The 57,239-nt window shown below is 61.6% G+C and carries 51 protein-coding genes, 1 pseudogene and 1 other annotated feature (1 of these 53 running past the window's edge); of the genes and pseudogenes, 27 read left to right on the top strand and 25 right to left on the bottom strand.

Annotated features, from left to right (window positions below; translation table 11 throughout):
* A protein-coding gene (locus QWY79_RS14055; RefSeq protein WP_290274073.1) for an IS3 family transposase occupies positions 1-1,000 on the top strand; the annotation gives its coding sequence in 2 pieces (ribosomal slippage) (positions 1-60 and positions 60-1,000; 1,227 coding nt in all) (it extends 226 nt beyond the left edge of the window).
* Positions 53-169, top strand: a sequence feature (AL1L pseudoknot). It overlaps the preceding gene by 117 nt.
* Positions 1,001-1,299: 299 nt before the next feature.
* Here the strand turns inward: QWY79_RS14055 and QWY79_RS14050 are convergent.
* Both QWY79_RS14050 and QWY79_RS15840 read right to left on the bottom strand, forming a co-directional pair.
* The gene (locus QWY79_RS14050; RefSeq protein ID WP_290274070.1) at positions 1,300-2,520 is read right to left on the bottom strand and encodes a hypothetical protein; all 1,221 of its coding nucleotides are present in this window, start codon (positions 2,518-2,520) and stop codon (positions 1,300-1,302) included.
* A gap of 1,036 nt (positions 2,521-3,556) precedes the next feature.
* A pseudogene (locus QWY79_RS15840) lies at positions 3,557-4,119 on the bottom strand (ISL3 family transposase); the annotation flags it as partial.
* Between the two features lie 637 nt (positions 4,120-4,756).
* On the opposite strand from QWY79_RS15840, the gene QWY79_RS14040 reads away from it, so the two are divergent.
* The 3 genes from QWY79_RS14040 to QWY79_RS14030 all read left to right on the top strand — a co-directional run bounded on the left by QWY79_RS14040 (position 4,757) and on the right by QWY79_RS14030 (position 6,777).
* Entirely contained in the window at positions 4,757-5,920 is a 1,164-nt protein-coding gene (locus tag QWY79_RS14040) for an EAL domain-containing protein (protein ID WP_290274063.1), read from the top strand.
* A gap of 250 nt (positions 5,921-6,170) precedes the next feature.
* Positions 6,171-6,329, top strand: coding sequence for a YqaE/Pmp3 family membrane protein (locus QWY79_RS14035; protein WP_290274059.1), 159 nt, complete (start codon positions 6,171-6,173; stop codon positions 6,327-6,329).
* 199 nt (positions 6,330-6,528) lie between these two features.
* Positions 6,529-6,777, top strand: coding sequence for a GlsB/YeaQ/YmgE family stress response membrane protein (locus tag QWY79_RS14030; protein ID WP_290274056.1), 249 nt, complete (start codon positions 6,529-6,531; stop codon positions 6,775-6,777).
* Positions 6,778-6,803: 26 nt separating this feature from the next.
* On the opposite strand, the gene QWY79_RS14025 is transcribed toward QWY79_RS14030, so the two are convergent.
* Positions 6,804-8,510 carry a potassium/proton antiporter gene (locus tag QWY79_RS14025; protein ID WP_290274053.1) on the bottom strand — a complete coding sequence of 569 codons (1,707 nt, stop codon included), beginning with the start codon at positions 8,508-8,510 and terminating at the stop codon, positions 6,804-6,806.
* A 226-nt stretch (positions 8,511-8,736) separates the two neighbouring features.
* Here QWY79_RS14025 and QWY79_RS14020 point away from each other — a divergent pair, with 226 nt between their 5' ends.
* Positions 8,737-9,906, top strand: a complete 1,170-nt coding sequence (locus QWY79_RS14020) for an ABC transporter substrate-binding protein (RefSeq protein WP_290274049.1) — start codon at positions 8,737-8,739, stop codon at positions 9,904-9,906.
* Between the two features lie 11 nt (positions 9,907-9,917).
* Here QWY79_RS14020 and QWY79_RS14015 read toward each other — a convergent pair whose 3' ends face one another.
* Positions 9,918-10,691 carry an alpha/beta fold hydrolase gene (locus QWY79_RS14015; protein ID WP_290274047.1) on the bottom strand — a complete coding sequence of 258 codons (774 nt, stop codon included), beginning with the start codon at positions 10,689-10,691 and terminating at the stop codon, positions 9,918-9,920.
* A 31-nt stretch (positions 10,692-10,722) separates the two neighbouring features.
* Positions 10,723-11,406, bottom strand: coding sequence for a 7-cyano-7-deazaguanine/7-aminomethyl-7-deazaguanine transporter (locus QWY79_RS14010; protein ID WP_141319351.1), 684 nt, complete (start codon positions 11,404-11,406; stop codon positions 10,723-10,725).
* 367 nt (positions 11,407-11,773) lie between these two features.
* Here QWY79_RS14010 and QWY79_RS14005 point away from each other — a divergent pair, with 367 nt between their 5' ends.
* A complete protein-coding gene (locus QWY79_RS14005; RefSeq protein ID WP_290274042.1) occupies positions 11,774-12,094 on the top strand; it encodes an ArsR/SmtB family transcription factor in 321 nt (106 codons plus the stop codon).
* A 30-nt stretch (positions 12,095-12,124) separates the two neighbouring features.
* On the opposite strand, the gene sohB is transcribed toward QWY79_RS14005, so the two are convergent.
* Positions 12,125-13,165: a protease SohB gene (gene sohB, locus QWY79_RS14000; RefSeq protein WP_290274038.1), complete on the bottom strand. Its 1,041-nt coding sequence runs from the start codon at positions 13,163-13,165 to the stop codon at positions 12,125-12,127.
* 153 nt (positions 13,166-13,318) lie between these two features.
* Between sohB and QWY79_RS13995 the strand changes: the two genes are divergently transcribed.
* Positions 13,319-13,624 carry an SCP2 sterol-binding domain-containing protein gene (locus tag QWY79_RS13995; protein WP_290274036.1) on the top strand — a complete coding sequence of 102 codons (306 nt, stop codon included), beginning with the start codon at positions 13,319-13,321 and terminating at the stop codon, positions 13,622-13,624.
* 30 nt (positions 13,625-13,654) lie between these two features.
* On the opposite strand, the gene nudC is transcribed toward QWY79_RS13995, so the two are convergent.
* Genes nudC through QWY79_RS13975 form a run of 4 tightly spaced genes read right to left on the bottom strand, consistent with a single transcriptional unit; the run spans position 13,655 to position 16,454 of the window.
* Positions 13,655-14,428: an NAD(+) diphosphatase gene (gene nudC / locus QWY79_RS13990; protein ID WP_290274033.1), complete on the bottom strand. Its 774-nt coding sequence runs from the start codon at positions 14,426-14,428 to the stop codon at positions 13,655-13,657.
* The gene (gene dnaQ, locus QWY79_RS13985; RefSeq protein WP_290274031.1) at positions 14,428-15,204 is read right to left on the bottom strand and encodes a DNA polymerase III subunit epsilon; all 777 of its coding nucleotides are present in this window, start codon (positions 15,202-15,204) and stop codon (positions 14,428-14,430) included. The genes nudC and dnaQ overlap by 1 nt, the downstream gene beginning before the upstream one ends.
* A 42-nt stretch (positions 15,205-15,246) precedes the next feature.
* On the bottom strand, positions 15,247-15,690 hold the full coding sequence (gene rnhA, locus QWY79_RS13980) for a ribonuclease HI (RefSeq protein ID WP_290274029.1): 444 nt from the start codon (positions 15,688-15,690) through the stop codon (positions 15,247-15,249).
* The gene (locus QWY79_RS13975; RefSeq protein WP_290274027.1) at positions 15,687-16,454 is read right to left on the bottom strand and encodes a class I SAM-dependent methyltransferase; all 768 of its coding nucleotides are present in this window, start codon (positions 16,452-16,454) and stop codon (positions 15,687-15,689) included. Before QWY79_RS13975 ends, rnhA begins: the two co-directional genes overlap by 4 nt.
* Before the next feature lie 101 nt (positions 16,455-16,555).
* Between QWY79_RS13975 and gloB the strand changes: the two genes are divergently transcribed.
* The 7 genes from gloB (at position 16,556) to QWY79_RS13940 (ending at position 26,262) form a co-directional block, all read left to right on the top strand.
* Entirely contained in the window at positions 16,556-17,323 is a 768-nt protein-coding gene (gloB, locus tag QWY79_RS13970; protein ID WP_290274024.1) for a hydroxyacylglutathione hydrolase, read from the top strand.
* Between the two features lie 115 nt (positions 17,324-17,438).
* Entirely contained in the window at positions 17,439-18,644 is a 1,206-nt protein-coding gene (locus QWY79_RS13965; protein WP_290274022.1) for a transglycosylase SLT domain-containing protein, read from the top strand.
* Between the two features lie 49 nt (positions 18,645-18,693).
* A complete protein-coding gene (locus tag QWY79_RS13960) occupies positions 18,694-20,514 on the top strand; it encodes an extracellular solute-binding protein (RefSeq protein WP_290274019.1) in 1,821 nt (606 codons plus the stop codon).
* 24 nt (positions 20,515-20,538) lie between these two features.
* The gene (locus tag QWY79_RS13955) at positions 20,539-21,612 is read left to right on the top strand and encodes a microcin C ABC transporter permease YejB (RefSeq protein ID WP_290274016.1); all 1,074 of its coding nucleotides are present in this window, start codon (positions 20,539-20,541) and stop codon (positions 21,610-21,612) included.
* Positions 21,613-21,614: 2 nt separating this feature from the next.
* Positions 21,615-22,697, top strand: a complete 1,083-nt coding sequence (locus QWY79_RS13950) for an ABC transporter permease (protein ID WP_290274012.1) — start codon at positions 21,615-21,617, stop codon at positions 22,695-22,697.
* Complete coding sequence (locus QWY79_RS13945; RefSeq protein WP_290274008.1) at positions 22,690-24,282, top strand: ABC transporter ATP-binding protein; 1,593 nt, start codon at positions 22,690-22,692, stop codon at positions 24,280-24,282. The genes QWY79_RS13950 and QWY79_RS13945 overlap by 8 nt, the downstream gene beginning before the upstream one ends.
* A 234-nt stretch (positions 24,283-24,516) precedes the next feature.
* Positions 24,517-26,262 (top strand): GGDEF domain-containing protein, encoded by a 1,746-nt coding sequence (locus QWY79_RS13940; RefSeq protein WP_290274005.1) that lies wholly within the window; start codon positions 24,517-24,519, stop codon positions 26,260-26,262.
* Here QWY79_RS13940 and QWY79_RS13935 read toward each other — a convergent pair.
* Together QWY79_RS13935 and QWY79_RS13930 are read right to left on the bottom strand one after the other, a co-directional pair.
* A complete protein-coding gene (locus tag QWY79_RS13935) occupies positions 26,259-26,960 on the bottom strand; it encodes a pseudouridine synthase (RefSeq protein ID WP_141319380.1) in 702 nt (233 codons plus the stop codon). The two genes, QWY79_RS13940 and QWY79_RS13935, sit on opposite strands and share 4 nt — an antisense overlap.
* Positions 26,951-27,775 (bottom strand): amidohydrolase, encoded by an 825-nt coding sequence (locus QWY79_RS13930; RefSeq protein WP_290273998.1) that lies wholly within the window; start codon positions 27,773-27,775, stop codon positions 26,951-26,953. Before QWY79_RS13930 ends, QWY79_RS13935 begins: the two co-directional genes overlap by 10 nt.
* A 121-nt stretch (positions 27,776-27,896) precedes the next feature.
* On the opposite strand from QWY79_RS13930, the gene rarD reads away from it, so the two are divergent.
* The 3 genes from rarD (at position 27,897) to QWY79_RS13915 (ending at position 30,777) form a co-directional block, all read left to right on the top strand.
* Positions 27,897-28,796: an EamA family transporter RarD gene (gene rarD, locus QWY79_RS13925; RefSeq protein ID WP_290273995.1), complete on the top strand. Its 900-nt coding sequence runs from the start codon at positions 27,897-27,899 to the stop codon at positions 28,794-28,796.
* Positions 28,797-28,893: 97 nt separating this feature from the next.
* Entirely contained in the window at positions 28,894-30,165 is a 1,272-nt protein-coding gene (locus tag QWY79_RS13920; protein ID WP_290273993.1) for an ATP-binding protein, read from the top strand.
* A gap of 66 nt (positions 30,166-30,231) precedes the next feature.
* Positions 30,232-30,777, top strand: coding sequence for a response regulator transcription factor (locus QWY79_RS13915; RefSeq protein ID WP_290273990.1), 546 nt, complete (start codon positions 30,232-30,234; stop codon positions 30,775-30,777).
* 172 nt (positions 30,778-30,949) lie between these two features.
* Here the strand turns inward: QWY79_RS13915 and QWY79_RS13910 are convergent, their stop codons facing one another.
* Together QWY79_RS13910 and nagZ are read right to left on the bottom strand one after the other, a co-directional pair.
* Entirely contained in the window at positions 30,950-31,528 is a 579-nt protein-coding gene (locus tag QWY79_RS13910) for a hypoxanthine-guanine phosphoribosyltransferase (RefSeq protein WP_290273987.1), read from the bottom strand.
* Positions 31,529-31,559: 31 nt separating this feature from the next.
* The gene (gene nagZ / locus QWY79_RS13905) at positions 31,560-32,573 is read right to left on the bottom strand and encodes a beta-N-acetylhexosaminidase (RefSeq protein ID WP_290273982.1); all 1,014 of its coding nucleotides are present in this window, start codon (positions 32,571-32,573) and stop codon (positions 31,560-31,562) included.
* 143 nt (positions 32,574-32,716) lie between these two features.
* Between nagZ and QWY79_RS13900 the strand changes: the two genes are divergently transcribed.
* The 4 genes from QWY79_RS13900 to QWY79_RS13885 are packed head-to-tail and all read left to right on the top strand — an operon-like array spanning position 32,717 to position 35,356.
* On the top strand, positions 32,717-33,568 hold the full coding sequence (locus QWY79_RS13900) for a prepilin peptidase (protein WP_290273978.1): 852 nt from the start codon (positions 32,717-32,719) through the stop codon (positions 33,566-33,568).
* Positions 33,556-34,194: a dephospho-CoA kinase gene (coaE, locus tag QWY79_RS13895; RefSeq protein WP_290273975.1), complete on the top strand. Its 639-nt coding sequence runs from the start codon at positions 33,556-33,558 to the stop codon at positions 34,192-34,194. The genes QWY79_RS13900 and coaE overlap by 13 nt, the downstream gene beginning before the upstream one ends.
* Before the next feature lie 47 nt (positions 34,195-34,241).
* The gene (gene yacG / locus QWY79_RS13890; RefSeq protein WP_290273972.1) at positions 34,242-34,475 is read left to right on the top strand and encodes a DNA gyrase inhibitor YacG; all 234 of its coding nucleotides are present in this window, start codon (positions 34,242-34,244) and stop codon (positions 34,473-34,475) included.
* A gap of 5 nt (positions 34,476-34,480) precedes the next feature.
* Positions 34,481-35,356 (top strand): DNA replication terminus site-binding protein, encoded by an 876-nt coding sequence (locus QWY79_RS13885; protein ID WP_290273967.1) that lies wholly within the window; start codon positions 34,481-34,483, stop codon positions 35,354-35,356.
* Positions 35,357-35,380: 24 nt separating this feature from the next.
* Here the strand turns inward: QWY79_RS13885 and QWY79_RS13880 are convergent, their stop codons facing one another.
* Positions 35,381-35,668: a hypothetical protein gene (locus QWY79_RS13880; protein ID WP_290273965.1), complete on the bottom strand. Its 288-nt coding sequence runs from the start codon at positions 35,666-35,668 to the stop codon at positions 35,381-35,383.
* Between the two features lie 297 nt (positions 35,669-35,965).
* On the opposite strand from QWY79_RS13880, the gene QWY79_RS13875 reads away from it, so the two are divergent.
* Positions 35,966-36,826, top strand: a complete 861-nt coding sequence (locus QWY79_RS13875) for a helix-turn-helix transcriptional regulator (RefSeq protein WP_290273962.1) — start codon at positions 35,966-35,968, stop codon at positions 36,824-36,826.
* Positions 36,827-36,944: 118 nt separating this feature from the next.
* Here QWY79_RS13875 and QWY79_RS13870 read toward each other — a convergent pair whose 3' ends face one another.
* From QWY79_RS13870 to QWY79_RS13835, 8 genes are all read right to left on the bottom strand, one after another.
* Complete coding sequence (locus QWY79_RS13870; RefSeq protein ID WP_290273959.1) at positions 36,945-37,334, bottom strand: histone-like nucleoid-structuring protein, MvaT/MvaU family; 390 nt, start codon at positions 37,332-37,334, stop codon at positions 36,945-36,947.
* A 327-nt stretch (positions 37,335-37,661) separates the two neighbouring features.
* Positions 37,662-39,341, bottom strand: coding sequence for a 30S ribosomal protein S1 (rpsA, locus tag QWY79_RS13865; RefSeq protein ID WP_290273956.1), 1,680 nt, complete (start codon positions 39,339-39,341; stop codon positions 37,662-37,664).
* A 177-nt stretch (positions 39,342-39,518) separates the two neighbouring features.
* Entirely contained in the window at positions 39,519-40,208 is a 690-nt protein-coding gene (cmk, locus tag QWY79_RS13860; protein WP_290273953.1) for a (d)CMP kinase, read from the bottom strand.
* Positions 40,205-42,463 (bottom strand): bifunctional prephenate dehydrogenase/3-phosphoshikimate 1-carboxyvinyltransferase, encoded by a 2,259-nt coding sequence (locus QWY79_RS13855; RefSeq protein WP_290273948.1) that lies wholly within the window; start codon positions 42,461-42,463, stop codon positions 40,205-40,207. The genes cmk and QWY79_RS13855 overlap by 4 nt, the downstream gene beginning before the upstream one ends.
* A gap of 2 nt (positions 42,464-42,465) precedes the next feature.
* A complete protein-coding gene (gene pheA / locus QWY79_RS13850; protein ID WP_290273945.1) occupies positions 42,466-43,557 on the bottom strand; it encodes a prephenate dehydratase in 1,092 nt (363 codons plus the stop codon).
* A 140-nt stretch (positions 43,558-43,697) separates the two neighbouring features.
* A complete protein-coding gene (gene serC, locus QWY79_RS13845; protein WP_290273942.1) occupies positions 43,698-44,816 on the bottom strand; it encodes a 3-phosphoserine/phosphohydroxythreonine transaminase in 1,119 nt (372 codons plus the stop codon).
* A gap of 18 nt (positions 44,817-44,834) precedes the next feature.
* Positions 44,835-47,570, bottom strand: a complete 2,736-nt coding sequence (gene gyrA / locus QWY79_RS13840; RefSeq protein ID WP_290273939.1) for a DNA gyrase subunit A — start codon at positions 47,568-47,570, stop codon at positions 44,835-44,837.
* 238 nt (positions 47,571-47,808) lie between these two features.
* Positions 47,809-48,228: an acyl-CoA thioesterase gene (locus QWY79_RS13835; protein ID WP_290273936.1), complete on the bottom strand. Its 420-nt coding sequence runs from the start codon at positions 48,226-48,228 to the stop codon at positions 47,809-47,811.
* Positions 48,229-48,480: 252 nt separating this feature from the next.
* Here QWY79_RS13835 and QWY79_RS13830 point away from each other — a divergent pair, with 252 nt between their 5' ends.
* The 5 genes from QWY79_RS13830 to QWY79_RS13810 all read left to right on the top strand — a co-directional run bounded on the left by QWY79_RS13830 (position 48,481) and on the right by QWY79_RS13810 (position 54,632).
* Positions 48,481-49,413 carry a recombination-associated protein RdgC gene (locus tag QWY79_RS13830; RefSeq protein ID WP_290273931.1) on the top strand — a complete coding sequence of 311 codons (933 nt, stop codon included), beginning with the start codon at positions 48,481-48,483 and terminating at the stop codon, positions 49,411-49,413.
* A 25-nt stretch (positions 49,414-49,438) separates the two neighbouring features.
* Positions 49,439-50,602 (top strand): 1-acyl-sn-glycerol-3-phosphate acyltransferase, encoded by a 1,164-nt coding sequence (locus QWY79_RS13825; protein WP_290273928.1) that lies wholly within the window; start codon positions 49,439-49,441, stop codon positions 50,600-50,602.
* A 6-nt stretch (positions 50,603-50,608) separates the two neighbouring features.
* Positions 50,609-51,772, top strand: coding sequence for a cation diffusion facilitator family transporter (locus QWY79_RS13820; protein WP_290273923.1), 1,164 nt, complete (start codon positions 50,609-50,611; stop codon positions 51,770-51,772).
* 180 nt (positions 51,773-51,952) lie between these two features.
* Positions 51,953-52,684, top strand: a complete 732-nt coding sequence (locus QWY79_RS13815; protein ID WP_290273920.1) for a transglutaminase-like cysteine peptidase — start codon at positions 51,953-51,955, stop codon at positions 52,682-52,684.
* A gap of 4 nt (positions 52,685-52,688) precedes the next feature.
* Positions 52,689-54,632, top strand: a complete 1,944-nt coding sequence (locus QWY79_RS13810; RefSeq protein ID WP_290273917.1) for a bifunctional diguanylate cyclase/phosphodiesterase — start codon at positions 52,689-52,691, stop codon at positions 54,630-54,632.
* Between the two features lie 130 nt (positions 54,633-54,762).
* Here the strand turns inward: QWY79_RS13810 and QWY79_RS13805 are convergent, their stop codons facing one another.
* Together QWY79_RS13805 and QWY79_RS13800 are read right to left on the bottom strand one after the other, a co-directional pair.
* The gene (locus QWY79_RS13805; protein WP_290273914.1) at positions 54,763-55,107 is read right to left on the bottom strand and encodes a tryptophan synthase subunit beta like protein; all 345 of its coding nucleotides are present in this window, start codon (positions 55,105-55,107) and stop codon (positions 54,763-54,765) included.
* A 70-nt stretch (positions 55,108-55,177) separates the two neighbouring features.
* Positions 55,178-57,239: cadherin-like domain-containing protein (locus tag QWY79_RS13800; protein WP_290273911.1), on the bottom strand; the 2,062-nt coding region annotated here is incomplete at its 5' end.

The following is a 57,239-nucleotide window of genomic DNA, read 5'->3' as shown; positions in this document are numbered from 1 at the left end:
AGCGCGAGAACCGGGAGTTAAAGCAGGCCAACGAGATTCTGCGCAAGGCGTCTGCCTATTTTGCCCAGGCGGAGCACGACCGCCGCGGCAAGTGATGATCGAGTTCATCGATGATCACCGGGAGTTGTACGGGGTCGAGCCGATCTGCCGTGTCCTGCCGATCGCCCCGTCGACGTACTACGAGCACAGGGCCCGAGAAATCCAGCCTGACCGCGCACCGCCCCGAGAGCAGCGTGATCGCTGGCTGAGTGCTGAAATCCAGCGCGTCTGGGACGGGAACTTCGGCGTTTACGGCATCCGCAAGGTCTGGCGCCAATTGCATCGCGAAGCGATCCCCGCTGCTCGCTGCGCCGTCGAGCGCCTGATGCGCCGGCTGAGGCTGCGTGGCGTGGTGAGAGGCAAGCCGGTCCGTACGACCGTACCGGATCCCAACAAGGCCTCTCCGGCGGACCTGGTGCGTCGGCAGTTTCAACCGGCTCAGCCGAATGCATTGTGGGTGTCGGATTTCACGTATGTCGCGACCTGGCAGGGGTTTGTCTATGTCGCCTTTGTCATCGACGCCTTTGCCCGCCGGATCATCGGCTGGCGAGTCTCCCGCACGCCCCGCACCGATATGGTGCTGGATGCGCTGGAACAGGCACTTCATGAACGCCCACAGCGCTCTGGCGGCGAGCTAGTCCATCACAGCGATAGAGGTGTGCAGTACGTGTCGATCCGCTATACAGAGCGCTTGGAGGAAGCCGGCATCGCCCCGTCTGTCGGGAGTGTCGGCGACTCATATGACAACGCGCTGGCCGAGACGGTGATCGGGTTGTTCAAGACGGAGGTGATCCGCCGAAGTGGGCCATGGCGGCACCTGGAAGCCGTTGAGTTCGCTACCCTGGAGTGGGTCGACTGGCTCAATCATCGGCGGCTCTTGGAGCCGATCGGCAACATGCCACCGGCCGAGCGAGAAGCGCTGTATTATGAGCAACAGGGTCAGGCCAAGAAGGCGGCCTGACTCAAACCAACGGGTCTCCGAGAAAGCCGGAACGGTTCACGGGCGACCAGTTGCTACCAGTACCACTGAGAAGGTGCAGCGGCTCAAAGAACAAGGGCTGAGCCAGTCACAGACAGCCGCTCAAGCTGGTCTAGGCATTGCCACCATCAAGCGTCATTGGAACAAAAGCGCCAGCAGCACAGCGTGATAGCGGCATCGAAAGTGGCAGTCCATCAGGCCGAGGCATGTGGCTTGCAGATTATTTGCTCGTCCGCGTGCTTCGGCCTGTTTTGCATAACTAAATGATAAACACCTTGCTCCTAAACCCGATCGTCCTGAGAGAAAACCTCCAGCTCTTCCTTATCAAAGAGACGATAAATCGGAGTATGAAAACCACCATCATCAGTACCTAATATTTGATTGAAAACTACTCGTGCCAAGGTAGATTGAGGAAGATTGAAATTCCTTCGGAATGGCGAGACCTCCCACCCATTCGCTTTCGCACGCTCCATATAGCCGTCAATACTTCGGGGAATAGTATTGGCAGCTTGCTGTTTGGGCACATTGTTTCTTACCAAGTAGTCACTGGCGTTCCGGGCTGCTTGCCATATCATTCGATAGACTTGTGCAAGCGAATATTTTTCAAGCGCCTTACGCAACACATGGTGTGTCATTTCGCCGAACCGTTGAGGAAGGCCCCGCTCAGTTAGCACATGCTCAAGAAATGCAATAGCTTCTTTCTGCACAACCTCCCAAGCAACTTCTTGAATGTCATCAATATTTTCTTTCAGGAACTGATCACTACTGAGGTGTTTGTCCAAGACAGTGTATAACGCGGGACCGTCTATGCCTTGCTCGCCCAGCTCTGCATTATCTTGGTTGATAAATGTAGTGATTTTCCACGCGCACCTGTCTAAGTATAGGCGGAACTCACCATCATCGTTAAAAAAGTACGCCCCCTCCGGCGAGTTGGGGTCGACTGAGATAATATCGTTATGCAATAACTGCCTAACGACTTCAAAGGTCATTTCAGTTGTAGGGGCTAACAGGTCCACCCTGTTATTACCTAGCGGAAGAATACGAGACAAGCTCTCATCACCAGAGTACTTGAGGAAAGCAAGAAAAAAAACCTGATGTTGAACATCAGCTTCCCAGCATATTACTTTCTGTGCCAGAGAGTTAGACTTCGACTTCTCAGCATTATTTCGCTCAAAATCACGCTGCACTTGAGCCTCTTCCTCTAAACAATCTTGACAAGTCCAATCTTCATGCCTAGGTACCAACCGGTAAAAGGGCTGGTTAGCATCTGTCCGCTTAGTCAGAAGATAACACTCACCGCAACCACTACAGGTAATATCTGTACGAAAAGCGGAAGAATTTTCTTTGACGACCTTGGTGACTTGATGTGACTTAATGCCGAAATCACTAGCCAACTCGGCCACTGAGTACATGAACTTACCCTCATCTGTGAGCTCCCAATACCTACGCGCCAGCTCTACAATTCGCTCATCATCAGTATTGACTGCGACATCAATATACATAAATAACCTCAGTCGTCTTCACACTGCCAGTCCCAACAAGAGTATCATCAAGGGCTAGTACCGTGCGATGATGGCCCGCCAGTTCGGGATATGGCTTGATTCTGTTACAGGAAGGCGCTACATGGGGGACAGATCAATGCAGCCAAGACACTGATTTTAAATGGGTCATCAGGTGAGTGAGCGCGACCCTGCCCTCCGCCACCTTCTTCAAGGGAATCAGCCACTTAGCTGGTTCCCTTTTCGTTTGGGCCTCGCAAAAAGGCCCGTTTCTATAACGTCTATAACAGCACCCGTTATAGAGAATCGGCTGGCCCGGTGCTTAAACGACTGAAATTCGACCGAAGCCTAAGGCGCATGCCAGAGCCCAAAGCTCGGCTCTCGCAGGTACACCAGTCACAAGATACCCTTCGCCCATCTCGGTAGTCTGCTGGACTCACCGTACTCTGCAGCCGCCTCCAGCCACAAGCACAGGAATCCGACTGACTCCCTTGGCGGATGACGCAACCTTGCGTTGGTTGTTCCCTCGCTTGCCGGCAGACAGCCTAACACGCAATATGGTCGCTTCTGAGGGAGCATCGAGATGCTGGGATTCAAGCACCACCGAAACAAGATCGCACTGGAGTGCGCATCCACGCTATCCATGGCCATGATCACCGGCGCAGCCATCGGTATGCTGGTCGGCGGGAAGCTGAGCACGCCAGCGGGTTTCGCCGTCATCGCCTATAATGCGATAAACCTTGTTATACTGGTACACAAGAGAGCTCAGCTTGCGGCAAAGGAGGAGCAAGACGATGAATAGCTTGATAATCGTGGCAGCTCTGGTCGTCCCTGTTACCGCCATCACCTGGTGGGCGATACACCACACCAACAAGGAGCTGAACGGCAAATAGTCCCGCACCGCACTCCAAACCCTGGCATCCGCCGGGGCTTTGCCGTGTGGCAGACAGCCAACGATCAGCATCGCCCTCACTCTATGCGCCTTCTCTAAAATGTCTCGTGAAGCATCACCCGAAAAGATTGGTTCATCGCACTTTGCCGGCAATGCGGCACGGATCTTCAGGAAAAAGTACTCCGTGTCGCGGTATCCATAGGCCATCCGTTTGATGACCTTGATCCGATTGTTCATGCCCTCCAGAACGCTGGTGTTCAGCCTGTGCCGGGCACTGGATAGGATCCCCTCCGGGTAAGGTGCTAGCCTCTTGGCGAAGCGTCCCAAGGCCTCAATGCCACTACCCATGGCCATGTCGTACCGATCCTGCCAGGCGCTTCGGGCGGTGGCCTCGCCGTCGGCAAACCATAGGGTCTTAGCAGGTACGCCGTTGTCAGTCACGCATTGGCCGCCAGTAGCTCCTCCAGCTTCACCGCCTGCTCGGGCTTGAGGGTGTCGGCGTTGCGCAGCAGCAGCCAACGGCTGCCCTATGATTACCTTGCGAGCGGCCTTGTCGTCGCGCAGCTGGTTAGCCTGATCGACGCGCACCCGACCCATCACCTCGCGCCCATACTTGGCCACCACGTGGAAGCGGTCGTAGACCACCGCGGCGTTGGGCACTGCGCCTTCACCTCGAGATCGATGGCTGAATTCATGTCCATGGCAACGGCGGTGTTTGTAGGCTGACGTTTTGGCGAATATCAGCTTACTCGGATTTACCGCCGTTTCTCTATCCTGCCCGCGCCTCAAGCACTGCCTGTTTCACGCTGATCTGCGATGAACCATATTTTTGTGGTGTGATCAGTGGTGGGATAGCTCAAAATTCCACTTATCATGACGGGTCCATAATGGCATGCGAACGTTGAGCGGGCGTCGCTCCCCACCAACCAGCCAACGCTAACCAGGCATCACGTCCCGCCCGCGACCACCTTGCCGCACCAGCCACAGGAATGGCGCACTGCGGGTACACCTGAACCACATCAAGCCGGGAAGCCCCGCTGCTCAACGGTCATCCAGCGCGAAACGCCATGATGAAGCCTCGTCCAGTCACTCAAGGCGTATGCCGGCAACTTGAATGATTCACTCTGGCCGGGCCAGGTAATGTCAAACTCGTCTTTCAGCATGTTTCAGATTTTGCAACTTGCCACGCCTATACGGCGATGATAAACATCACCCCGCACACAAGTAATTAGCGCAACCGATTAACATTGATTCATCGCTCGACAGGACGTCAAGATGAAGACGACTGACATGACCACGACGCAAATCATGCGAATATTTGCCACTGTGGCAAGAAAGCAATAACAGATGGAAGTCGGTTTTGTCGGCCTCTTCGAGGGTCATAGTCGCAAGATCCTGTCGTTATCGACTCACCACACCAGTACTTCTCCCATTTGCGAAGGTGACACCCACGATCTGGATGCCACCTACTGTGCTCACATTTCCAACAACCAGATCCCGGGCATTATTGTCGATACCCACAAAAACAAGGTGACCAATGCCCTGGCCATCACACGCAAGCTGGATATCCGCTCTTATGTCGGTGCCACCATCACCAGTGCATCCGGCCACCATCATGGCACTATCTGTTGCTATAACAACTCGCCCTTGAGTGGTGGCAAAAACAGTGTGAATGCCGAAGTTCTTCAAGCCCTGGCAGATGCGGCCGGCGCTATACTGGATTCTGGCGGCATGCACGACAATATCCATAAGGATGTCTTCGAGAAAATTAAAACGACCATTATCAATAACAATGTCGAGATTCTCTTCCAGCCGATACTTCTGGTTCCCGAAAACCGTGTAATCGGCTTTGAAGCCCTCACCGGCTTTGCGCATATCGATACCATCCCGACCAGTGACTGGTTCGAAACCGCAGCCGAATGTGGACTGGGGGTCGAGCTGGAACTCGCCTGCCTGAAACAGGCGCTGGCCTACCTGCAACGTTTCCCTGCTGATCAATACCTGTCAGTCAATGTTTCCCCCGAGGCGATCTTCGATCCACGGATCACCGAACTGCTTGCAAGGCATGACCTCGAAAGGGTTATGCTGGAAATCACCGAGCATGAAAAGGTCGAGGATTATGCAACACTGAAAGCCATCCTCGCCCCCCTGAAGCACCAAGGGTTGAGGGTGGCCATCGATGACGCCGGCGCCGGCTACGCGTCCTTGAAACATATCCTGGAGATCGATGCCGACAAGATAAAACTGGATATCTCGCTCATCCAGGACATCCATCTCGACCAGCGACGCTATGCCCTTGCCAGTGCTCTGGTGACCTTTGCCAATGCGATCGGCTCGACGGTGCTGGCAGAAGGTGTGGAGAATACTCGACAGCTGCAGGCACTCACCGGGCTCGGAGTGGAAAAGATCCAGGGCTACTACATCAGCCCACCGGTTGCCGCGGAAGCGGCCATCCGTGCGGCCTCCAGGGCCACCATCCGGTTGCGCCATGAGACACCGCAGCCCGACTAGGCAACGGCTCGAGCTTTGATGTCACAGGCGCTGCACCGCTCGCTTCTTCCCCGGGACCTTCGCCGGCGAATCCAGGATTTCACTCACTGCTCACCAGGGCCACCCCGCTTGCGGCTAGCCAGAAAGGCCCAGCGGCTATCTCGCGTCCCCTTGGGTCAACGAATCTGAAGCGTCATTGATAAGCCGGCCAACCACCCCCAGATATTCCTGTACACTCACTCATGACTCACAGCGACGAAAAGAGAACCCCATGGATATTATCCGCATCATCTTCGCCATCCTGCTGCCACCCGTCGGCGTCTTCCTGCAGGTAGGCCTCGGCCTGCATTTCTGGGTCAACATCCTGCTGACGATTCTCGGCTATATCCCGGGCATCGTGCATGCTATCTGGATCATCGCCAGACGCTAGCTGGCTGAACCGCGACCCTGACTTGCAGGGCCGCGTTGAGTCCGCCGGACACGTCGACAAAAAGGGCTTCGTTGCCCCCGCATGTGGTTAATGAAATTTGTCTAAACCGGCATGGACAGCCGGGCGAGACTCGCTCAGACTCCCGCCACCTGCCCCTTCCACTCGGGGCAGGCTGACATCAACGGATCAGGAGGACCGTATGGGCATTATTGCATGGATCATCTTCGGACTGATTGCCGGTATCGCCGCCAAGTTCATCATGCCCGGCAAGGATGGTGGTGGGATCATCATCACCTGCCTGCTGGGTATCGTCGGCGCGGTCGTCGGCGGCTGGATCAGCACCCTGCTCGGCTTTGGCGCCGTGGATGGTTTCAACCTGGGAAGCTTCGCGATTGCCATCGTCGGCGCCCTTGTCGTGCTCTTCATCTACAACAAGGTGGCCAAGTAACCGACCCGGCCGGCTTCGGCCGGCCTTCAATACAGCCGCAAGCCCACCTGGGTGACCTGATTGCCCTTCATCTCGCTGACAACCCAGTGAATACCGTGCCAGTCGACATCATCGCCGACGACCGGATGCCCGCCGACCCGTAACGATATGAATTCGGCCAGTGTCATTTCATGCTCGCCCGGGCTCAGGGTCAGTCCATAGGCGTCGGCCAGATCCCCCATCCTGACGTTCCCGGCAAAGGTGAAGGCACCGAAGAAGGCCTTTTCCCGCTTGAGCGTGGCATCCCCATTGAACAGCTTGTTCAACGCCGGAAGGTCATCGGTACGCCCTATGACGCACAACACATCCTTGCGGCACAAACGGGTCGAGCCCTTGGGGTGCAGCATGACGCCATCCCGGAACAGGGAGGCGATCAGAGCGCCGGATGGAAAGCGCAGCAACCGAATGGGCACATCCTCCAGATCGCTGTTCTCGACCACATAGACGAACATCTCGAAATCATTGGTCGTCTGAATACCCAGCGGTCCCCGGCGATTCGGCGTGACCATGGGCGGCAGCAGCACCTTGGTGCGTCGCGCCACCCAGGGCAGGCTCCCGCCCTGGATCAACAAGGACAACAGCACCACGGCAAAGGCGACATTGAAATACAGAGAAGCATTCTCGACGCCGCCGATGACCGGGAAGATGGCCAGAACGATCGGCACGGCGCCGCGCAACCCGACCCAGGCAATGAAGATCACTTCACGCCAGCGAAAGCGAAAGAACGGCTTGATGGCGACCAGTACCGCCAGAGGGCGCGCCACGAAAATCAGCGCCAGCGCGACGATGGTCGCCGGCAAGGCCACATCGAGCATCTCGCTGGGCGTCACGAGCAGGCCCAGCACCAGGAAGAGCCCGATCTGACTCAGCCAGGCCAGACCATCATGTACCGGCAGAATGAAATTGAGATGGCGGCCGGGCCGATTGCCGATCATCAGGCCGGTCAGATAGATCGCCAGAAAACCGCTTCCCCCCAGGGCGCTGGTTAGGCCAAAGACACAGAACCCCAGCGCCAGCGCCAGCAACGAGTACAAGCCCGGCGCCAGATCCAGCCAGCTCAACAAACGGCCGCTCAGCCAGCCAATACCCACACCCAGCAGAATGCCCAGGCCGAACTGTTGGACGAAGAACAGCGCCGTCTCGCCGACGCCCCCGATATCACCGACCAGAATCTCGACCAGCATCAGGGTCAGGAAAATCGCCATCGGATCGTTGGTGCCCGATTCGATTTCCAGGGTGGCGCCCACCCGCTCGTTGAGATTGATGCCACGCCCACCGAGCATGGAGAAGACGGCGGCGGCATCCGTCGAGCCGACGATGGCTCCGACCAGCAGTCCCTGGACGAGCGTCAGATCAAAGACCAGCATGGCAATACCGCCCACCAGGGCACTGGTCAGGAAGACCCCCAGGGTTGCCAGGCTCAGTGCCGGCCTGAAGCCGACACGAAAAGTCTTGAGCCGTGTGCGCAGTCCACCATCCAGAAGAATCATCGCCAGGGCGAGATGCCCGATCAGGAAGGCCAGCGCATAATCATCGAATTCGATTCCCAGCACGCCTTCTTCGCCGGCCAGCATGCCGAGCCCGAGAAAGATGAGCAGCAGCGGCACGCCGGCCAGGGTGGAAAGCCGGCTGGCGAGGATGCTCAGAGCGATGAGGAACCCACTGAGCAGAAAGAGCGTATTGATCGAGTCCATGTAATGAAGCCTGACGGTTGAACCACTATTCTCTCATGACCGCTGGCGTGTCGCGATGCGTCCTGCGCCAGCCAGGGCTGGTCAGCCAAGGGCAAGCGCCGATAGACTAGCCAGTCCTGAATGCGGATCGGGCCCCGGAGCGTATGCCGCTACCCGAGCGTCGGCTCGAGGGCCTCTCACTCAACGCGACCCAGCCGAGCTGGACGTCATCGCTGGAGCCATTGCCATGTTGTCACTTCGCCGGTCGCTACTGGTGTCAGGCTACCTCTTGCTGGGGGGCAGCCTGCTGATCGCCACGCTGGCCAGCGGCCAGTCGAGCGCCAGCGAAGAGCATGGATTTCCGCCCCTGCAAACGGATGTCATGGTGCCGGACCTGAACGTCACCGAGACGGCGCCGGCCGGCTATGCCACCCTGCCCAGTGGACCCGCCGTCGATACGCCATCGCGCCCCATTGCACCCGCCATCGTGCAGGGGCCGCCCGAGCCCATCGCCCCGCCACCGGTCGATCACCTGCGGGTCTCCCTGGACTGGTACCCCAGCCCACGCCACGCGGCGCTTTATGTGGCCCAGGCCAGGGACATGTTTCGCCATCGCGGTCTCAGGGTCGAGATTGCCACTCCAGCCGACCCGGAAGTCCCCGCCAAGCTGCTGGCCGACTCCCGGGTCGACCTGGCCCTGACGCGTCAGCCACTGCTGCACCTGCTGGTGGACGACGGACTGCCCTTGATCCGGGTTGCCAGTCTGGTCAGTGTTCCACTGGACGCCCTGATCGTCAGTCGCGAGAGTGGCATCGAGTCATTACCCCAGCTGGAGGGCAAGCGTATCGGCCACGCCGACCGGGATGGCGAACAGTTACTGCTGCCGGCCATGCTCGCCGGCAGCAAGCTGACCCTGGACGACCTGGACACCCCCAATGTCCACTATCGGCTCGAGGAGGCCGTCAGGGAGGGCCGGGTCGACGGTGTCATCGGCGGCAACCGTCACCTGCTGCCCCGCTCGCTGGCCAATGACGGCACGGCGACACGGAGCTTTCCGATCGAGGATCACGGGGTTCCGCTGCACGATGGCCTGATACTGGTGGCCAACCGTGAGGAGCTGAGGCAACGCCGGGATGCCATTCAGCGTTTCATCGCGGCGCTGGAGGAAGCGACGGCCTGGATACTCGAACACCCTCGGGACAGCTGGCCGCTGCTCGTCGCCACCGAGCCGACACTCGATACACCCGTCAATCGAGACGCCTGGCCCGAGATCCGGGCACGCCTTACCCAGAGCCCTGGTGCCTTGAGTCAGGGACGCTATCATGCGTTCGAGCGCTTCCTGGAAGACCAAGGTCTGGCCGAGGGCCAGCACGAAGTGTCACGCCTTGCCGTGGATATCAGCACGCCAGCCCCTTGAAGCGGGCGGGCTCAGAGCGGTGCCAGAAATTCCTTGACCGCGCTCTGAAAGGCCTCGGGGCATTCAGCATGCAGCCAATGGCCCGCATCCAGGGTGACGACCCGGGCATCGGGCAAGACTTCATGCAGCGCCGGCAGGACCTCATCGCTGACATAATGCGACCTGGCACCACGCAACACCAGGGTCGGCCCGCGAAAGGCGCCCTCGCCGGCCGGCTCGGCCATGATGTCGGCGTACCCCGCCTCGATCTCGTCGAGCCCGATCCGCAGTCGCAAGCCGCCCTGCTCACCGCGCACCAGATTGGTCGCCAGAAACATCCGTGTAGCACTCTCTGCCACGTATTCAGCCAGCATGGCATCGGCTTCACTGCGGTTCGCGGGGCACCCATCCTCCAGCCGCCGAAGCCCGGCAAATATGGGCTCATGGTCGTGTCCATAGGCTCGCGGCGCGATATCCGCCACCATCAGTGAGGCCACCTTCTCCGGGGCCAGACGTGCCATGCTCATGACGACCTTGCCGCCCATGGAATGCCCCAGCAGATGTGCCCGGTCAATCTCGAGCTGCTGCAGCAGCTGCATGACATCCTCGGCCATGGCCTGATACGCCATACCATCGGTGTGCGGCGAACGACCATGATTGCGCAGATCCACGGCAATCACCCGCCAGGACTCCCGCCACTGCTTGATGTGTGAGCGCCAGTTGTCGGCACTGCCCAGCAGGCCATGCACGATGACCAAGGGCATCCCTTCGCCACCGGTATCGGTATGGTGAAGTGTCACGGGCATTGGCTACCTCCTTGGTTGTCGAAAAGCCCTTTCAGGTACGGGCACGGGCCTGATGCGGTGCCATGTCGTCATCCCCGGTCACCCCCGCCAGCCAGCGCGACAAGCCACCCAGCAGTACGCCATACAGCGGCAGGAAGAGCGCCAGACTGACTCCGAGCTTGATGACATAGTCGACCCAGGCGATCTCCGGCCAGTTGGCAGCCATGAAAGGATCCGGGCTGTGGTGAAACGCGATGGAGAAAAACGCGAAGGTGTCCGCCAGGTTGCCCAGCAGGGTAGACAAGGCCGGCGCCACCCACCAGGCCTGCTTACGCCGGAGCCGGTCGAATACCATGATATCCAGCAGTTGTCCGACCACATAGGCCATGAAGCTGGCCAGGGCGATCCGCCCCACGAACAGATCCCATTGGCCCAGGGCGCCGAAGCCTGCGAAACCTCCCTGGGGGAAGAGCACCGAGACGACATAGGACACCACGAGTGCCGGCAACATGACACGCAGGATGATGGCACGTGCCGGCTCCTTGCCGAACAGGCGTACCGTCAGGTCCGTGGCCAGGAAAATGAACGGAAAGCTGAATGCGCCCCAGGTCGTGTGCCAGCCGAACAGGCTGAAGGGCAATTGCACCAGATAGTTGCTGGCCGCGATGACCAGGATGTGCAGGCTCACCAGCAACGTCAGGCAGCGCCGCCTCTGGGCGGCAGTCAGTACAAACATGTCGGATGCGGTCCTTTTTGGAAGAGGGGTGAGGGAACCCTCCTGGCAAATGAAAGCAGGAGCAAAATCAAAGGAGGCATTATACGCATCTGACGGCGTCAGGCCAGAGCGCCAGGCGTCCGCCCAGGCCACACCGCCCCTGACGCAGAGACAGATTGGTACGTGTAGAGACTAGTAGTTTGCTCATCATCACATTAGACAAGCGTTGATTCGCTAGTCCTTAAAAGAATGAGCTACAATAACCCAAAGCCTAATGAAGATCGCCGTGATCTGGCCGGCCATGATGAGCCTGCCTGTCATCACACATAGACCCGGTGACCAGCGAGGGATGGCGTGGCATTGGGCTCGCTAGGTATGGGAGCAAGACATGACCAACTCTCAGCGCCAGGCCAAGCGCCTATTGATCGATAAAGGCGATGAGGAAGTCGGAGAGGCCAGCGCCCTTCTCAAGGCGATGGCCAACGATAACCGTTTGCGCATCCTGTGCTTGCTGGCAGAGGGAGAGCTCTCAGTCACGGAACTGAATCAGCAGCTCGTCCTCAGTCAGTCGGCACTTTCGCAGCATCTTGCAATCCTGCGTCGCGCTCAGCTCGTGGCGACCCGACGCGCCTCCCAGACGATCTACTATTCGCTGGAAGGTGACCGAGCCAGGACCCTCATCACCACACTCGACCGCATGAGCGGATGACGCCCCTGCTGGAAAAAGCCGGCGCCCGCTCTAGCGTTTCTGCCAGCGTGAGGCATCGAGCGCTTCCAGTCCACGCTGTGCGGTGCGTTCGATGCCTCGCGACACCGAGAGTCCCAGACGCTCCATGACCCCCTGCGGCTGTTGCAGGCTGAGCGTGATCACTCTCGCTTCCTGCATGCGATCGGCCAGATAGGCAGCGCTCGTGCCGAGTTCGTCGATCAGGCCATTGTCCATGGCCTGGGTGCCATACCAGGTCTCCCCCGTGGCCACTTCCTGCATGTCCAGCCGAGGACGGCGCTCCGCGACATACTGTTTGAACAGATCGTGAACCGTATCCAGTTCGCCCAGGAACTTTTCCCTGCCCTCTTCGGTATTTTCGCCGAATACCGTCAAGGTGCGCTTGTATTGACCTGCCGTGAGTACATCGACATCGATGTCGTGTCGTTTCAGCAAGCGATGCACATTGGGCAGCTGCGCCACCACACCGATCGAGCCCAGCACCGCAAAGGGAGCAGCCCGCAGATGATCGGCACAACAGGCCATCATGTAGCCTCCACTGGCGGCTACCTTGTCGACACAGACCGTGGTCTTCAGCCCGGCCTGGCGCAGGCGGTCCATTTCCGCCGCGGCATGGCCATAGGCATGCACCAGACCGCCCGCTGACTCCAGGCGAACCACCACTTCATCATCCTCGCCGGCCGCATCCAGTACCGCCGAGATTTCATCCGACAGCTTGCCCGTGGCACTGGCCTTCAGGTCGCCCTGAAAATCCAGCACCCAGACCGTGCTGCGACTGTCACCCGCCTTGTCGCTTTCCTTGCGCCGAGACTTGGCCGCGCGCCGGAAACGCTTGGCCAGTGCCTTGCGTTGCCCGGCATCGGTGGCGGCCAGGCGTAGACGTTGCTGACGGCGCCGACGACGCCGATTCAGCTCCTCCAGCCTGATCTGCGCCTTGTCTTCACCGCTCCCGGAACGCGCCTTGATGGTCACCAGCAGGACCGCGGCGAAACTCGCTGCCACGATCAGACACTGAGCCAGAAACATGCCGAGTTCACTTAGCCATTCCGTCACTGTTTGACTCCTGTATATTGGTAGGTTGCACCTTGTCACTACCCAGCAGTGGCGTGACGCGAGGCTTCCTTTTGCATGACCGGCTTGATCAAAACGATCGTTTTAAATAGGCTGACGATGCACCATCCATCCTGACTCACAGGCTTCCAGACGATGTCCACGTTCGACAAGTTGCATGCCCGCTTCGACCCTCAGGCAGCCGAAGGCATGCGCGAGATATTCCAGTTTCACTTCACCGATGCCGAGGACCATTACCTCAGGATCCATGACGGCGAGCTCGACATCGTCGCCGGTGAACATGATGACCCGTCCGTCAGCCTGAACCTCAGCACGGAAACCCTGAAAGGCATCATGTCCGGTGATATCAACGGCATGACGGCCTACATGAGCGGCCGGCTGAAAGCCAGTGGCAATGTCATGCTGGCCACCCGATTGACCAGCCTGTTCCCCTCTCGCTGATCCGGTGGCACAGCGCGGCGGGTCCGGTCATCAATGCCGGGCACCGACCTCGGCCAGGTGGGCATCGATCAAGGCTCGCGAAATCGAATACGCAGGCGGCAGGTGTGGCAGTCGGGTCGGCGAGAACCAGGCCGCATCACTGATCTCGACACCGTCGATGCGTATCCGCCGACTCGCCGCCTCGGCAAAGTAGCCCAGCATCAACGAATGCGGGAACGGCCAGGCCTGGCTGCGATAGTAACGCAGGCGTCCCAGTGCCACCCCGACCTCTTCCGCCACCTCGCGCCGCACCGCCTCTTCGGCGGACTCGCCCGGCTCGATGAAGCCCGCCAGGGTCGAATAGCGCCCCGCCGGGAAGCGCGGACTTCGCGCCAGCAGCAGCGACTCGCCATGCGTCACCAGGGTGATGATACACGGCGAAATGCGTGGGTAATGGCGCTGACCGCACTGCTCGCAGTGCATGGCAAACTCATGATCCAGTCTGCCGGACGGAGCGCCACAGCGCCCGCAGAAGCGATGGTTGCGCAGCCAGGCAGCCACCTGAAGTGCCGTCGAGACCAGCGCAAACCATTCATCCGGCAAGCGCACCAGCCAATCCCGGCCATCCGGCCAGTCCCCCCCGGGAGTGTCCTCCAGGGAGAGCCCGACAGGCTCCCCCTGCCACCAGCAGAGAGGCTGAACCGCCGCGTGCCAGGGCGTCTCGGGCTGCAAGGGACCATCATTCAGGCCGGGCGCGATGCGCCCCTGGGCCAGGCGAATCAGGCGACCGGATTGGGCCCGGTACGGCAGTTCCCGCTTGAGCATCAGGCGGAGTCCTCTCCAACCGTGGCCCCCGGCCAGCCCTCGAGGTTGTCCCACTGGCACTGGCCGGCCGCATCGCGAATGCTGGCAAGCTTGTCATGATGCGCCTGCCACTCCGCTGACTGGGGTTGTTGCACCCGCAGCTGGCCGGGTGACAGGGAAAGCCGACGCAGGTCCGGCCCCTCGGCACTATGGGTCTCCTGGCGCTCGCTTTGCGCCTGCTGGGCATCCAGTGTCAGGGCGGTCTGGCCGCCGGTCATGCCCAGGTAGACATCAGCCAGGATCTCGGCATCGAGCAAGGCGCCGTGGAGGACCCGATGGCCGTTGTCGATATCGTAACGCTTGCACAAAGCGTCCAGGCTGTTGCGCTGGCCGGGGTGCTTGTCACGGGCCATGCGCAGGGTATCGAGAATCCGGCAATGCTCCGCCACCGGGCCGAGCCGAGGCTCGCCGCGTGCCTGGTTGAGCATCTTCAACTCATGGTCGATGAAGCCCACATCGAAGGGCGCATTGTGAATCACCAGTTCGGCGCCCTGGATGAAGGCCCAGAACTCGTCGGCCACCTCGGCGAAGACCGGCTCGTCGGCGACCTTCTCGTTGGTGATGCCGTGTACATCGACCGCCTCGGCCTCGATATCCCGTTCGGGGTTGATGTACTGATGATAGGTGTTGCCGGTCAGGCGTCGGTTGACCATCTCGACGGCACCGATCTCGATCAGGCGGTGGCCCTCACGAGGATCGATGCCGGTCGTCTCGGTATCCAGGATAATCTGTCGCATGAGCTAACTCGTCGTCGCTGATCGCTCCAGGCTGGAACGCTGTCAGGTGGTGGCGTTCATTTCATCGATGGCCTCGTTGGCCAGCGAATCGGCACGTTCATTGCCCGGATGGCCACTGTGGCCCTTGACCCAGTGCCACTCCACGTCGTGGCGCTGGGACTCTGCATGCAGGTCACGCCACAACTCGGCATTCTTGACCGGCTTGCGCGAGGCCGTCTTCCAGTCGCGCTTGATCCAGCCATGAATCCATTCGGTAATCCCGCGACGCAGGTAATCGGAGTCGGTCCACAGGGCGACCCGGCACGGACGCTTCAGTGTACGCAGCGCCATGATGGCCGCCATCAACTCCATGCGATTATTGGTGGTACGGGTCTCGGCGCCCTTGATGGCCTTTTCATGCTCGCCACTGACCAGCAAGGCGCCCCAGCCACCCGGCCCGGGGTTGCCTCGGCATGCGCCATCGGTATAGATGGTAACGTCACTCAATCTGGTGCCCTTCTCGAAGATGATCCAAGCCGCGTGATGCCTCCCAGAGCCGGGCCGGCGACTGGCCGTTCGAAAGCCAGCCTGCCGCGCTGTGGCTGGATCAACTGGGAGCGACGGCGTGCATGAATCATGTAGGCGTCTCCCAGCGGCAGGTTATAGCGTCGCCCGAGTGTTTCGAGCATGGCGTTGCGTCCCGGACCGCCCGGCAGGCGGAAGCCGCAATAGTCTACCCGCTGCGCTTCGAAGTCGACAAACTCCAGCCAGTCGCTCAACTGCGCCGGGCTGCGCCAGCGCCCCCCGCCATGGAAGTGTCGACGCCATTCGGGGCGCACTCGCGAACAGCCCGCCGTGCCATAGGGGCTCCAGCCGAACAGCACGAGATGGCCATCATCCGCGGTCACCCTGGCCGCTTCCTGCAGCACATGGTGGGCACTCGGCAACACCTCGAGGAGATGATGTACCACCACCAGATCCAGACAGCCATCCGGCAAGGCCAGCTGGTCGGGGGGGCATACCAGGGTCGACCTCGACTCGGCGAGTTCCGGCGTGGGTGCCCAGCGCAAGGCATGCTGCACCGGGCACATATCCGTCAGCACAGGCGCCAGGCTGAGCTCGAGGGCATGGGGACCGAACCAGCGTTCGCACAACGGGCCGATGCAGGCGCGCTCGGCAGCCCAGATACCCTGACCGGCCTGCCCTGCCCAGTATCGGCGTCCTTCTCGAGCCAGCCGGGCCAGTGCTATCGCATCCCGCGAATTTGACATGGTTCGCTCTTCTCTCCACAGTTTACACTTTTTGCGAATTGCCTCGAGACAAGATACTCCGGGACAGTCCGGACTCACAGAGGCGCGAGGAAACAGCATCCATGTTGAGCGTGACCCCCATCCCAGCCTTGAGCGACAACTATATCTGGCTGCTTCGCCAGGATACGAGCGACAGTGTCTGTGTGGTCGACCCCGGCGACGCAACCACCGTCATCGAGTGGCTCGAGCGCGAAGGGCTCACGCTGAGCACCATACTGATCACGCATCATCATCCCGATCATACCGGAGGCCTCGCCGAGCTGATCAAGCGCTACTCTCCCCGTGTGATCGGCCCGCACAACCCCGCGATCTCTGGCATCGAAGAGCGTGTCGGAGACGGCGACGAGGTCCGTGTCATGGGGCGCCTGTTCGAGGTCCTCGAGGTACCGGGGCATACACTCGACCATATCGCGTTCTTCACCGCCGGCATACCACCCCTGCTGTTCTGTGGCGATGTGCTCTTCAGCGGCGGCTGTGGCCGACTCTTCGAGGGGAGTGCGGAGCAGATGCACCACTCCCTGACGCGCCTGGCCCCGTTGCCGGAAGATGCCCTGGTCTTCGCCGCCCACGAATACACGCTGGCCAACCTGGCCTTCGCCAAGGCGGCCGATCCCGACAACCGGGATGTGCGGGAGGCCGAACAGGAGTGCCTGAGAGCCCGCGAACTGGAACGCCCCACCCTGCCCAGCACCATGGGCCGGGAACGCCGCATCAACCCCTTCCTGCGCTGCGGCGACCCCGCCATACGCAAGGCAGCGGCAGAACACGGGGCTACCGATAGCGACCTGGCGACATTCACGACACTGCGTGCCTGGAAAGATGCCTTCTGAGTTCGCGGCTGCCGAATCGTGCAACGCCATGAACTTCCGCGAGCTTGACTCATTGACCACTGGACGACGGCTTGTCCGCCACACCACCAGGCCACGGTGCCCAGGAGTTCACTGAATGACCCATCATACACTGCGCCAGCGTTTGTATGGATTTGCCGGTTCCTGTGCCTTGATGGGCGCCTTGTTGCCCCCGATGGTCGAGGCGGCCAACCTGTCTGCCGGCCAGGGCCCGCTGGCGGCCTCGTCCGTTCCCACTGAAAGCACTTCCAGCGGACGCCCGCCCGCCGACACCCCCGCCTCGGGGTTCTGGGGCGAACTGGAACTCCACCCCGGTGATGCCTGGCAACGTCTGCGCGCCAATTTTGCCTGGCAGGATCAATGGCGTGCCGATGCCGGGCACGATCGCGTGCAACACTGGATCGATGAATACAGCTCGGGGCCGCGCAACATCGCCGAAATCACCCGTCGCGCGCGCCCCTGGCTGAGCTGGATCATCCAGCAGGTCGAGGCTCGCGGACTGCCCGGCGAAATCGCCCTGGTCCCCTTCGTCGAGAGTTCCTTCGACCCCGAGGCACGGAGCCATCGCGGCGCCTCTGGCCTGTGGCAGATCATGCCGCGCACCGGTGAAGCCCTGGGCTTGAGCCGCACCCGGAGCTGGGATGGCCGCCTTGATGTGGTGCGCTCCACGCAAGCCGCCCTGGATTACATCGAGATGCAGGCCGATCAATGGTACGCGGGCAATGTCGAACTCTCGCTGGCGGCCTACAATGCCGGTGCCGGCACCGTCAATCAGGCACGCCGGGTCGCCCGTGCCCGCGGTCAGTCCGGGGATTACTGGGATCTGGACCTGCCCTCGGAAACCATGGATTACGTGCCCAAGCTGCTGGCCATTGCCGCCATCATTGCCGAGCCCGACCGCTATGGCGTGACGCTGCCCGACATCCATGGGGGGCCAGCCTTTGCCCGAGTCCCGGTAACGCGACGCATCAGCCTGGACGAAGCGGCCAGCCTGGCGGATGTATCCCGTCAGCGACTCGGCCAGCTCAACCCGGGCCTGCGTACCGGTATCGCACACCCGCATCAGGTCGATGACCTGCTGGTGCCTGCCGGCAAGGCCCAGCCCCTGCTTGCCGCCATAGGGACGCCGTCCTCCTCGAGTTCGTCCGGCCAGGACAGCATTCATGTAGTGCAGCGTGGCGAGACATTGTCTTCCATTGCCTCGGCGCATTCCGTGGCGATGAATGACCTGGCGCGCTGGAACGGGCTCGAACACCCGGATACTTTACAACCCGGGCAGCAACTGACACTTTCCGATAGATGACAATGGCGCATCGCCTTCGCGCCAGCTTGATCCCGGAAAGGACCATCTCATGAGTCGACTGCTCCTGCCGATGTTCGTGGCCGTGGCCAGCGGGGCCGCCATGGCGGCCGAACCAGCCGATGTCCCGACACGACACGCTCTGGCGTTATACGGTGACCCCGCCCTCGACGAGGGGTTCCAGCATTTTCCCCACGCCAATCCCGATGCTCCCGTCGGTGGCAGCCTGAGTCGTGCCGCCAACGGCAGCAGCTTCGATTCCACCAATCCGTATATCATCCAGGGAACCCCGGCCGCCGGACTCAGCCATACCTACGACACCCTGCTGACCCAGGGTCCCGACGAGCCCTTTACCATGTACGGCCTGCTGGCCTCGGGCATTCGTCTTGATCCGGATCGCCAATGGGTCGAGTTCGACCTTCATCCGGAGGCACGTTTCCATGATGGCACACCGGTGACAGCCGAAGATGTCCTTTTCAGCTTCAATACCCTGGTCGAGCACGGTCGCCCCTTCTATGGCGCCTACTATGCGGATGTCGAGGACGTGCACGCAGTAGATGACGATACCGTGCATTTTGACCTCGCCGACAGCGAATCCCGTGAACTGCCCTTGATTCTCGGCCAGATGCCGGTACTACCAGCCCACTATTGGGAAGATCGTGACTTCACCAGCCCGACCCGCGACGCCCTGCTCGGTTCGGGCCCGTATCGGATCGCCAAGGTCGACCCCGGTCGTCGCATCGTCTATGAACGCGTCGAGGATTACTGGGGCAAGGATCTGCCGGTCAATCGGGGACGCCATAACATCGGCCGCTTGATCTATGACTATTATCGGGATGCTTCCGTGGCCATGGAGGCCTTCAAGGCAGGCAATCTGGACCTGCGCATCGGCGCCACGGCGAGCAACTGGGCGACCGGCTACGACTTCCCCGCCGCCAACCAGGGCTTCGTCGAGCGCCTCGAGATCCCCGATGGCCAGCCCGCCGGCATGCAGGCCTATGTGATGAACCTGCGGCGGGACAAGTTCCAGGATATCCAGCTTCGCGAGGCGTTGAACCTGGCCTTCAACTTCGAGTGGCTCAACAAGAACCTCTTCTACGGGGCCTACGAGCGCACCCACAGCTATTTCGCCAATTCGCAGATGGCGGCCGAAGGGCTGCCCGGCGACGGCGAGCTGGCATTGCTCGAGCCGCATCGCGACGCCCTGCCCGAGCGGGTCTTCGCCGCCCCCCTGCCCATGGAGCGGCCCCAGGATCCGCGCGAGCGCCTCAAGCTGGCCCATGAAAAACTCTCGGCAGCGGGCTACCGCTATCAGGACGGACAACTGCTCAAGCCCGGTGGCGAGCCCCTGCGCATCGAGGTGCTGCTGCATGACAGCCGCTTCGAACGGGTCGTTCAACCCTTGCTGCAGAATCTCGAACGTCTGGGCATCCAGGGCAAGATTCGTGTCGTTGACGTCAACCAGTACCTGAACCGCTTGCGCAACTTCGATTTCGATATCGTGGTAGGCAGCTTTCCCCAATCGGCCAGCCCCGGCAATGAGCAGCGTGAGTACTGGGGCAGCGACTACGCCGATGCACCGCAGAGTCGCAATCTCATCGGCCTGCAAAGCCCGGTCATCGACGAGCTGGTCGACAGCCTGATTGCCGCCGACACGCGCAGCGACCTGGATACGGCCGCCCGTGCCCTGGATCGCGTACTGCGTTGGGGCTTCTATGTAATACCCCAATGGCATCTTCCCGCCACTCGACTGGCTTTCTGGGATAAGCTGGCCTGGCAGGAACCCTTTCCGCAATACAGCCTGGACCTCGACGCCTGGTGGATCGACCCGCAACGTGCACGCGAGGTCGAGGCCCGCCAGAGCGGCGGCTGATACGCCCCTGCTGGAGGAGTTGCCGTGGCCGCCTATACGCTGCGCCGCCTGTTATTGATGATTCCCACCCTGCTGGGAATCCTGTTGCTCAATTTCATCATCGTGCAGGCCGCTCCCGGCGGACCCATCGATCAGATGCTGGCCCGCTTCGAGGGGCTGTCGTCACAGTCCAGCACGCGCCTCGAAAGTGGTGGTGGCGAGGTCGTGCAAGGCGACGAATCGAGGTCCAGTCGCGGCGTACCGGACCAGCTCGTCCAGCGCCTGGAACAGCAGTTCGGCTTCGACGAGCCGGCACCGCAACGCTTTTTCGGCATGCTGGTTGACTACGCCACTTTCGACCTCGGCGAGAGCTTCTTCCGCGGCGAGCCCGTCACGGCCCTGATCCTCGAACGCCTGCCGGTGTCGATCTCCCTGGGGCTCTGGACCACCCTGCTGGTCTACCTGATCTCGATTCCCCTGGGGATCCGCAAGGCACTGGGCCATGGTTCGCGGTTCGATGTCTGGAGCTCGGGCATCGTCATCGTCGGCTATGCCATCCCCGGCTTCCTGTTTGCCATCCTGTTGATCGTGCTCTTCGCGGGCGGCAGCTACTGGGATATCTTCCCGCTGCGTGGCCTGACATCACCGGATTTCGACGAACTCTCCACACTGGGCAAGATCAAGGACTATTTCTGGCATATCAGCCTGCCGGTGCTGGCCTCGGCGATCGGCAGCTTCGCCACGCTGACGATGCTGACCAAGAACAGCTTCCTGGACGAAATTCACAAGCAATACGTACTCACGGCCCGTGCCAAGGGCGCCAGTGATCGCCGCGTGCTGTACGGTCATGTGTTCCGCAATGCCATGCTGATCATCATCGCCGGGTTACCCTCGGCCCTGATCGGCATCTTCTTTACCGGCGCCCTACTGATCGAGGTCATCTTCTCGCTCAATGGCCTGGGCCTGCTCGGCTTCGAGGCCGTCATGCAACGCGACTATCCCGTGATCTTCGGCACCCTTTATCTGTATACGCTGATCGGCCTGGTGCTGAAGCTGGTCTCCGACCTGACCTATGTGTGGGTCGATCCACGCATCGACTTCGAGACGCGGGAGTCCTGATCATGCTGGATGTCATGCGCTCACGCCTGTCTCCCATCAGCCGGCGTCGACTGGCGGTGTTTCGCCACAATCGCCGGGCCCGGGTATCGCTCTGGGTCTTTCTGGCCCTGTTCGTGATCAGCCTGGGGGCCGAGCTGGTCGCCAACGACAAGCCCTTGCTCATGCAGTACCAGGGCGACTGGTATGTCCCGCTTCTGGTCGATTATCCCGACAGCGAGTTCGGCGGCTTTCTGCCCACACCGGCGGATTACCGCGATTCCCATACACGGGACACCATCGAGGCCGATGGCTGGATGCTGTGGGCGCCGATACCCTACTCCTACGATACGCTCGACATGGGGCTCGACCACCCCGCGCCCTCGCCGCCCGATGGCAAACACTGGCTGGGCACGGATGATCAGGGTCGCGACGTGCTGGCCCGCGTCATCTATGGTTTTCGCCTGTCGGTGGTCTTTGCCCTGGTCCTGACCATCGGCTCGCTGGTGCTGGGCGTATTGATCGGCGGCATACAGGGCTATTTCGGCGGCAAGGTCGACCTGATCGGCCAGCGTCTCACCGAGATCTGGTCGGGACTTCCCGTGCTCTTCCTGCTGATCATCCTGGCCAGCATGGTCGAACCCAACCTCTGGTGGCTGCTGGGTATCATGTTGCTGTTTTCCTGGCTGGGACTGGTCGATGTGGTGCGCGCCGAGTTCCTGCGCGCCCGCAACCTGGAGTACGTGCGCGCCGCTCGCGCCATGGGCCTGCCATCGCACCTGATCATGTGGCGCCATGTCCTGCCCAATGCCATGGTCGCCACCCTGACCTTCATTCCCTTTCTGTTCACTGGCGGTATCACCACGCTGACCGCCCTGGACTTTCTCGGCTTCGGCCTGCCGCCCGGCTCGCCCTCCCTGGGTGAACTCGTGGCCCAGGGCAAGAACAACCTCCAGGCACCCTGGCTGGGCATTGCCGCCTTCATGACACTGTCGATCATGCTGTCGCTGCTGGTCTTCATCGGCGAGGGGCTACGTGACGCCTTCGATCCGCGCCACATTCAACATGCCGGCGGCCAGGCCGGCACGAGGACCCCGGACGATGACTGATCAGCCGCTTTTCCAGCTCGACCAGTTGCATATCGCCTTCGACGGCACCGCCGTCGTCGAGGACCTGTCACTGGAAGTCCATCATGGCGAGACGCTGGCACTCGTCGGCGAATCCGGTTCCGGGAAGTCCGTCTCGGCCCTCGGGGCCATGGGGCTCCTGCCCGCCAACGCCGCCATTCGCGGCTCCCGCCGACTCGCCGGGCAGCAACTGGAGGGCCTGACACAGCGCGACTGGCAAGGCATTCGCGGTTCACGGGTCGGGTTCATCTTTCAGGAGCCGATGACCTCGCTCAACCCCCTGCACAATATCGGCAAGCAGATCGGCGAAGTGCTGCGGCTGCACCAGGGACTCACCGGACAATCGGCTCGCAAGCGCGCCCGGGAGCTGCTCGAACGGGTACAGCTGCCCAGAGCGGCCGAACTGCTCGACACCTGGCCGCATCAGCTATCGGGCGGGCAGCGCCAGCGGGTGATGATCGCCATGGCCATCGCCAACCATCCCCGCCTGTTGATCGCCGACGAACCCACGACGGCACTGGATGTCACGGTACAGCAGGAAATCCTGTCGCTTCTCGCCGAACTGCGCGACGAGCACGGCATGGGGATGCTGTTCATCACCCATGACCTCAACCTGGTGCGTCACCATGCCGACCGGGTCTGCGTCATGCATCAGGGCCGCATGCAGGAAAGCGGCGCGGTCCGTGACGTCTTCACCAGACCCCGGAGCGACTATACACGAGCCCTGCTGGATGCCGAGCCAAGCGGCCGACCGGCACCGGTAGCGAGCTCCCGGTTGCTCCTGCAGGCCACAGGGCTCAGCGTCGACTTCCAGCGACCCAAGAAGCTGTTTCAACGGCGCCCTCCACCTTTTGCAGCGCTCCAACCGCTGGATCTACAGGTATCCCCCGGGGAAACCCTGGGCATTGTCGGCGAGTCCGGGTCAGGCAAGAGTACCCTCGCCCAGGCCTTGTTGCGCCTGGTTCCCTCGCAGGGGGAAATCGACTTCGATGGCGTCCGCCTCGACCAACTGGGCCAACGCGACATGCGTCGTCAGCGGCGGCGCTTCCAGGTCGTCTTCCAGGATCCCTTCGGCTCTCTCTCGCCCCGCATGCCGGTCGCCGACATCATCAGCGAAGGCTTGCGGTTTCATCATCCCGAACTGAGCCCGGCGACGGTGGCACAGCGCGTCGCCGCGACCCTCCAGGAAGTCGGCCTGCCCGAGGGCTGTGCCGCGCGCTATCCACATGAATTCTCCGGCGGCCAGCGCCAGCGAATCGCCGTCGCCCGGGCCATCATTATGGAACCCGAGCTGATCGTTCTCGACGAGCCGACATCGGCTCTGGACCGTAGCGTCCAAGCCCAGTTGGTCACGCTGTTGCGTGAGCTGCAGCGCAAGCGCGGCATCAGTTATCTGTTCATCAGTCACGACCTGGCGGTCGTACGTGCCATGGCACATCGCCTGCTGGTACTCAAGGATGGGGTCGTGGTCGAGCACGGCAACTGCCGCGATGTACTGGAGAGCCCGGCCCGCGACTACACCCGTGCTCTGGTTAAAGCCGCCGGGCTCGCCGCCTCATCCGAGTGATGGCGACCCCAAACAGCGGGCCTGCTTCCTGAAGGGACCGGCGCGCCATCCAGCACCTTCCCCGGCGCATGATGAAATCAACGTAGCAGATAGTAGAGGCCCGATAACAAGATAACGGTATAAATTCATAACAAGCTCATAAAGAAAGCACTAAAGCGTTAAAACGGCACAAACGGCTCCGAAGACTGTCCTGCCTATACTGGCTTCCAGAGTCACGCAGGGACATTCCAAATAATGAGCCGCTCAACCGGGTTGCTGGGGCAGTGCATACTGTTCTGGGGTCTTGTCATATTCACGCTGGCGACACAGGCGTCTGACGTGACGCTGTCTGAAGGCTGGCAGTTTCGTTGGGGGGATTCCCCTGTCTCGGCAGATGGCAGCCCGGCCTGGGCGCAAGGTCAGGATCCGAGAGGCTGGCAGGCCATCAACTTTCCCTCCAACCCACCCGGGCGCGACGGCAATCGCCATGCCTGGTTCAAGACGACATTGCCGTCGGAGGGAAGCTGGCGCGACCCTGTGCTGTATATCTACAGTGTCGACCTCCTGCTGGAGGCCTACCTGGAGGGGCAACGCCACTACCGGTTCGGTGAATTCGACGCCGATGGCCAGGGCCATTTCGCCGGCTGGCCATGGCACATGATCGAGCTGCCGCCCGACTTTGCCGGTCAGCCGATGTATTTTCGCGTCTATTCCGACTATACCGATATCGGCCTGTGGGGCGAGATCAAGATCATGGAACGCGCCGAGCTGTTCGGCTATGTGTTGCGCCATTCGGCGATCGACCTCGGCATCAGCATGATCTGCCTGCTCCTCGCTCTACTGACGGGCGTATTTACCACCATCCAGCCCGGCAAACGCCACCAGCTGGCCCCCATCGCCCTGTTTTCGCTGGCCTCGGGCAGCATGATCCTGGCCGAGACGCAAGCCAGTCAGTTACTGATCGACGCCCCCTTGATGTGGAATTATCTGGCCGCCGGTGGTTATTTCCTGCTGCCCGTGGCCCTGGGATTGCTCGTGGAGCAGTGGTACCGGGATACCCGCCTACGACTCATTCGCCGTATCTGGCAGTTGCACCTGGCGTATTGGGTGATCGCCCTGGGTGCAGCCTCGCTTGGCTGGATCAGCCTGGCCATCACCTATCCGGTTTTCGATGGCTTGTTGCTGATGAGCCTGGTGCTGATGGCAGCGATCATCCTGCCACGACTGAAGACTCTCGACGATGAGCAGAAAGCCATTCTGGCCACGCATGGCGTCTTCAGCCTGCTGCTGATAGCGGACATGGCCGTCGCCCATGGTCTGCTTCCCTGGGGACGCGTGCCCGTCAGTGCCGGCGCCCTGGTGTTCTCCATCGTGATCGTGGTGATCTCGCTGTTCGAATACAAGCGGACTCAACAGGAGTTCAAGGCCCTGAACCTGCGGCTGGAGCAAGAGGTGGCGCAGCGCACCGGGGAACTGCAGACATTGATTCGCAGGCTCGAGGTCTATTCCTACACAGACCCCCTGACCGGCCTCTATAACCGTCGCTATTTTACCGACATACTCGAGAAAGCGTCGGCACAGGCCATGCGCCAACAGTCCCCGCTGACACTGGTCATGATCGACATCGATCACTTCAAGCGCATCAATGATCAGTATGGTCACGAGGCGGGAGACTACGTCCTGGTCAACATCGCCAGCCAGCTCAAGCAGCACTTCCGCGAGGCCGATGTCATCTGCCGACTGGGCGGCGAGGAGTTTGCCATCCTGCTGTATCACACGGAGGCCGGCGGCGTTCAGCAGCGTACCGACGAGCTGCTCGACATCCTGTCCGACACCCTGCACGTCCATCAGGGAACCACCATGGGACCCATCACCGTTTCATGCGGCATCGCTTCCTTCCCGCAGCATGTCGATGATCCTCAAGCGCTACTGGGTCTCGCCGACAAGGCCCTCTACAGCGCCAAGCTGGCCGGGCGCGCAAGGTCCCATGTCTACACCTAGAAGAGCGCCACTTCCCCGGCATCGAGCTCTCGCCATTCACCGGGTGCCAGCGCATCGTCCAGTGTCAGCTCGCCCACCGACTGGCGGTGCAGTGCCTCTACATGATTGCCGATGGCGGCGATCATGCGCCGCACCTGATGATAGCGACCTTCGTGGATGGTCAGTCGGACGCGAAACGGATCCAGGCACTCCAGCTCGGCAGGACGGGTCGCCGATGTCTCGCCCTCCAGCCGTATGCCCTCGGCAAAGGCCCGCACAGCGCGTTGCGCCGTGGTTCCCTCGAGTGGCCGGGCCAGGGTCGCTACATACACCTTGGCACACTGGTGCCGAGGCGAGGTGACACGATGTGACCATTGTCCATCATCGCTGATCAGCAACAGCCCGGTAGTGTCGACATCCAGCCGGCCGACCGGCTGCAAGCGCTCGGACTTGGCGACATCCAGCAGGTCCACCGCCCTCGGGTAGAATTCCCGCCGCGACGTGCACTCCACGCCCTGCGGCTTGTGCAGCATGATGTAGCGATTGCCGATCAGCGCCAGCGTTTCACCCAGCCAGGTGACATCATCATTGGGCTGGACATGGCGCGCGGCCTTCTTTTCCAGCTGGCCATTGACGTTTACCTCGCCGCGCAACAACGCCCGCTTGGCCAGGCCACGCGTCAACTCGGTACTCTCGGCCAGAAATCGGTCTAATCGCATGCGTTGCCGACTCCGTCGGTCAGGGTGAAATGGTCGGCATCCATCCAGGATGGAAACTTGTCTCTAAAGGCCTGTAGTTCCTGCAGGGACAGGCAGGCCGTGTGCACGAAGGGCTCATCACGGGGCTCGTCCACCAGGGCCTCGCCCTTGGCATCGAGCAGCATGGAATCACCCGCGTAGCCGAGGCCCTTGGCATCCTCGCCGACCCGGTTGACGCCGATCACCGGACACAGGTTCTCGATCGCTCGTGCCTGCAGCAGGATACGCCAGGCGTGACGACGCGGCGCCGGCCAGTTGGCAACGCACAGCAGCGCATCATACTCGAAGTGTTCGCCGGATGCCGGTTGCTGACGCAGCCACACCGGGAACCTGAGGTCATAGCAGACACTGAGCAGGATCCGGAAGCCCTTGAGCTCGACCACGACACGTTCAGGCCCCATCGCATAACGCTCGTGTTCGCCGGCCATGCGAAACAGATGGCGCTTGTCATAATGGACCAGGCTGCCATCGGGGCGCGCCCAGATCAGGCGATTGAAGCAGGCGTCCCCGGCACTGACCGCCACACTGCCGGTCACTACGCAGCCGCGCTGCTGCGCCTGATCACGCATCCACGCGACAGTCGCGCTGTGGTCCATGGGTTCGGCCATTTCGCGCGAGTTCATGGTGAAACCGGTGGCAAACATTTCGGGCAGAACGATCAGGTCGGTCTGCTCGCCACCGAGATCCCCAAGGGTTTGTTCGAGCATCCGGCAGTTGGCATCGGGATCCTCCCAGCGCAGGTCGCACTGCACCAGGGTCGTTCGCAATTCACTCATACCAGGCTCCCTGATTGGTTCGGGTATGGTCATAGCCTAACTGAGTCACCCAAAGGGCGCAGCCATGGCATGATGCCGGCAGTGGCACTATGATGGAACCGACATTCTTAGGAAGCTTACCATGCCAAGGACTCACTCCGTTTCCCCCGATGCCAGCAAGGGGGTCGGCTTCGGCCTCGCCGCCTACCTGATGTGGGGCTGTTTCCCGCTGTTTTTTGCCCTCTTCGAGGGCATCCCCGCCTATGAGGTGCTCATCCATCGCGTGCTGTGGTCATGTGTCTTTCTCATGGGCCTGGTCACACTGATGCGTCGCTGGTCACCGGTCAGCGCCGCCCTGCGGCACCCCCGGCGTCTGGGGCGCGTTCTGGCCTGTGCGGTTCTCATCGGTGCCAACTGGGGGCTGTACATCTATGCCGTGGAAACCCGCCAGGTACTGCAGGCCAGCCTGGGCTATTTCCTCACGCCATTGATCAACGTCCTGCTGGGCATGTTGGTGCTGCGGGAACGCATGCTGCCCCTCCAGGGCGTCGCTGTGGCGCTGGCCGGCGTGGCCATCGCCATCCAGCTGATGATGCTCGGGGAGGTGCCCTGGATCAGCCTGGCCCTGGCCTTCTCTTTCGGCACCTATGGGCTGCTGCGCAAGCAGGTGCCGCTGGACGGCCTGTCCGGCCTGCTGGTCGAGACACTGCTGCTCATGCCCTTCGGTCTCCTGGCGCTGGCATGGCTCAGCGAACTCGGCATGTCGCACTTCCTCGCCGACCACCGCAGCACCCTGTTGCTGATCGCCAGTGGCGTGATCACCGCCCTGCCCTTGCTGGCCTTTGCCGGCGCGGCACGTCGTCTGCGACTCGGCACCCTGGGCTTTCTCATGTACCTGAACCCGAGCATTCAATTCCTGATCGCCCTGGTAGTGTTCAACGAGCCGCTGACACCGGCGCAGCTGGCCACATTCATGCTGATCTGGTGTGGCCTGGCACTCTACTCATGGACGGCCTGGCAGAATCGGCCACAGGAGTCCTGACGTGGTCAGGAATGCCGGGGCGATTGGGCGCCGGCTGAGATGCCGATTCGCCGGTCGAGCGGTTACCCTCATGGCCTGACCTGATCGCGGAGCCGACATGCAAGCCCCACTGCCACTACCGCTATCGACCCCCAACCGCAACCTGGTGCGCCTGACCATCGTGCGCGGCATTACCTGGACGGGGTTTCTCATCGGCGTCGTCATCGGCATCGCAGTGCTCGACTTCGCCCTGGACATTCCGGCCGTGATTGCCGTGATGACCGGCATGAGCCTGATCAACATCACCACCTGGTGGCGCCTCGGGCGCCCCTGGACGGTCACTCACGGCGAGTACCTGACCCACCTGCTGGCCGACATGGCCGGGTTGACGCTACTGTTCTATCTGATCGGCGGCTCCACCAACCCCTTCATCGGCTACTACCTGGTTCCGGTAACCATCGCCGCCGCCACCCTGCCCTGGCGCCATGCCTGGACGGTGGCATCGGCCGGCATGGCCGGCTACAGCTTCCTGATGTTCTTCTATCACCCGGTACCACAACTGGGCATCCCGCATGCGGAAACCGGACTGAACCTGCACACCCTCGGCATGTGGCTCAACTTCGCCTTGTCGGCGGGCCTCGTGACCTTTTTCATCTACAAGATGGCGCATGCCCTGCGCAACCGGGAACAGTCCCTGTCACGCACACGGGAATCGGCGCTGCGCAACGAACAGGTGCTGGCCGTGGCCACCCAGGCCGCCGGCACCGCCCATGAACTGGGGACCCCCTTGTCGACCATGGCCGTGCTGTTGAGCGAGATGCGCGAGGATGCCGGCGACGACCCACAATTGAACCGCGACATCGAGCTGCTGCGTGAACAGGTGGATACCTGTAAGTCGCGCCTGCGTCACCTGGTCGACAATGCCGACCGGCGGCGCATGGCCGAGGCCGAGGTACGCGATGCCAGGGAGTGGCTGGAGAGCGTGATACAACGCTGGCTGGTGCTGCGCCCCGATGTGGCCTATCGACTGAGCATCGCCGAACGACGTGGCCAGCCACGTATCGCCGTCGACACCACCCTGGAGCAGGCCTTGACCAACCTGCTCAACAATGCGGCCGATGCCAATCCCGATGATATCGTCATCCAGCTGGACTGGAACCCGGACGACGTGGTCATCGATATCCGCGACCATGGCCCCGGTGTGGAACTCGCCATCGCCGATCAACTGGGCGAGACCTTCGTTTCGACCAAGAGCAAGGGGCTCGGCATCGGCCTCTTCCTGACCCACGCCACGATCAACCGCTTCGGCGGCGGCGTGAGCCTGTATAATCACCCGGAAGGCGGAACCCTGACCGAAGTCAGCCTGCCGCGCAGTGATACCACTGTCTAGGCGTCTAGGCGCCGACGAACCCCGACGGCAACAACCCGGCAAGCCAAGCAAGAGGATCACGACACCATGCAACAGACGGCAAACACACGACGTCTGCTCATCGTCGATGACGACGAGATGTTCTGTCAGGTCATGCACCGCGCCATGTCACGACGCGGTTTCGAGGTGTTGGTCGCTCACGATGGCGAAGAGGCCATGAACCTGGCGCGCCAATATCAGCCTGAGCAGGCGACGCTCGATCTGAAGCTGGAACACGAGTCGGGACTCAAGCTGCTGCCGGAAATGCTGGCCCTGATCCCCGAATGTCGCATCATCGTGCTGACCGGGTACTCGAGCATCGCCACCGCCGTCGAGGCCATCAAGCTGGGGGCGGTCAATTACCTGTGCAAGCCGGTCGATGCCGATGAGGTACTCGCCGCGCTATCCCGCGAGCAGGGCGACCCGGCCGCCGAAGTGGCCGAGACGCCCCCCTCCATCAATCGGCTGACCTGGGAGCATATACAGAAGGTACTGCAGGAACACGACGGCAATATCTCGGCCACTGCGCGGGCGCTGGGCATGCATCGACGCACTCTGCAGCGCAAGCTGCAGAAGCGCCCGGTCAGACACTAGACTTTGTCTGAAAACTGTCTGCGCTCGGCTATACGGCGTTAAAAATCAGCTCGCGCGCGAGTCCGATCAAAATGCTCATTTACAACTCGTAAACTCCGCTTTTTCGCTGATTTTTGCCTTGTCTATCCTTAACTCGTCGACTTTTCAGACAAAGCCTAGACGCTGTCACCGCCTACATGTCACTGGGCGCAAAGATGCCCGGGGCGTTGCGCCAGTATCCCTGATAGTCCATGCCGAAGCCGAACACATAGCGATCGGCGACTTCCAGGCCGCAATAGTCGGCCTTGAGTCCTTCGACCGCCTTGCGATCATGCTGCTTGTCGACCAGCACCGCCGTGGAGATGCTCGCCGCTCCGGCTTGCCGGCAATAATCGAGGATCGCCGCCAGGGTCGAGCCCTCATCGAGGATGTCATCGACGATGACCACATGGCGCCCCGCCATGGGCACTTCCGGTGACACCCGCCAGAACAGCTCGCCACCACGGGTTCCCCCTCGGTAGCGCGTGGCGTGGAGGTAGTCGACTTCCAGTGGGAAGCCCAGGCGAGTCAGCAGGTGGCCGGTGGTGATCAGGCCGCCATTCATCACGCAGTAGAATACCGGCAGCCGATCGCCCAGGTCACGGTTCAGCGCATCGGCCATGCGGTCCAGCGCACGCTCGACTTCCGACTGCGAAATCAGGCAGTCGGCACTGTCCATGACAGCTTGCATATCGGAAAGGGACGGGAGGGTATCGGGATCGAGTTTGGACATCGAAAGCTCGTAATAACAGTAACAGGGAGCGTCAGTCGGCAGCCATGGCCTCGAGACGCGCATGGAGACGTCGCCAGCGGGGCAAGGCGCCCAGGGCATCCAGATCCGGCCGGGCTCGACCATAGCGCAGCTTGCCGGTGCGCCGCGATGTCTGCCCCTGGCAGGCCGCCAGGACCTGGAGAGCGGCCTGGCGATCATTGCACACCAGCAGCGTATCGCAGCCGGCATCGAGAGCCTGACGCGCCCGCTCGGCGGGCTCACCGGCGGAGCGGGCACCGCCCATGCTCAGATCATCGGAGAAGATGGTGCCCTTGAAACCCAGCGACTCGCGGAGCATTCCCAGCCAGGCCGGCGAGAAGCCAGCCGGGCGGTGATCGAAATCGGGGTAGACGACATGGGCCGGCATCATGCCATCCAGGCGCCCCGCCAGGTCGCGAAACGGAATCAGGTCGTGGGCTCTCAAGCGCTCCAGGGAGCGCGCATCCTCGGGCAATTCGAGATGAGAATCGGCGGCCACGCCACCATGCCCCGGAAAATGCTTGCCGACCGCCGACATCCCGGCCTCGTGCAGGCCGGCGACAAAGGCGCCGGCCAGTGCGCTGACCACGGCGGGATCGCCACTGAAGCTGCGATCACCGATGACCGAGGAAAGGCCGCTGTCGACATCGAGCACGGGGGCAAAGCTGATGTCCAGGCCGCAACTCGCCATCTCCATGCCCAGCAGCCAGCCGGTATCATGACACAGGCGCTGAGCGACTTCGGGAGCCGCCGCATGCTCGTGTCCCAGGCGCGCCATCGAGGGAAGACGGGTTACCCCCTGGCGCAGGCGCTGCACGCGGCCGCCCTCCTGATCGATGGCCAGCAAGAGGTCGGGGCGCACCTGGCGAATCGAGCGACAGAGCTCGCGCACCTGGAGAGCGTCCTCGACATTGCGGCCGAACAGGATGACGCCGCCGACCGCCGGATGACCAAGCATCTCCCGTTCTTCCTGGAGCAGCCGAGGGCCTTCCAGATCCAGCATCACTGGTCCAAGTGTCTGGGTCATGGTCGCTTCCTGACGAAATAAAGGCCAGATTCTAGACCATCCCACTGCGCGGTGACAGCCCGTGACGTTCAGATCGGCATGGCGGGCGGACAGCAGGCGACTGACCCCGTACAATGCGGCGCATGCCAAGCAAGGAGTTTTTGATGCACACTGCCCTGCCCCCCTGGCTGCTCTGGCTGGTGGCCATGCTGCTGGGCTTGAGCCTCGGCAGCTTCCTCAACGTGGTCATCACGCGTCTGCCCGTGATGCTGATGCGCCAATGGCGCAGTGAAGCGCGCGAGGCGCTGTCTCTCGAGCCGGAGTCACCACAACGCTTCGACCTCATGCATCCGGGGTCGATGTGTCCACAGTGCGAGTCGCCCATCGCCTGGCGGCACAAGCTGCCGCTGATCGGCTGGCTGATGCTGCGTGGCCGCTGCGCCGACTGTCAGGCACGGATCAGTCCCCAGTATCCGCTGGTGGAACTCGCCGGCGGGCTCTTCACCCTGGCCGTTCTGATCCTGCATGGCGTGAGCTGGGAAGCCCTCTTCCTGCTCGGAGCCTGCCTCACCTTGCTGGCACTGGCGGTGATCGATATCCGGCTGCAGTTGCTGCCGGATATCCTGACCCTGCCGCTGCTCTGGGCCGGCCTCCTCCATCACTGGCTGCTGGCACCATGGGCCCTGTCGGATGCCGTGCTCGGCGCCATGCTCGGCTATCTGGTACTCTGGACGTTCCACGGAATCTTCCGCCTGGTTACCGGCAAGCACGGCATGGGCCATGGCGATTTCAAGCTGATGGCCGCCCTGGGTGCCTGGCTGGGCTGGTCGTATCTTCCCCTTCTGCTGCTGGTAGCGGCGGTATGTGGCACCCTCTATGGGCTGGTCGTGCAGGCCCGGGATCCGCAACAACGTGGCCAGGCCATTCCCTTCGGCCCCTGGCTGGCAATGGCTGGCTGGTTGATGCTGCTGGCCGGTGACCCCTTGATGGCGTGGTACCTCCAATGGCTGATCTGACACACCGTTCCCCTGTCATCGGCGTGACCGGCGGCATCGCCTCGGGCAAGTCGACCGTCGCCCAGGCCTTCTCGCGACTCGGCATTCCCTGGGTGGACGCCGACGATGTGGCCAGGGAGATCATGGCCCCGGGGGAACCGGCCCTGGCCGAAATCCGTCAACGCTATGGCCCACGCCTGATCCTCGAGGACGGCTGTCTCGACCGTCGTGCCTTGCGCGAAATCGTCTTCGCCGATGCCGACGAGCGTCACTGGCTGGAATCCATCACGCACCCACGCATTCGGGCCAGACTCAGCGAATGGCTGGAAGCCTTCGACAAGCGGGAGGCGCCCTATGCCCTGCTGATCTCGCCCTTGTTGTTCGAGTCCGGGCAGGATGCGCTGGTCGATCGCTGCCTGGTCATCGATGTACCGGAGTCTGTACAGGTCGAACGCACGGCCAGACGCGACGATGTCGACGAAGCACAGGCAAGGGCCATTGTGGCGGCCCAGATGTCCCGCGAGGAACGACTCGCTCGTGCCGATGATATCCTGCGCAATGATGGCAACACGGACGACCTGGACGCCGAGGTCCGGCGGCTCGACCAGGCATACCGGAACATGCCGGGATTGCCCCGACGTGACTGATGCACCACGCTATTCCACCATTCACCCGACATCGCGACGAGACCCTCATGTCCGACACCTCGACCCACCGACCTCTGGAAGTCGCCTGCCCACAGTGCCGCAACAAGGTCGCCTGGACGGAGGCGAATCCCTACCGCCCCTTCTGCAGCAAGCGCTGCCGACTGCTGGACCTCGGCGCCTGGGCAGAAGAGTCCCACCGCATCGCCGGCGAGCCCGCCATGGATGAAGCGGATATCGACGCCATGCTGGCCCGCGCCGATCGTGATGCACCGGAGTCGTGACCAGGATGATGCAAGCGCCGGAATACCGGCTACTCGCCGAACTCGAGGCCGCCTTCGATCAACTGGTCGAACGAACCCACTGCCTCGTCGATGCATGGCAGCAATCCGGCGCCGCCGCCTGGTCGTTCGATACGCCACACGCCGACGCCGACTGGCTGAAGCGAGCCCTGCTCGACTACTGGTATGAAGATGGCCAGGACGGCCGCAGCACACGACGCTATGTCGGCATCGTCGCCGCCAGTGACGGCGTCATGGCACGGCTACAGGAAGTCAATGTGGCCAAGCGCCATCTGGGCGACCTGATAGCCGAAATACGGCGTGAGGTACCTGGCTTGATCCCCGAGATCAAGGCGGTGCTACCCTTCCGCCAGCCTGCCCTGCATGAACACCTGAGCGGTGCCGGCCTGGCTCGCCTGCACCTCAAGCAATGCTGGCGTGCCATTCCCGCAGCCGACGCCGAGGTCACACGAGTGCGTCTGGCCTGGTACAGCAGTGGCCGCTCGATCAAGCGGATCAGTGTCTACGATGCACAGCGCATGCTGCTGGAACTCGATACCGAGGCCCCGCATGTTCGCCTGCAACTCGAGAAACTGGGCGGACTACCCGACAGCGAGCCCCTGGCGCAGGTGCAACAACAGGCGGCCCTGATGCGAGCCAACCTGTTCTTCAAGGAGCCCCTGGCGGATGGACATGATCGCAAGGCCATGAATATCGCCTTGCCGTTGTTCATTCCCAGTGCCAGCGGTCAGCTGCCGGACATCAATCAGCCACCGGCTACTCCCCCCGTGCAACGCACCCGCGCCAGGCGCAGCGATGCGCGCCTGGAGGATACCGCCTTGCTGCCCAGCATCAGAGTGTATCGCTACTGCGACACTCGATGACGACCACGGGGCATCGGGCGGACCTCAAGCAATCCTGCCGAGCGATTTGAGGGTGGCCAGGAGGTCGCTGACACTGTCGGCCGGCAAAGCGTATTCCTGCATCAGGCTCTCCAGTTGTCGTTTGAATGCCACCTCGCGGTCTTGCTCATCCACCTGTTTAGCAGACTGTGACGCAGCCTGATCGGAAGACCGGGCCGGACTCTCGAGCTGATCGAGGTTGCGCAGGGCTTCGGCGAACGCATCGTCAAGCTCACGAAACTTGCGCAACTTGTCGCGTTCATCATGGGGTTCTCGTGAATTCTGGTATTTCATTCGCTAATAACTGGCTCCAGGTCTAGCCTTGAAGTGAAGTAAAACAGTCTGGGACAGGAGCGTCGCGACTCGACGATCAGTATACGCTCTCTGGCAATCTACAGCATGTCAGCTGCAAGGCCCGGCAACCGAAAACTCGCACATAATGCTCTCAAACGCGCATATTTCGCCAGGCTCCTTGCCTTGCACGCGAATTACCGGCATAAAAGGCCATTATTAATAAGTGCTAATGTACTGTTTTTATATCATGGCACGCATTTACAAGGATCTTTCTCGAATCTTATGGATGATGCAGGCATGACCGCTCACCGATTTCGCGGCTGGTGGCATACAGCCCGGGCCGATACGATCAGCCACGAAATGATGCGGGCGGAAGTATGGTTGCAGGATACCCTGAACAGTTCTGCCGGACTCGAAGAGCTGGCACACCGCATCGGTTACTCGCCTTCCCAGATTCGGCGTCGTTTCCGCGATGTGTTCGGCATCTCGCCCGGTGCCTACCGCGACCGACTGCGCATGGCCAAGGCCGCGCGTCTGCTCGTGCAAACCCCGATGAGCGTCAGGGACGTTTCCAGAGAGTGCAGTTACGGTAACCATTCCGCTTTCACGCGCGCCTTTCAGCGACACCACGGGCTCACGCCGCGCCGCTATCGCCGGCAACGGCAGATCGACCTGCAACTTCAACTTCGACAAGCCCAGTGCCATTTCGTTTACCAGACCGACGAAGTTCCTGCCAGTTATGCGCTCTTGACTCGACTCTACAACACCCCGCTGGCGCTGGACGAACCCAACGACTGGCAACAGCACCTCGCCATTGCCCCCCTGGAGCTCGGCGGGCTCGAACAACACTCACGACTGGCCATTGTGCAGGACCATCAACGCATTGCCTCGCCTGCCCGACTCGACCTGGGAATCCAGACCGAATCCGCGGCCGCCATGGACCTGGCCCTGCCACCGGCCTTCCGCCTGATGTCCTTGCCCAGGCAGCGCATTGCGCGTCTGCATCTCGAGACGGTTCGTCAGCTCGGTGACGCCATGTGTTTCATGAGTTGCCGCAGTTTTTCCGGCGAAGGGGAAGTCCTCAAGGGTGACCCTCTCCAGCTGGTACCGCACTCACAGGGGCTAGAGTTGCGCATACCCCTTCGCGAAAGCGCCTGAAGCTCGACCATCGCGACGCCTGGACCACCCCGGCAAACAATGACCCTGTCTCTCGATGAAGACAGGGCCTTGCCGTACTCAAGTCATGAGCTTTATGGCCGAACGAGCGGCTTGAGCCTTACTCTTCGACGCGAACCAGCCAGGACTCGACTGTCTCGGCGCCGAACTCATCCTTCCAGGCCTTGAGTGTTTTCTGGTTGCCGCCGCGGGTTTCGACCACTTCCCCGGTGTTGGGGTTCTTGTAGATCTTCAGCTTGCGCTTGCGGCGCCCATTGCTGCCTGCCGCGGCGCCTTTCGAGGCGGAGCTGCCGGCATTGCTGGACTTGGGATCGAGCAGCTCGATGACATCCGCTGCACTCTTGCCGAACTCGGCCATCAGGGACTGAAGCTTGTCCTTGAATTCCAGCTCCGCCTTGAGGCGCTCATCATTTTCGAGCTTGTCGAGTTCGGCTTGCAGCTGCTTGAGCTGCTCTTCTTTCTGCATGTAATTGCTGAGCAGTGAGGACATGTTACGAATCCTAGATGGGTATGGGATGCTACGGGACGTGTTGATTTTATCGCGATATCAAGTCGCAAAGCAACTCCGGCTTTAAAGCAACTTCATATTCGAGGTATTAAAGACAGCCTGTTAATTAATAACCTGAAGCAAAATAACACAAAAATAAGCAGAAGCTTAATTAAAACTCGCCTGACTCTTCGTCATAAAGACATATCGAAAAGTTTTGGAAATCGAGACTATTGTCAAACATCATCGGAATGCCGCCCAAAAGAAAACACCGCCCCCGAAAGGGCGGTGTTTTAGGCTCTTGGCTGAACAACGCGATCAGCGTGGTGTTCAGTCCTGACCCATCTGCTGCTTGATGAGGTCACCGATGGTGGTCGGAGCATCTCCGCTCTCGGCATCCTGCTCGCGCAGCTTGCTCATGTTACGACGCGTGTCATCCTGATCCTTGGCCTTGACGGACAGGTTGATCTGACGATTCTTGCGGTCGACGCCGACGATGCGCGCTTCCACGCTGTCGCCTTCATTGAGCACGTTGCGTGCATCCTCGACGCGATCGGCACTGATCTCGGAGGCCTTGAGCACCGCGATGACATCCGTCGCCAGCTCGACGTGAGCTTCCTTGGCGTCAACCTCGACGACGCGACCGGACACGATGGAGCCCTTGTCATTGACGGCCAGGAACTCGGCGACCGGGTCGGTGTCCAGCTGCTTGATGCCCAGCGAGATGCGCTCGCGCTCGGGATCAATGGACAGGATGACGGCTTCCGCTTCATCGCCTTTCTTGAAGTTGCGCACGGCTTCTTCGCCGGTGTCTGTCCAGGAAATGTCGGACAGGTGCACCAGGCCATCGATGCCGCCTTCGAGACCGATGAAGATACCGAAGTCGGTGATCGACTTGATGGTACCGGAAACACGGTCGCCCTTGTTGTACTGGGCGTTGAAGGTTTCCCAGGGATTCGCAGTGCACTGCTTGATACCCAGGGAGATACGACGACGCTCTTCGTCGATATCCAGCACCATGACGTCCACATCGTCGCCGACCTGAACAACCTTGGACGGATGGATGTTCTTGTTGGTCCAGTCCATTTCGGAAACGTGGACCAGGCCTTCGACACCCTCTTCCAGCTCGGCAAAGCAGCCATAGTCGGTAAGATTGGTGACGGTCGCATGCACCTTGGTGCCTTCCGGATAACGCTCCTTGATACGCACCCAGGGATCCTCGCCCAGCTGCTTCAGGCCGAGGGAGACACGATTGCGCTCGCGATCGAACTTCAGCACCTTGACATTGACTTCGTCGCCGACGGAGACGATCTCGCTCGGATGCTTGATGCGCTTCCAGGCCATGTCGGTGATGTGCAACAGGCCATCAACGCCACCCAGATCGACGAAGGCACCGTAATCGGTCAGGTTCTTGACGATACCGATGATCTGCTGACCTTCCTGCAGGGTCGCCAGCAGGGCCTCACGCTCGGCGCTGTTTTCCGCTTCGAGCACGGCACGGCGAGACACCACCACGTTGTTGCGCTTCGGGTCGAGCTTGATGACCTTGAAGTCCAGCTCCTTGTGCTCGAGGTGCGTGGTGTCGCGCACCGGGCGCACATCGACGAGGGAACCCGGCAGGAAGGCGCGGATGGAATCCACGTCGACGGTGAAACCGCCCTTGACCTTGCCGTTGATCACGCCTTTGACGATCTCTTCCTTTTCGAAGGCTGCTTCCAGAACCTTCCACGCCTCGGCGCGTTTCGCTTTCTCGCGAGACAGGCGGGTCTCGCCGAAACCGTCCTCGACGGCTTCCAGAGCGACGTGAACCTCGTCGCCAATGGCGATGGTCAGTTCGCCATTCTCGTCGCGGAACTGGGCCGCGGGGATCTGACCTTCGGATTTCAGACCGGCATTGACGGTGACCCAGTCACCTTCGATGTCGACAACAGCAGCCGGGACGATGGCGCCCGGCTCCATGTTGATGTCCTGGAGAGACTGTTCAAACAGTTCAGCAAAGCTTTCGCTCATGATGTTCCTACGTGATCAACGTGAATGCGACCGGAGTCGCTTCCTCCGCACCACCAGCGAGTGCGGGCCATTTCAGACTACCTTCGGGGATGTTGGCGCTGGTTCGACCTGGACGGGCTCACGGAAATCAATGCCCATCCACGTCATCACATCTTGCCGAAGGCGCCGCAAGGGAGCTCAGGCATCCGACGTCAGGCCCTCGCGGGCCAGCAGTGCCATCAGCCGTTCCACCACTTCCGGTATCGTCAGGCGGGTGGTGTCCAGAGTAACGGCATCATCGGCCGGCACAAGGGGCGCCACACTGCGCTGCATATCTCGCGCATCGCGTGCCTGAATCTCCTTTAGAAGACTGGATAGATTAGCATCCACCCCCGCCTCTCGCAACTGTCGATGACGTCGCTGGGCACGCTCCTCGGCCGAAGCCGTGAGAAAGATCTTCAGGGGCGCATCCTGAAAGACCACGGTGCCCATGTCCCGTCCATCGGCGACCAGCCCGGGAGGCTGACGAAACGTCTGTTGGCGCTGCAGAAGCGCCGTGCGGACTTCGGGGAGCGCGGCCACCCGGGACGCGGCATCACCGACCTGCTCGGTGCGAATGTCGCCGCCGACATCCTGGCCCTCGAGCAGGACGCGACCCTCGCCGCCCTCGGCCAGGAAGACAACATCGAGCTCGACCGCTACCCGGGCCAGGCCGGCCGCATCGTCCAACGCCACGCCGTGACGCAACGCCGCCAGTGCCGTCAACCGATACAGGGCGCCGCTGTCGAGCAGATGCCAGCCCAGCCGCTCGGCCACCAGCCGACTGATGGTGCCCTTGCCCGCTCCTCCGGGGCCATCAATGGTCACTACCGCCGCCCGGTCGCTCATGCGCCCTCCTGTTGTTCCTCGATGGTCAGGCCGACCCGCCGGGCCAGCTCGATAAAGCCGGGGAAGGATGTAGCCACGTTGGCGCAATCCCGGACATTGACGGCCCCCTCGGCACGCAAGGCGGCCACGGCAAAGGCCATGGCAATCCGGTGGTCGCCCAGGCTGTCGACGTCGGCACCACGGTAATTCGCACCATCCGTGTTGCGACCCATGATATCGATGCCCTCATCATACAGCGTATGTTCGACGCCCAGACGGGCAAAGCCGTCGGCCATGGCCTGCAGGCGATCGGACTCCTTGACGCGCAGCTCGCCGGCGTCGCGCAGGCGTGTCACGCCTTCGGCATTGGCCGCGGCGACGAACAGCGCCGGGAATTCATCGATGGCCAGCGGCACCTGGTCGGCGGGAATATCGATGCCGTGCAGCGGTGCATAACGAACGTGCAGATCCGCCACCGGCTCGCCCCCGACCTCGTGCTCATTCTCGAGACGCAGATCGGCTCCCATCCGTTGCAGGATATTGATCACGCCGATCCGCGTCGGATTGACGCCGACGTGTTCCAGCACCAGATCGGCGCCCGGGGTAATGGCGGCCGCCACCAGGAAGAAGGCCGCCGAGGAAATATCCGCAGGCACATCGATGGGCGCCGCCTGCAGCGCTCCACCACCCTGCAGCCAGCAGGTGTCGCCCTGACGCTCCACCCGGTAGCCGAAGCCGCCCAGCATGCGCTCGGTGTGATCACGGGTCGGCGCCGGCTCGCGCACCCGCGTCTCGCCATCGGCGTAGAGGCCGGCCAGCAGCAGGCAGGACTTGACCTGGGCACTGGCCATTGGCATGTCGTAATCAATGCCCTTCAGCGCCTGACCGCCACGAATCTTCAACGGCGGACGGCCACCTTCGGCGGTATCGATGACGGCGCCCATCTCGCGCAATGGGTCCGCCACCCGCCCCATGGGGCGCCGGGTCAGAGAGGTATCACCGGTCAGCTCGGTATCGAATGCCTGTCCCGCCAGAAGGCCGGCGAAAAGCCGCATCGCCGTTCCGGCGTTGCCGACATAGAGCGGGCCCGCCGGCGCCTGCAGACCATGCAGCCCCACGCCATGGATGGTCACACGCCCCTGATGCGGCCCCTCGATGGCGACCCCCATTTCGCGAAACGCCTGCAGGGTAGCCAGGCTGTCTTCCCCCTCGAGGAAACCGGAGACCTCGGTCACTCCCTCGGCCAGCGCGCCCAGCATAATGGACCGGTGCGATACCGACTTGTCACCGGGCACGCGAATGCGTCCCTGTACAGCGCCACCGGGGCCTGCCCGGTAGCACAAGCTTGTAGATTCCTGCATCTGATACTCCGCCTGATAACTGCGCTGATTCAGTAAAGAGTCGAAATAGCGTCGAGCGTGACTGGCCCGATCGAGCGTGGACAGCATGGCATCGGCATCGCCGGCCTCGACGGCGTGGCGCAGTCGGGCCAGGCCGGCCTCGAACTCGTCCAGGGCATCGAGCACAGCCGACTGATTGGCCGCAAATATGTCCCGCCACATGACCGGGTCACTGCCGGCGATACGCGTGAAATCACGAAAGCCGCCCGCCGCGTAGCGAAAGATGTCCAGCCGCTCATCCTGGCGCGCCAGGGTGTCCACCAGCGAAAAGGCCAGCAGATGCGGCAGATGACTGGTGCGGGCCAGCACCGCATCATGGCGATCCACGTCCATTTCGAGGACCTCGGCGCCGACCGTCGCCCACAGGGCGCGCACTCGTCCCACGGCATCGGTACAGGTCGACGGGGCCGGTGTCAGAATCACCTTGTGGCCCTCGAAGAGGGCCGGATCGACCGCATCCAGGCCGCTCTTTTCGGAACCGGCAATGGGGTGGCCGAGCACCAGATTGGCCGGCAGGCTGCCGAAGGCCGCGACGGCATCTTCGCGGATGGTGGCCTTGGTACTCCCGACATCGGTGATGACCAGGTCGGGCGCCGCTCGATGCCGGTCTGTCGCCAGCTCATTCATCACCTCACGCATGGCCAGCACCGGCACCGCCAGCACGACCAGACTGACACCGTCGAGCTGTTCCGCCAGGCAGGCACCGCCACCATCGATCAGTCCCATCTCGCGGGCACGCATCAGCTCGTCGAGATGCGGGTCACAGGCCCGGATCTCGCCAGCCACACCTGCCCGTCGCAGGCCGGCCGCCAGCGAGCTGCCGATCAATCCCAATCCGACAATCAGAATGCGCGGTTCTCGAACGGCCTGCGACATCGTCACAGCACGCCCACCGGGAAGGACCCCAGCACCTTGACCTCGGCGGCACGCAAGCGCACTTCCTCGAGTACCGCCGCTACACGGGGCTCGGCGTGGTGACCCTTGAAGTCGATGAAGAAGACATAGTTCCACACCCCGGTGCGCGACGGCCGCGTCTCGAGCCGTGTCAGGTCGATCTGGTGACGATGGAAGGGCTCCAGCAGGTCATGCAGTGCCCCGGGCTGGTTACGCATGGCCACCACGATGGATGTCTTGTCGTCGCCGGACATCGGCACGTCCTGGTTGCCGATGATCAGGAAGCGCGTGGAGTTGTCCGGGCGGTCCTCGATCTTCTCGGCGACCGGCGTCAGGCCGTAGAGCTTGGCCGCCATGTCACCCGCAATGGCCGCACTGTGCCATTCGGTCTTGACCAGCCTGGCTGCCTCGGCATTCGACGAGACCGGCACACGCTCGGCGTGAGGGTAGTGCGCGTCCAGCCACTTGCGACACTGAGCGAACGACTGCGGATGCGAATAGATCCGCGATACCTTGTCGCGTCGGGTGTTGTCGGACACCAGCAGATGATGGTGAATGCGCAGCACGACTTCACCACAGATCCGCATGCCGGAATCCATGAAGGAATCCAGGGTATGGTTGATGACGCCCTCGGTGGAGTTTTCCACCGGCACCACCCCATAGTTGACGGCACCGGCCTCCACTTCGCGAAAGACCTCATCGATGGCCGCCATCGGCAGGCTGACCGCACTCTCGCCGAAATGCTTGAGCGCCGCCTGCTGTGTGAAGGTGCCTTCCGGCCCCAGGTAGGCGACCTTGACGGGCTGCTCGAGTGCCAGACAGGCCGACATGATCTCGCGGAACAGTCGGGCCATCTCCTCGCTGTCCAGCGGCCCGTCGTTGAGCTCCATGATGCGGCGCAACACCTGGGCTTCACGCTCGGGACGATAGAACACCGCCTGGGGATCATCCTGTGTCTTGATCTCGGCGACCTGGCGGGCACAGTCGGCACGCTCGCTGATCAGACGCATGATATCCGTATCCAGCTGGTCGATACGCTGACGCAGCTCGTCGAGATGATGGGGCGTATCAGTCATGGGGTTCCCCTGATTATCAAATTATCAAGCCGCGAGCATCGAGCCACGAGATTCGAAGGGCACCCCCAAGGCAGCGTCGCTCGTATCTCGTACCTCGTAGCTCGTATCTCGGCTTACAGCTCCCGGTGTAGCCGAGCCGCTCAGCCATTACGCCGCTCGAAATCGGCCATGAAATCGACCAGCGCATCCACGGCCGCTTCCGGCACGGCGTTGTAAAGACTCGCCCGCATGCCGCCGACACTGCGATGCCCCTTGAGATTCAACAGCCCGGCCTGTTCGCTCTCGACCAGAAAATCCTCATCGAGACGCGCATCGGCCAGCACGAAAGGCACATTCATGCGTGAACGATTGATCCCGGCAATCGGGTTGGAATAGAAGTCACTGGCGTCGATGGCGGCATACAGCTTGCTCGCCTTGCGAGCATTGATGGCCTGCATGGCGTCGAGACCTCCCACGTCCTGGCGCACCCACTGGAACACCAGGCCGGCCAGATACCAGCTGTAGGTCGCCGGCGTGTTGATCATGGAAGCGGCCTCGGCCAACGCCCGATAGCTGAACAGGCTCGGCATGTCCGCCCGGGCACGCTCCAGGAGGTCGTCACGCACGATGACCACCACCAGCCCCGCCGGGCCGATATTCTTCTGGGCCCCGGCGTAGAGAATGCCGAATCGGGACACATCCAGGGGCTCCGACAGAATGCTCGATGACATGTCGCAGACGACCGGGACTTCCACACCATCCGGTCGCGCCATGCCACCCCGGGCATTGCCCGGGAGATAATCGAATTCGAGCCCGCCGATGGTCTCGTTGGCGGTGTAATGCAGATAGGCCGCATCCGGCGACAGGCGGATCTCTTCCGGGCGCGGCACCGCTGTATGGCCGTTGGGCTCGCTGGACGCCGCCACGCCTGCCTCGCCGAAGAGGTGACGTGCCTCCTTGACGGCCTTGCTGCCCCAGATGCCGGTGTGCACGAAGTTGGCCGTACCGCCCTGCCCCAGCAGGTTATACGGCAAGGCGGCGAACTGCTGGGTTGCACCGCCCTGGGTGAAGAGCACTCGATAATTGTCGGGAATGGACAACAGGTCGCGCAGGTCGTGCTCGGCCTGCTCGGCAATCGCCATGTAGTCACTGGAGCGATGGCTCATCTCCATGACCGAGAGGCCTCGTCCCTGGTAATCCAGCATTTCCTGCCGAGCGCGTTCCAGTACCGGCGCCGGCATGGCGGCCGGACCGGCACAGAAATTGAAGTGGCGTGTCATCGGCTCAATGTTTCCTCGTTACTCATCATCGGGAGCGTCGGGCTCGTCACCATTGTCCGCGTGCGGAGACGACGCGGCCGTGTCATTACTCGGCCCGTCGGCCTGCGCCGCCGTCTCGCCCTCCAGCGCGGGCGCGTCCTCTTCCGCCGGGGCCTCTTCGGGTTCATCGACGCGCACCGTCTTGACCAGAGCTTCGCTCTCGCCCAGGCGGATCAGCATCACCCCCTGGGTGTTACGCGAGGAGATCGACACCTCGTCGACACGGGTGCGCACCAGAGTGCCGCGGTCGGTGATGAGCATCATCTCGTCGCTGGCATAGACCTGCATGGCAGCCACCAGCGGGCCATTGCGCTGGCTGGTCTGCATGGCGATGACACCCTGGCCGCCACGCCCGCGCAGCGGGAACTCCTCGAGCCGGGAACGCTTGCCGTAGCCGTTTTCCGAGGCCGTGAGGATATAGATCTGGCCATCATCCTGCGGCTCGACCGTCGTCTCGTCAGCACCCTCTTCCTCGGCATCGATATGCTGGCTGCGCGGAATGATCAGGCTGATCACCTCGGCACCCTCCAGCAGGCGCATGCCGCGCACACCGCGCGCGGTGCGCCCCATGGCGCGCACATCGGTCTCGTTGAAGCGGATCGCCTTGCCGTTGGACGACAGCAGCATGGCATGGTCGCTGCCACTGGTGATGGCAGCGCCGACCAGGCGGTCGCCCTCTTCCAGGTCGATGGCGATCAGGCCCACGCTGCGCGGGCGCGAGAAGTGAACCAGGCTGGTGCGCTTGACGGTGCCCTTGGCGGTGGCGAAGAGGATGTAGCTTTCCGGGTCATAATCATGCACCGGCAGGATGGCGTTGATGGCCTCATCTTCCTCGAGCGGCAGCAGGTTGACCAGCGGCTTGCCGCGCGAACCACGGCTGGCCGCCGGCATCTCGTAGACCTTGAGCCAGTAGACCTTGCCGCGATTGGAAAACAGCAGCACGGTGTCGTGGGTCGAGGCGACCAGCAGATGCTCGATGACATCCTCGTCCTTCATCGAGGTCGCCGACTTGCCGCGACCGCCACGCCGCTGCGCCTGGTAATCGGACAGCGGCTGGGTCTTGGCATAGCCCGAGCGGGAGACCGTCACCACCATGTCTTCCTCGGCGATCAGGTCCTCGATGGACAGGTCCAGATGGCTGGCCTGGATCTGGGTGCGGCGCGGCTCGCCGAACTGATCACGCACCGCTGCCAGCTCCTCGCGAATCACCTCGAGCAGGCGGTCGGCGGAGGCCAGGATCTCGGTGAGCTCGGCAATCTTCTGCAGGATGCCCAGATACTCGTCGAGCAGCTTTTCGGTTTCCAGGCCCGTCAGGCGGTGCAGGCGCAATTCGAGAATGGCCTGGGCCTGGGCCGGCGACAAGCGATAGCGGGCACTCGCCTCATCCAGCCCATAGCCTTCTTCCAGGTCCTCCGGTTTGCAGGAGTGCGCACCGGCACGCTCCAGCATGCCGGTCACCTGGCCGGGCGCCCAATCACGCTCGAGCAGCTTCTCCTTGGCCTCGTTGGCCGAGGGCGACGCCTTGATCAGCTCGATGACCTCGTCGATGTTGGAGATGGCCACCGTGAGCCCTTCGAGAATGTGGCCCCGTTCACGCGCCTTGCGCAGCTCGAACAGGGTACGACGGGTCACCACTTCACGGCGATGCCGAATGAAGGCTTCCAGGGCTTCCTTCAGGTTGAGGGTGCGCGGCTCTCCCCCATCCAGGGCGACCATGTTGATGCCGAAGACATTCTGCAGCTGGGTCTGGGCGAAGAGATTGTTGACGACGACATCGCCGGACTCGCCCCGCTTGACCTCGATGACGACCCTCAGGCCGTCCTTGTCGGACTCGTCACGCAGCTCGGCGATACCCTCGATGCGCTTGTCCTTGACCAGCTCGGCCACCTTCTCGATCAGGCGCGCCTTGTTCACCTGATACGGCAGCTCGGTGATGACGATGTGATCGCGGCCGGTCTTCTCGTCATGCTCGATGGTATGGCGTGCTCGCACATAAATGCGACCGCGACCGGTGCGGTAGGCTTCGAGAATGCCGGCACGACCGTTGATGATGCCGCCGGTCGGAAAATCCGGGCCCGGGATATGCTCGATGAGGTCATCGACACTCAGGGTGTGATCATCGATCAGCGCCAGGCAGCCGTCGATGACTTCCACCATGTTGTGCGGCGGGATATTGGTGGCCATGCCCACGGCAATGCCCGAGGAACCATTGACCAGCAGGTTGGGCAGCCTGGTCGGCAGAACCTCGGGAATGCGCTCGGTGCCGTCGTAGTTGTCGACCCAGTCGACGGTGTCCTTTTCCAGGTCGGCGAGCAGGTCGTGGGCCAGCCGGGCCATGCGCACTTCGGTGTAACGCATGGCTGCCGCATTATCGCCGTCGATGGAGCCGAAGTTGCCTTGGCCGTCGACCAGCACATGGCGCATGGAGAAATCCTGCGCCATGCGCACGATGGTGTCATAGACAGCGCTGTCGCCATGCGGGTGATACTTACCGATCACATCGCCGACGACACGTGCCGATTTCTTGTAAGCCTTGTTCCAGTCATTGCCCAGCTCATGCATGGCGAACAGCACACGCCGATGCACGGGCTTGAGGCCGTCACGCACGTCCGGCAATGCACGGCCGATGATCACGCTCATCGCGTAATCGAGGTACGACTGCTTGAGTTCGTCCTCGATATTGACTGGCAGAATCTCTCTGGCGATGTCACCCATGGGTCGTCGAATCCTTTGCACTACAACAGGTAAGCGCGTCACGAGACCGTGAAAACAGGGGCACCACCATCGACGACGACGGAAAAATGAAAGCGCAGGCCGGCATGGCCGCGTGCCATACCGCCCTGGAAGGCGCTTCACCCGCCCATCGAGTCTTCGGCGACTCCCTGGCGCGTCATATCAGCGCCACATTATACCATCCCGGGCGGTGCAAAGCAGCGGGCGGAAGCCAGCCCCGTTATTCGGCAACCAATGGCGCCATGAGATCACGCAGCGGCCCTTCGATGGAGACCGCCTGGTTACTGTGAATATCCAGCAGGACAAACGTCAGGTCCGCGCTCGAGATCAGCTTGTCGTCACTCAGGCGGCGAATGTCCTGATGCATGCGCGCGCTTCGCGAACCCAGATCGGCCACGCCAGTGACCACCTCGAGATCATCGCCGGCCACCGCGGCACGCCGATAGTCGATATTCAGATTGACGGCTACAAAGGCCACCTCCCCACCCTGCAAGAGATTTGCCAGTTGGGGATGTTCATCGAAGTAGGCCCAGCGCCCCTCCTCGAGAAACTCCAGATACCGGGCATTGTTGACGTGGCCGTAACCATCGAGATGATAGCCTCGTACGCGCAACGTGATGGTCGACTGTTTTGAATCCATGGAAAACACCTTGTGTGGAGCGCCGCTGCGAGCGTGCTGTTACTCAAGCACATTCGCTCTCGGCGATACGCGACAACAGCGGCCTTGAAGCGTCTTGCAAGGCCGCTGTCACCGACCCTGGGCTCCAGACAGATTCTAGTCGTGGCGCCGCCCGCATTCAAACTATCGTTTGAACACGCTAGCCCGGTCGCTGGTGGCACCCTGGCGTTGCTTTCGCCATAATATGCATCCTTTTCATGCGGGAAAGCCTCCATGTGGTTCAAGCACTTGCACCTCTATCGCCTCCACGACGCCCCTGAACTCGGCGCGGCCGACCTTGAGACCGCACTCGCGGAACAGGCCTTCCGCCCCCTGAATGGCGCTGAGGCCCGACGCCTGGGCTGGTGCACACCAGCCGGTCGCGCCGGCACTCAGTACCTGCACGAGCTGCAGGGCCACCGGCTGATGACGGCCCTGCGCCAGGAACGCATTCTTCCGACGGCCGTGGTCAAGGAAGAGCTCGAAGAACGTGTCGAGACACAGGAAACCGCCGAAGGACGCAAGCTGCGCCGACAGGAGAAGCTGACCCTCAAGGAGCAGATCTATGAAGAGTTGCTGCCGCGCGCCTTCGTGCGCAGCCAGAAGGTCGATCTCTGGTGGGACACCCGCCAGCAGTTGATCGGCATCAATACCAGCAGCCGCAAGCGTGCCGAAGAGATTCTCGACCTGCTCAGGGAGAGCCTGGGCAGCCTGCGTGTCACCCCGCTGGCGACCCAGACCCTGCCCATGCGCGCCATGACCACCTGGCTGGGTGATGCCGCTTCCCGTCCCGCCGACATGCAGCTCGGCGACCAGGTGGAGCTCAAGGCCAAGGGCGATGACGGGGTCCTGCGCGCACGCCAGGTCGACCTGGACAGTGACGAAATCCAGCAACTGCTGGATAGTGACCGACAGGCCAGCAAGCTGGCGCTGGGCATCGAAGGACGCCTGAACTTCGTGCTTCACGATGACCTCGCGGTCAAGAGCCTGAGCTTTGATGATGCGCTGATCGATGAAGCGGCCCAGACGGATGACGGCGACGACAGCCTGGTACGCCTGGAAACCGACTTCCTGTTGATGACCCAGGCCCTCGCCGAGAGCATCGAGCGCCTGATAGCTTGGCTGGGTGGGGAATCCACGACAACCAGCGACACCACTACTGCATGATCGACACCGACCACGGCCGCCAAGAATGAACAACAGCGAAGCGACAAGTGCACAGGACCCATGGGCCGAGATTCGTCCCTATCAGGATGAGGAAGTGGCCGATGTACTGGCCCGCCTGGCCAAGGACCCCGAACTGCTGGATGCCCTGACTCGCTTCCGGCTGCCCCGCCTCGCCCGGTACATGCCTCGACTGTCACGCGCCATTGCCAGTTTCGCGGTGCGCCGGGAAGTCCGCGGTGTCAGCGACGTCAAGACGTTCCAGGACCGCATCGCGGCCTACATGCTGCGCATGATTCGCAACTCGACCACGGACTTCCGAGCCGATGGCCTCGACAAGCTGCAGCCAAACACGGCCTACCTGTTCATCGGCAATCACCGCGACATCTCGCTGGATCCGGCATTCGTCAATTACGCGCTTTACCTGGCTAAACGCGACACCGTGCGCATCGCCATCGGCGACAACCTGCTGCAGAAGCCCTATGTCAATGACCTGATGCGTCTCAACAAGAGCTTCATCGTGCCACGCAGCGCACGCGGCAAACGGGCCATGCTGGCCGCCTATCAAAAACTCTCGGCGTATATTCGCCACTCGATCACCGACGACAATCACTCGATCTGGATGGCCCAGCGCGAAGGACGCGCCAAGAACGGCATCGATCGCACCGACCCGGCCATCATCAAGATGCTGACCATGGCCAGGCGCGGTGCCGAACGCCAGGCCGGCACTGGTGAGGCCATCGCCGAACTGCGTCTGGTACCGGTGTCGATCAGTTACGAATATGATCCCTGCGATGTGCAGAAGGCTCGCGAGCTGCATGCCGTCAATGCCAGCGGCGAGTATGCCAAGAGCGAATTCGAGGATATTCGCTCCATCGTCGCCGGCATTACCGGCCAGAAGGGCCGCGTGCACCTGCGGTTCGGCACTCCCCTGGGTGACGAATTCGACACGCCCGAAGCCGTGGCGGAAGAAATCGACCGCCAGGTCATCGCCGGCTACCACCTCTTCCCCAGTCACTACCTGGCACTCGAGGCGCTTGGCGAATCCCCGGAGCTGCTTGACCTCAGCGAAGTCACCGATGCCGACCGAGCCCGCTTTCAGCGTCGGCTCGCCGAGGTACCGAACGAACTGCGCGACTGGTGGTTGCGGCAATACGCCAACCCGGTAAAAAGTCGCGCCGCCAGTGAGTGACGTCCCATGAGTACGCTTCAGAACCGCTCCCTGCAGGCCCGGCAAGCCAACAGGGTCACCCTGATCGGGGCCGGTATCGACCTGGTGGTAGGCCTGGCGAAACTCGTGGCGGGCTGGCTGGTGGGCTCGGCCGCCTTGATCGCCGACGGCATCCATTCCTTCTCGGATATCGTGACCGACCTGTTCGTGGTCGCCGCTACCCATTTCGGCCGCCAGGCCCCGGACAGCGACCACCCTTATGGGCATGGGCGCATCGAGACCCTGGCGACCCTGTGGCTCGGCGGCATGCTGATCTTCATCGCCGGAGGCATTGCCTGGTCGAGCCTGACACGCCTACTCGACGGAGGCGCGGCCACCGCGCCCGGCATCTGGGCCATCATCGTCGCCGTGCTTGCCCTGCTGGCCAAGGAATGGATCTTTCGCTATACGCTGCGCGTGGCCAGGAAGATCGATTCGCGGCTGCTCGAGGCCAACGCCTGGCACTCACGCTCCGATGCCCTGTCCACCCTGGTCGTGCTGGTCGGCCTGGTGGCAGCGCAGTTCGGCATCGGCTGGATGGACGCCGCAGCCGCCATCGTCGTGGGTGTCATGGTCGGACAGGTCGGGGGCCGTCTGCTGTGGGAATCCGGCCAGGAACTGGTCGACACGGCCCTCCCCGCAGACCAGCAACACACCCTGCACCAGACCGCCATGACGGTGCCCGGTGTCGAGGGCGTGCATGACCTGCGTACCCGCCGGATCGGCGGCGAGGTGCTGCTCGACCTGCATATCGTGGTCGCGCCCCGGGTCACGGTCTCCGAGGCCCATGAAATCGGCAATGCCGTCAGCCGTCAGCTGCGCGACGTTCACCCCAACCTCTTCGATGTCACCTTCCATATCGACCCGCAGGACGACGCCGGCGAGACCGAGCACAGCCTGCGCCCGGCCCTGCCGCTGCGCGACGATGTCGAGAACCTGCTGGACGAAGCCTGGCACGGCATTGACCTGTGGCATGAACGTATCGCCCTTAACCTGCATTACATCGATGAACACATCGATGTATCCATCTATATAGATGGCCTGCCCGACGACCGGAATCTGGACGACGCCGCCCGCGAGTTGCGCGACGCGGCCAGCGCCCTCACCTGGCTGGGGCGCTTGAGGATCTGGCAAGGCCCCGGCAAGAGCTGACAGGGCCTAACCGACGACTGCGGCCACATCGGCCGTGGCCTGGCCGTCCATGATGCTTGTCGACACTCGCTGAGTGCGCAACGAAACTTGTTGACAAGAGGCTACTTGAGCCACGCTTGATATATGCAGTGGGCTTTACATCCGCAATGACCAACAGATTCCGCGCGAGGATGCCGGCCAATGTCACGCCCCCCGTCCAGGACCAGCCCGGGTGCCACGGACACCTCGACCACGCGTCGAGGCGTGCTGGTGATGCTGGCCGGATTGTTGGGTGCCGGCCTGATAGGCTGGCCCGGCTCGAGGATGTCGGCGGATCTCGACCAGGAAAAGCTTCGCCGCAGCATGCAACAAGCCTATGGCCAGGCAGGTCTGACGGCAGTCGAAGAGTGGTTGGCACTGCTCGACCGGCTGCAACAGCAACCGGTCAATAACCAGCTCGGCGCCGTGAACGACTTCTTCAATCTGCGCGTGAGTTGGCGGGATGACATCGATATCTGGAACCAGAAGGATTACTGGGCGACGCCGCTGGAGACCCTGGCCCGCGGCAAGGGGGATTGCGAGGATTACACGATCGGCAAGTACGCCACCCTGAGGCAACTGAATGTCGCCGAGGAAAAGCTGAGACTGATCTATGTCAAGGCCTGGCTGGGACGCGGCCAGGGCGCCCAGGCCCACATGGTGCTGGGCTATTACCGCACGCCGGGTAGTGAGCCGCTCATCCTCGACAATATCATTCCCAATATCACCAGGGGTGGTGAGCGTACGGATCTCGAGCCGCTGTTCAGCTTCAATGGCAACGGTCTCTGGGCGCAGGGCTCCAGTCAGTCTCGCGCCGACCCACTAGAACGACTCTCGCGCTGGCGTAACGTCATCGAGCGCATGCAACAACAAGGATTCCTCCAGGGGAGATAAGCGGATGTCACTTATCAAGCAACTATGGCTGATTATCCTGGGATTGCTCATCCTGGCTTTCAGCGGCAGCCTGTTCATCAGTGTGACATCGAGTCACGATTACATTGAACGCAGCATCCGCCTCAAGAATGCCGACAATGCCAATGCATTGGCACTGACCATGTCACAGTTGCCGAAGGATGGCGTGACACTCGAGTTGCTGGCATCCGCCCAGTTTGATACCGGCCACTATCGCCTGATCGAGTTGCGCGATACTCAAGGGGCCGTCATTACCCGCCATCAGGCCGAAACCGGTGTCGAGGATGTGCCGAAATGGTTTGTCGAGCTGATCGAGTTCAATGTGCCACCCGGCGAAGCCAAGATCCAGGACGGCTGGCAACAGTTCGCGACCCTGACCCTAGAGGGTCAACACGGCTTTGCCTACCGGACCCTGTGGCGAAGCACACTGGCGTTGACGGGCTGGTTCGTGCTTGCCGGGGGCATCAGCCTGGCGCTTGCCTGGTGGCTGGTCAGACGTATTCGCCTGCCGCTGCGGGCCGTCATCGACCAGGCACAGAACATCGGACAACGGCGTTTCACCACGGCCAGGGAGCCACGCACGCAGGAACTGCGTGAACTGGTCCAGGCCATGAATCGTCTGTCCACCGTGGTCGGCGATCAGCTCGGCAAGGAAGGACAACAGCTCGAGTCACTGCGCCGGCAACTGCAACATGATGCCGTGACCGACACCCTGCAACGCACCACCTTTCTCGATCGTTTGAAAGAACACCTGGGGAGCCAGGACTACCGCGCCAATGGCATGCTGATCCTGCTTCGCGTCGTGGATCTCGCGGAATACAATCAGCGCTTCGGCCATGCCGTGACGGACCAGCATCTGCGCGAACTTGCCGATACGCTCACGGAGCTTGCTGCAGAATACGGTAATGGCATGGTGGGTCGCCTGAACGGGCAGGATTTCGCTGTCCTTTTGCCCGGTGCCAATGATCTCGACAACATGCGCGACCGGTTGTATCAATCTCTCGATGCCCTGTCCGACACCTCCGGGGACGCGGATGTCACCTTTGCATTGCAGGCTGCCGGGGCTCTGATTTCTTATGGCCCGGACGACAATCAGCCACTCCTCTTCTCCGCCCTGGACAATGCCCTCGCCGATGCCGAGATGCGCGGCGAACGGACCAGTCTCAGTGTCGTCAAGCAGCACCACAACGCTCTGTTCAATGGCCAGGAGGCCTGGCGTGACGCGCTTCAGGAGTCGATGAGCCAGGGCGTGCAGCTGACCTCCCGGCCCGTCATCGACGAGACTCGGCAACTGGTGCACATGGAAGCTCAACCGGAGCTCTTCCTTTCCGGGGAGTGGCGTCATGCCGGCATCTTCATGCCCTGGCTCACGCGCTTGAACATAACGACTCAGTTCGAGCTCGACATGGTGGATGCCGCACTCGCAGAGATTGCTCGAAGCGGATTGCCCGTCAGCATCCACCTGAGCACGGCTTCCATATACGATGCTCGCTTCGTGCTCGAGTTGCGTGAACGGCTGCTGGCCAACCAGGAGGCCAGCCGGAAGCTCTGGCTCGAGGTCCCCGAATCCCTGGCCACCCGTGAAATGGACAACCTGCGGAGCTTCTGCCGAGCTCAGCACTCCCGCGGCTGCCATATCGGACTCAAGCATGTGGGAACCGATGTGCGTCGCATCGCCGAACTTCGCGATGTCGGTCTGGACTACCTCAAAATCGAGGCAGGCCTGATTTCCCACCTCAAGGACAACGATCGTCTCAAGGAGGTGCTGCGTGGCATCGCCAGCCTGTGTCACAGCGAGGGCTTGCTGGTGGTAGCAGAGGGCGCTACCGACTCGGCCCATGCACAGGCCCTCTTCGAGCTGGGCTTCGATGGCGTTGCCGGCCCCGGCGTCAAGCGTCACCCAGACGGGCACCACATCATCGAGGATTGAGAGCCTTTCCAGAGCGACCCGTCCCACAGAATGGGCAGGCCCTTGCCTGCAATGAAAGAGCCGCCACCCCCGAACTCCGGGGATGGCGGCTCGACAAAAGCAGCCCGCTATTACCTGGGTGCTGGCGAAGCTAGATTACTTCGTCATCATCCTCATCCTCGTCCGACACCAGATCCAGACCCTGGGCCACACGATGGCGTAGCCGCTGACGTTCCAGCACCTTGTCCTGCGCCGCCTCGGGCAACTCGACGAAGCTGATGACCCCCTTATCCATCAGCACCTGAATCAGATCCTCGACCACTCGCACAAAGGCCAGATCCGATGTCTGAAAGTGATCGATCCCCTGACTGGGCAGGCCATCCGTCATGAACGCCAGCAGCTCGGGAGAGTCGGCGGCAACGAATTCGGAGCAGTCAGACGTCGGCTCACGACTGACCTGCTGAATCCTTTGGTCTGAATCACGCCTGACGTACATGACATCGCCTCATCGTTGACAGGATTTGGGCCAAAACGGGCCGCTTGCCGAGCAAGCAGCACGCTGCGCATCACTCTATCGGATTATGGGGAATATCGACGACCTTTTCATCGGCCCCATTACCTGACGGTGCCGCATCACGGTTACCGGCCTTGTCCGCGGAAGGCTGATAGTCGAGGGACCCTTCCTGGCCCGTCAACAGCTCGTCATCGCCATCACTCAGCACATCATCCGCCTGCAGGGTCTTGTTGCTACCCTGTGAAGCCTGCTTCGCCACCGTCTGGCCGGTCGTCGCCTGGTCGGCCACGGCTCCGTCGTTGCCGGCATCCGGGGATACCTGCGTAGCGCTGGTGGTTTCCTCTTCGTCCGGTGCCAGGCTGAACTCCTGGAAGTTCAGCAGATCCAGACTCGACGTCGAGGCCGCATTCACCACAGGCGCATTGTTTTCGACACCATTGATGGTCAACTCCAGGCTACCCTGAACTTCATCGCCATCATCATCGACCAGCGTATAGTTGAAGGTTTCCGTGAGCGTATCACCGACATCCATATCATCGCGGACATCCCGACCCAACTGATAATTATAGCTGCCATCCGCATTCACGGTGATATTGCCGTAGTCACCTTCAATGACCCCGCTCTGGATGCCGCCTTCCCAATAGAGGCTGCCGTCCACCGCCAGGTCATCGGCGCCCCATCCCGGGACTTCATCGGCCAGATTGGATCCCGCAGTAGGTAAGTCATCTGTAGACGATACTTTGGCGTAAAGATCGAAGGATGTAGAGCCGTTTTCATACGTCCTTACCGTATCAACCAAATTTCCATCATTATCACGAAAACCTTCGATACTGAGAACAAATTCACGGTCACCAACAGTAATTATTTGTTGTTGGTCGGGATTGGTAATTTCAATTTTATCTGGAGCATTATCGTAGTATTGGCCTTGATAGTAGCCACTACCAGTTTCAGTATGCTTCAACTCAATAGTTGTCTGGACAGTCGTGGCCTGCCCATCAATATTCACTATAAAGTCGACCACAAGGTCGGCACTATCAAGTATTTCGGGGGATCCATATCCTCCACCCTGATAAATAGGGAAGTTATTATGGGTAAACTCACCTAGAGAAAACAAGGCATCAGTAGACACACCAGAAGTGTCGGTGACACCATCAGCATATTCGAAATCATAACCAGAGCGCTGTCTTCCCCAATTCCCCCACTCCATGCTGATTTCGTCTTGACGCCACTGTTCATCCGATTCTTGAAGCTTCCCATCCCACGAGTTGCCACTCGCGGTTACATTCTCCCAGCTGGCACTGAGATCACCAATACTCTGCTCACTGACCGCCACGGAGATTTCCCCCGTCTGGATGCCTGCCACCGGCACATCATCGCGAATGCCTATGTCCAGGGTGTCACTGGTCAGATCGCCTTCGCTGTCTTCCAAGTGAATATCGAAGACATCCTCGATACCATCAATCCCTGTGCCCTGACTGCTGTGGTCGGTCGAGTTATCGGTCAGCGTGTAAGTCCAGCCGTAGTCTCCATCACCGTTATCCGTGACCTCGAGGGTGCCAAACTCCCCCTCGTAGGTACCGCCGTCACCGGCAGGGTCGCCATCGATGGTCAATATGCCGGGCGCATCTCCCCCCACTGAGGTACTGAACGTACCCGTAGTGATCTGGGAGCCATCCCCTGCTCGGCTGCCGTTCGACAGTCCGGCTTCATCGGCCACACCATCTCTGCCCGCCAGCCCGGACAACTCGGGCTTGGAGTCCGGCTCCACAGTGACCGTCAATTGGGCACTGCCGGTATCACCATCAGCATCGGTGATGGTGTAGTCGATCACCACCTCGCCTTCGACACCGGAAGCCGGTGAGAACGTCACCTCTCCCGTATCCGAGTCGGTCGTCACGGTCCCTGCACCCGCATAGCCGGCCGCCAGGCTGGCGGACGTCAGTGCCGAGCCATCTGCCCCCGGGTCATCATTACCGAGAACATTAAACGTGACGGAAGAGTCTTCTTCCGTGGTAGTGGCGTCATCGTTTGCCGTGGGCTCAGTATCCTCGATACGGATATCCAGGCTGTCCGACGTCGACTCCCCGGCCACATCGGTCACGTTCAGCGTGAAC

The sequence above is a fragment of the Halomonas sabkhae genome (genome assembly GCF_030409265.1).
Classification (GTDB): domain Bacteria; phylum Pseudomonadota; class Gammaproteobacteria; order Pseudomonadales; family Halomonadaceae; genus Halomonas; species Halomonas halmophila.
This window is presented reverse-complemented; position numbering and strand designations above follow the sequence as displayed.

What these genes read in the sequence shown, in the direction of transcription:
- QWY79_RS14035 (WP_290274059.1), top strand. Translation starts at nt 6,171, where the DNA reads ATGGATATTATCCGCATCATCTTCGCCATCCTGCTGCCACCCGTCGGC.
- QWY79_RS14050 (WP_290274070.1), bottom strand. Translation starts at nt 2,520, where the DNA reads ATGTATATTGATGTCGCAGTCAATACTGATGATGAGCGAATTGTAGAG.
- QWY79_RS14040 (WP_290274063.1), top strand. Translation starts at nt 4,757, where the DNA reads ATGGAAGTCGGTTTTGTCGGCCTCTTCGAGGGTCATAGTCGCAAGATC.
- QWY79_RS13960 (WP_290274019.1), top strand. Translation starts at nt 18,694, where the DNA reads ATGAGTCGACTGCTCCTGCCGATGTTCGTGGCCGTGGCCAGCGGGGCC.
- QWY79_RS13900 (WP_290273978.1), top strand. Translation starts at nt 32,717, where the DNA reads ATGCACACTGCCCTGCCCCCCTGGCTGCTCTGGCTGGTGGCCATGCTG.
- QWY79_RS13930 (WP_290273998.1), bottom strand. Translation starts at nt 27,775, where the DNA reads ATGAGTGAATTGCGAACGACCCTGGTGCAGTGCGACCTGCGCTGGGAG.
- pheA (WP_290273945.1), bottom strand. Translation starts at nt 43,557, where the DNA reads ATGACTGATACGCCCCATCATCTCGACGAGCTGCGTCAGCGTATCGAC.
- QWY79_RS13820 (WP_290273923.1), top strand. Translation starts at nt 50,609, where the DNA reads ATGAGTACGCTTCAGAACCGCTCCCTGCAGGCCCGGCAAGCCAACAGG.
- QWY79_RS13950 (WP_290274012.1), top strand. Translation starts at nt 21,615, where the DNA reads ATGCTGGATGTCATGCGCTCACGCCTGTCTCCCATCAGCCGGCGTCGA.
- QWY79_RS13835 (WP_290273936.1), bottom strand. Translation starts at nt 48,228, where the DNA reads ATGGATTCAAAACAGTCGACCATCACGTTGCGCGTACGAGGCTATCAT.
- gloB (WP_290274024.1), top strand. Translation starts at nt 16,556, where the DNA reads ATGTTGAGCGTGACCCCCATCCCAGCCTTGAGCGACAACTATATCTGG.
- QWY79_RS14030 (WP_290274056.1), top strand. Translation starts at nt 6,529, where the DNA reads ATGGGCATTATTGCATGGATCATCTTCGGACTGATTGCCGGTATCGCC.
- QWY79_RS13880 (WP_290273965.1), bottom strand. Translation starts at nt 35,668, where the DNA reads ATGAAATACCAGAATTCACGAGAACCCCATGATGAACGCGACAAGTTG.
- QWY79_RS14020 (WP_290274049.1), top strand. Translation starts at nt 8,737, where the DNA reads ATGTTGTCACTTCGCCGGTCGCTACTGGTGTCAGGCTACCTCTTGCTG.
- QWY79_RS13945 (WP_290274008.1), top strand. Translation starts at nt 22,690, where the DNA reads ATGACTGATCAGCCGCTTTTCCAGCTCGACCAGTTGCATATCGCCTTC.
- rarD (WP_290273995.1), top strand. Translation starts at nt 27,897, where the DNA reads ATGCCAAGGACTCACTCCGTTTCCCCCGATGCCAGCAAGGGGGTCGGC.
- QWY79_RS13825 (WP_290273928.1), top strand. Translation starts at nt 49,439, where the DNA reads ATGAACAACAGCGAAGCGACAAGTGCACAGGACCCATGGGCCGAGATT.
- QWY79_RS14005 (WP_290274042.1), top strand. Translation starts at nt 11,774, where the DNA reads ATGACCAACTCTCAGCGCCAGGCCAAGCGCCTATTGATCGATAAAGGC.
- QWY79_RS14015 (WP_290274047.1), bottom strand. Translation starts at nt 10,691, where the DNA reads ATGCCCGTGACACTTCACCATACCGATACCGGTGGCGAAGGGATGCCC.
- rpsA (WP_290273956.1), bottom strand. Translation starts at nt 39,341, where the DNA reads ATGAGCGAAAGCTTTGCTGAACTGTTTGAACAGTCTCTCCAGGACATC.
- QWY79_RS13810 (WP_290273917.1), top strand. Translation starts at nt 52,689, where the DNA reads ATGTCACTTATCAAGCAACTATGGCTGATTATCCTGGGATTGCTCATC.
- QWY79_RS13935 (WP_141319380.1), bottom strand. Translation starts at nt 26,960, where the DNA reads ATGCGATTAGACCGATTTCTGGCCGAGAGTACCGAGTTGACGCGTGGC.
- QWY79_RS13995 (WP_290274036.1), top strand. Translation starts at nt 13,319, where the DNA reads ATGTCCACGTTCGACAAGTTGCATGCCCGCTTCGACCCTCAGGCAGCC.
- QWY79_RS13870 (WP_290273959.1), bottom strand. Translation starts at nt 37,334, where the DNA reads ATGTCCTCACTGCTCAGCAATTACATGCAGAAAGAAGAGCAGCTCAAG.
- serC (WP_290273942.1), bottom strand. Translation starts at nt 44,816, where the DNA reads ATGACACGCCACTTCAATTTCTGTGCCGGTCCGGCCGCCATGCCGGCG.
- nagZ (WP_290273982.1), bottom strand. Translation starts at nt 32,573, where the DNA reads ATGACCCAGACACTTGGACCAGTGATGCTGGATCTGGAAGGCCCTCGG.
- QWY79_RS13830 (WP_290273931.1), top strand. Translation starts at nt 48,481, where the DNA reads ATGTGGTTCAAGCACTTGCACCTCTATCGCCTCCACGACGCCCCTGAA.
- dnaQ (WP_290274031.1), bottom strand. Translation starts at nt 15,204, where the DNA reads ATGCGACAGATTATCCTGGATACCGAGACGACCGGCATCGATCCTCGT.
- QWY79_RS13915 (WP_290273990.1), top strand. Translation starts at nt 30,232, where the DNA reads ATGCAACAGACGGCAAACACACGACGTCTGCTCATCGTCGATGACGAC.
- cmk (WP_290273953.1), bottom strand. Translation starts at nt 40,208, where the DNA reads ATGAGCGACCGGGCGGCGGTAGTGACCATTGATGGCCCCGGAGGAGCG.
- QWY79_RS13805 (WP_290273914.1), bottom strand. Translation starts at nt 55,107, where the DNA reads ATGTACGTCAGGCGTGATTCAGACCAAAGGATTCAGCAGGTCAGTCGT.
- QWY79_RS13920 (WP_290273993.1), top strand. Translation starts at nt 28,894, where the DNA reads ATGCAAGCCCCACTGCCACTACCGCTATCGACCCCCAACCGCAACCTG.
- QWY79_RS13975 (WP_290274027.1), bottom strand. Translation starts at nt 16,454, where the DNA reads ATGTCAAATTCGCGGGATGCGATAGCACTGGCCCGGCTGGCTCGAGAA.
- yacG (WP_290273972.1), top strand. Translation starts at nt 34,242, where the DNA reads ATGTCCGACACCTCGACCCACCGACCTCTGGAAGTCGCCTGCCCACAG.
- QWY79_RS14025 (WP_290274053.1), bottom strand. Translation starts at nt 8,510, where the DNA reads ATGGACTCGATCAATACGCTCTTTCTGCTCAGTGGGTTCCTCATCGCT.
- QWY79_RS13875 (WP_290273962.1), top strand. Translation starts at nt 35,966, where the DNA reads ATGACCGCTCACCGATTTCGCGGCTGGTGGCATACAGCCCGGGCCGAT.
- QWY79_RS13855 (WP_290273948.1), bottom strand. Translation starts at nt 42,463, where the DNA reads ATGTCGCAGGCCGTTCGAGAACCGCGCATTCTGATTGTCGGATTGGGA.
- QWY79_RS13910 (WP_290273987.1), bottom strand. Translation starts at nt 31,528, where the DNA reads ATGTCCAAACTCGATCCCGATACCCTCCCGTCCCTTTCCGATATGCAA.
- gyrA (WP_290273939.1), bottom strand. Translation starts at nt 47,570, where the DNA reads ATGGGTGACATCGCCAGAGAGATTCTGCCAGTCAATATCGAGGACGAA.
- coaE (WP_290273975.1), top strand. Translation starts at nt 33,556, where the DNA reads ATGGCTGATCTGACACACCGTTCCCCTGTCATCGGCGTGACCGGCGGC.
- QWY79_RS13815 (WP_290273920.1), top strand. Translation starts at nt 51,953, where the DNA reads ATGTCACGCCCCCCGTCCAGGACCAGCCCGGGTGCCACGGACACCTCG.
- nudC (WP_290274033.1), bottom strand. Translation starts at nt 14,428, where the DNA reads ATGCTCAAGCGGGAACTGCCGTACCGGGCCCAATCCGGTCGCCTGATT.
- QWY79_RS13965 (WP_290274022.1), top strand. Translation starts at nt 17,439, where the DNA reads ATGACCCATCATACACTGCGCCAGCGTTTGTATGGATTTGCCGGTTCC.
- QWY79_RS13885 (WP_290273967.1), top strand. Translation starts at nt 34,481, where the DNA reads ATGATGCAAGCGCCGGAATACCGGCTACTCGCCGAACTCGAGGCCGCC.
- QWY79_RS13940 (WP_290274005.1), top strand. Translation starts at nt 24,517, where the DNA reads ATGAGCCGCTCAACCGGGTTGCTGGGGCAGTGCATACTGTTCTGGGGT.
- QWY79_RS14010 (WP_141319351.1), bottom strand. Translation starts at nt 11,406, where the DNA reads ATGTTTGTACTGACTGCCGCCCAGAGGCGGCGCTGCCTGACGTTGCTG.